The following is a 47,450-nucleotide window of genomic DNA, read 5'->3' as shown; positions in this document are numbered from 1 at the left end:
ATCAAACTCTCCAACAATGCTTTGTATGAAGAGAAACAAATCCCAGCAATATATACCTAGCTCTATCAAAAGAGGCCAGGCACAAGCTCACTAGCATTTTGAATCGGCACACTGTTGAGTTCTCAAACAACACACGCTCAGCCATTCTATGCCGCGCTTGCGACACAGTCTGACAGACGTCAGTTGGTTTACTGCGTTTGGGGTGCTGGAGCGCCAATCCCTACTTGGGAGACCTTAGACGGTCCCGCTTGGGAGGCTTACCGCTCTAGCAGTGCCGCTACATGCTATCCGGTCCGATTCGCGGTGTCAACCCGCTTGGCCCGTTCGCATCCAGCCACTGAACTGTATCAGGGGCCGGAGTTTCGCGTCGGAGGGGGGTCAGGGCTTGCTGGTTCCTGTCCGGTCCGCCGCTCTGTGCGACGAGGAGAAAGTTACAGAGCCCGCGGTGCACAAGTCAAATCGCCTGGTCAGAGGCTTGCGCTCACAACAGCGGAAGCAAAGTCCGCAGCTCATAGGGGGTGACCGACCGGCGGTAGGCGTCCCACTCGTTGCGCTTGTTCCGAAGAAAAAAATCAAAGACGTGTTCGCCGAGGGTTTCGGCCAGGAGTTCGGACCCCTCCATCTCGGCGAGGGCCTCCCCCAGGTTCTGCGGGAGGTTGCCGTAGCCGGCGGCCCTGCGCTCGGCCTCGGTCAGCGACCACACGTCGTCCTCGGCCTCCGGCGGCAGCTCGTAGCCCTCCTCGACGCCCTTCAGCCCGGCGGCGAGGATCACCGCGTACGCCAGGTACGGGTTGCACGCCGAGTCGAGGCTGCGGATCTCCACCCGCCGCGACGACGCCTTGCCCGGTGAGTACATGGGCACCCTGACCAGGGCGGACCTGTTCGCATGGCCCCAGCAGACGGCCGTGGGCGCCTCCCCGCCGACGATCAGGCGCTTGTAGGAGTTGACCCACTGGTTCGTGACCGCGGAGATCTCCCGCGCGTGCCTGAGCAGCCCGGCGACGAACGCCTTGCCGGTCTTCGAGAGCTCGTAGGGGTCCTCGCTGTCGTAGAAGGCGTTCTGGTCGCCCTCGAACAGGCTCACGTGCGTGTGCATGCCGGAGCCGGGCTGGTCGGTGAACGGCTTCGGCATGAACGAGGCGCTGACCTGCTGTGTCAGCGCGACCTCCTTGACCACGTACCGGAACGTCATCACGTTGTCGGCCATGGTCAGCGCGTCCGCATACCGCAGGTCGATCTCCTGCTGGCCGGGGGCTCCTTCGTGGTGCGAGAACTCGACTGATATGCCCATCGCCTCGAGCGTCTCGATCGCGTGCCGCCGGAAGTGGGTGGCGGTCGCGTGGCTCGCCTGGTCGAAGTAGCCGCCGTTGTCCGCGGGCACCGGCTCGCTCCCGTCCAGCGGGACCTCGCTGAGCAGGAAGAACTCGATCTCGGGGTGCACGTAGCACGTGAAGCCGGACTCGCTCGCCTTGGCGAGGGTCCTGCGCAGCACGTGCCGGGGGTCCGCCCAGGAGGGGGACCCGTCGGGCATGGAGATGTCGCAGAACATGCGCGCCGCGTAGTGGTGCCCTTGCGGGTCCTCCCACGGCAGCACCTGGAACGTCGCCGGATCGGGGCGCGCGACCATGTCGGACTCGTAGACCCGGGCGAAGCCCTCGATCGCCGAGCCGTCGAAGCCGATGCCGTCGGAGAACGCGCCCTCCAGCTCGGCGGGGGCCACCGCGACCGACTTCAGGAAGCCGAGGACGTCGGTGAACCACAGCCGCACGAAGCGGATGTCCCGCTCCTCGAGGGTGCGCAGGACGAACTCTTGCTGACGATCCATGTCGGCAGCCTAGGTAGATCGTGTTAACTGCGTGTTTCGGCGCCGAGGACAGCACGGATCGGGCGAATCGCGAGCGACAGCAGCGCCGCGACGACGCACAGGCCACCGGCGAAGAACCACGCCATGTCGTAGCTGCCCTGTGTGTCGCGGATCGCGCCTGCGCCGAGCGCGGCGACGGCGGCGCCGACCTGGTGGGAGGCGAAGACCCAGCCGAAGACCACCGGCCCCGACAGGCCGAAACGGTTCCGGCACAGCGCCACGGTCGGTGGCACCGTGGCGATCCAGTCCAGTCCGTAGAAGATGATGAACACCCACATCGACGGTTCCGTCCCGGGTGCGAACAGCGACGGCAGGATCATCAGCGACAGGCCGCGCAGTGTGTAGTAGGCGCCGAGGAGCAGTCGCGGATCCACCCGGTCGGTGAGCCAGCCGGACAGGATGGTGCCCGCGATGTCGAAGATGCCGATCAGTGCGAGCAGGGACGCCGCGGTGGTGTGCGGCATGCCGTGGTCGTGTGCCGCGGCCACGAAGTGGGTGCCGACCAGGCCGTTCGTGGAGGCGCCGCAGATCGCGAAGCCGCCTGCGAGCAGCCAGAACGTCCTGGTGCGGGCGGCGTCGGTGAGTGCGCGGATGGCGCGGCCGAAGCTGCTCCCGGTGACCGGGCCGGCGGTGGTCACCTCTTCGGGTGTCGCTCCGTAGGCGGTCGTGCCGACGTCGCTTGGGTGATCGCGGAGCAGGGCCAGGACCAGCGGCACGACGGCCAGTGCGGCGGCCGCGACGACGAGGGCGGGGACGCGCCAGCCGTGTGCGGTGGCCAGGACGGCGACGAGCGGGAGGAACACCAGCTGGCCGGTGGCGCCCGCGGCGGTGAGGATGCCGCTGACCAGGCCGCGGTGCCGGACGAACCAGCGGCCGGTGACGGTGGCGACGAAGGCCATGGACATGGAGCCGGTGCCGACGCCGACCAGCACGCCCCAGCAGAGGAGGAGCTGCCAGCTCGCGGTCATGAAGACGGTGAGCCCGCTGCCCGCGGCGACCAGGACCAGTGCGCCCGCCACCACGCGGCGCATGCCGAGGCGGTCCATGAGGGCGGCGGCGAACGGCGAGATCAGGCCGAAGAGCACGAGGTTGATGGCGACCGCCGCCGAGATGGTGGCGCGTGACCAGCCGAACTCCTCGTGCAGCGGGTCGATGAGCACGCTGGGGACCGCGCGGAAGCCAGCCGCGCCGATGAGGGTCACGAAGGCGGCCGCGGCGACCAGCCACGCCCAGTGGATCCGGGGCCGCACCCGCCGCGCTCGCGGCTCGACTTGAGTCACGCCGGACAGCGTGCGGCACTTTCTCCCGGCCGACGAGTGGCCCGATCGCCAATATCTGAAAGAATCTGGCCATGGTCGTGCATCAGGTGGTCGTGCTGGCGCTGAACACGGTGATCGGCTACGACATGGCCATCCCGCCGCAGATCTTCGCCGAGGCGACCGGCAAGGACGGCGAGCGTCTCTACCGGGTGCGCATCTGCGGGCTCGACCGGTCACCGGTACGGGTGGCCTCGGGCTACACGATGGTGCCCGACCACGACGCTTCGATACTGGCCGAGGCGGACACGGTGATCGTCCCAGGCACCAAGGTCGAGGGGCCGCGCAGGCATGGCGTTCTTCCGCCCGAGATCGGGGAAGCGCTGGCCACGGTGCCCGCGCACGCACGGCTCATGTCGATCTGCACCGGCGCGTTCGTGCTCGGCGCGGCCGGGATCCTCGATCACCGGCCCGCGACCACGCACTGGGCGTACGCGGACGAGTTCCGCGAGCTGTACCCGAAGGTGGCACTCAACGAGAACGTGCTGTTCGTGGACGACGGCGACGTGCTGACCTCCGCCGGGCTCGGTGCCGGCGTGGACCTGTGCCTGCACGTGGTGCGGCGCGACCACGGCAGCGAGGTGGCGAACCGGGCCGCGCGGTTCTGCGTGGTGCCGCCGTGGCGGGAGGGCGGGCAGTCGCAGTACATCGACCGGCACGTCCCGGAGCACGGCACCGACGGCACGGCGCCGACCAGGGCGTGGGCGCTGGGCAGGCTGCACGAACCGCTCGACCTGGCCGCGCTCGCCGGGCACGCGCGGATGAGCGTGCGCACCTTCTCCCGCCGGTTCCGGGCGGAGACGGGCATGTCGCCCGGCACCTGGCTGACCAGGCAGCGGGTCGAGCGCGCCCGCCACCTGCTGGAGACGACCGACCTGTCCGTCGACGGGATCGCCGAGCGGTCCGGCCTCGGCACCGGCGCCTCGCTGCGGCAGCACATGCGCACCGCGCTCGGTGTCTCTCCGCTTGCCTACCGGAAAACGTTCCGGGCGGGCTGAACATCTCTCAGCACCGCGGTCCTAGGATTCCCGCATGATGCGCCGGATCCTGCTCGTCACGCTAGCGCTCACCGCAGCGGTCGCCACGGCCTGTTCCTCCGACGACCCGCCCGCCGGCGACGGGAACCTGCCGGACGGCACGGAGTTGTTGCGGGACGCGGCGGCGTCCATGGCCGACGTCGGCAGCGCGCACTTCGCGCTCAAGGTGAACGGCGAGCTCCCCGAGCTTTCCGTGAAGAGCGCCGAGGGCGACCTGACCAGGGAGGGCGGGTCGGGTGGCGCGGCCAAGGGCACGGTCGCCATGGACCTGATGGGCAACCTGTTCGAGGGAGAGTTCGTCCTGGTCGACGACTCCCTGTACATCAAGGGCCCGACAGGCGACTACCAGGAGCTGCCCGCGTCGATGGTGCGGAGCCTGTACGACCCCGCCGCGATCCTCGATCCGGAGAGGGGCGTCGCGAACGTCATGGAGAACGTGACGGACGCGCGCACCGAGGGTTCCGAGGACGTGGCGGGGGTGTCCACCTACCGGGTGGTCGGACGGGTCACCAAGGACGTCGTGTCGTCGCTGGTGCCGGGGATCGACTCCGACGTCGACATCACCTTCTGGCTGCGGACCGACGACGGGCACCAGCCGGTGAAGGCGACCGTGAAGGTGGAGCAGGGTTCGGTCGACGTGGTGCTGTCGGACATCAACAAGCAGGTCGACATCACGGCGCCGCAGTGACGACAGAGGTCCGGGCACGCGGCCGCGCGGTCGCGATCGGGGCGGGCGGGCTCGCGGTACTGCTGGGTGCGCTGGACACGTACGTCGTGGTCAGCGTGCTGCGGCAGATCATCGAGGACATGCGGATCCCGCTGAACCGGCTGGAGCGGGTCACCCCGATCGTGACCGGTTACCTGCTGGGGTACGTGGCGGCGATGCCGTTGCTCGCGCAGGCGTCGGACCGGTTCGGGCGCAAGCTGCTGCTGCAGGTGTGCCTGCTGGGGTTCATCGCCGGGTCGGTGGTGACGGCGGCCGCCGGGGACACCACGGTGCTCGTCACCGGACGGGTGATCCAGGGCGTGGCCAGTGGCGCTCTGTTGCCGGTGACGATGGCGCTGGCGGCGGACCTGTGGGCGGCGCACCGGCGGTCGGCGGTGCTCGGCGCGGTCGGCGCCGCGCAGGAGCTGGGCAGTGTGCTCGGGCCGGTGTACGGGATCGCGCTCGCGGCGGTGGCCGGGTGGCGCGGGGTGTTCTGGGTGAACGTGCCGCTGGCGCTGGCCGCGATGGTGGCGGTGCAGTTCACGGTGCCGAGGCGGGACCGGACGGGTGACCGTCCGAAGGTGGATGTCGTGGGGGCGGGGCTGCTGGCGGTCGTGCTCGGGTTGCTGGTGACCGGGCTGTACAACCCGGACCCGCGCGACCAGGTGCTGCCGTCGTGGGGGCCGCCGCTGCTGGTGGCCGCCGCGGTGGCCTTCGTGGCGTTCCTGGTGTGGGAGACGCGGGCGCGGACACGGCTGATCGACACCTCCGGGGTGGCGCTGCGGCCGTTCCTCGCCGCACTCGGGGCGAGCCTCGCCGCGGGTGCCGCGTTGATGGTGACGCTGGTCAACGTGGACCTGTTCGGGCAGACACTGCTCGGGCTGGACGACAACGGGAGCGTGCTGCTGCTGGTGCGGTTCCTGGTGGCGCTGCCGGTCGGCGCGCTGGTCGGCGGGTGGATGGCGGGCCGGTTCGGTGACCGGTTGCCCGCGTCCGCCGGGTTGCTGATCGCCGCGGCCGGGTTCTGGCTGGTTTCCCTGTGGCCGGTGGACGTGCTGTCGTCGCCGCATGACCTGGGTCTCGTGGACCTGCCACGGCTCGACACCGATCTGGTGATCACCGGATTCGGGCTCGGCCTGGTGATCGCGCCGCTGTCCGCTGCCGCGTTGCGGGTGGTGCCGTCGGCGCAGCACGGGGTGGCGGCCGCGGGCGTGGTCGTGGCGCGGATGACGGGGATGCTGGTCGGGGTGGCCGCGCTGGCCGCGCTCGGACTGCACCGGTTCCACTCGCTGACCGCGTCGCTGGACACGCCGCTGCCGTTCGGGAAACCGGAGGCGCAGTTCGACCGGGAGATGGCCGCCTACCGGGCGGCGGTGAACGACGCGCTGCTGACGCAGTACAGCGAGACGTTCGCGATCACCGCGGTGGTGTGTGTGGCCGGGGCGGCGCTCGCGCTGCTGGTCGGCGGGCGGCGCACCGAGGCTGGTCCGCCTCCCCGCATTTGAACGTGTTGGTCCCGACCCATCAACCACCTGTGACCGCAGGTGGTTGATGGCTGAGTGCCGTCACGTTCCCCTGAGGTAACTGCTGACCAGGCATGGCCTCAGCACAAAGATCCACGGGACAGGTTCTGATCAGGTCGCTTTCTTCAGCGCCCACGCGGGCAGCTGCCGCAGGACCGGCCCCAGCACGCGCCACGGCCACGGCGGGATGACCGCCCGTCTCGGTTCGCGTTCGATGGCGGCGACCATCGCGCGGACCGCGGGGACGGTGTCCGCGATCAGCCTGCCGGGTTCCGGGTTCATGTCCGAACGGATGTAGCCGGGCAGGATCGTCGTCACCCTGATCGGGGTGCCGGTCACGTCCACCCGGATGCCCTCGGCGAGCGACGAGACCGCCGCCTTGCTCGCCGCGTACGCGGTCACCGAGCCGGGCAGGCCGCGCAGCGCGGCCATCGACGACACGACCACCAGGTGCCCGGAGTTCTGGCGCCGGAAGATCTCCATCGCGGCCTCGCACTGCGCGAGCGCGCCGAGCAGGTTGGTCTCGACCGTCTCGCGGTTCTGGCGGTGGCCACCGGTGCCGATCGGGCGGCCCTTGCCGATGCCCGCGTTCACGATCACCCGGTCGAGCCTGCCCAGTTCGTCCGCGAACTCACCGAACACCCGGAACACGGCGTCCGCGTCGGTCACGTCCAGTTCCTTGACCAGCACGCGGCCGGGCAGCCCGGCCCGCAGGTCCTCCAGTGCGGGCAGACGCCGTGCGCACAGCGCCAGCGACCGGCCCTCCGACGCGAACTGCCGCGCCAGTTCGGCGCCGATGCCCGCGCTCGCGCCGGTGATCAGGATGTGCTGTCTCAAGGGCTGCACCGCGTGCCTTCCGCCGGGAGTTCCAGATCGGTCAGGTACTTCACGCCAGCGCCGTCGACGCATTCGTTGTCCTGCAGGAACACCGTGTGCTGGGTCGCCTCGTAGGTCAGCAGGACACCGCCGAGGCCCTCGGCGAGGGCCCCACCGGCCTCGTACGGGGTGGCCGGGTCGCCCGTCGTGGAGATGACCAGCACCGCGGGCAGGCCGGGCACGTCCGGCACGTGCGGCTCGCCGGTGTTGGGCACCGGCCAGTACGCGCACGCGTCCAGCACCGCGGTCGGCGGGTTGCCGTCGTCGAGGAACGGCGCCGCCTCCTTGTACTCGCGGTTGACCGCGAGGGCCTCGTCCGGGTCGGTCACGCGTGGGTCGTCGACGCAGCGGACGGCCGTGAACACGTCCTGAGTGGTCGAGTACGTCCCGTCGGGGTCGCGCTCCAGGTACAGGTCCGCGAGCGACATGAGCGTCGCGCCCTCGTTCTGCTTCAGCTCGTTCAGGCCGGAGTTCAGGTGCTCCCACAGCTGCTCGGAGTACAGCGCCTGCACGACACCGGTGGTGGCGTCCTCGTAGGAGAGCCTTCGGCCGTCGCCCACCTCCGCCGGGTTCTCGCCGAGCGGGCGGACCAGGTCGTGGAACTGCTTCAGCGCCTGCCCCTTGTCCCTGCCGAGCGCGCAGTCGTCCTCGCCGGTGCACCACGCCACGAAGTCGTCGAACGCCTTCTGGAAGCCCGCGCCCTGCGCGACGACCTCCTCGACCGGGGTCTTCGACGGGTCGAGCGCGCCGTCGAGGACCATCGCCCGCACGTTGCCGGGGAACGTCTCCGCGTAGGTGCTTCCGATGCGGGTGCCGTACGAGTAGCCGAGGTAGGTGAGCTTCTCGTCGCCGAGCGCGGCGCGCAGGACGTCGATGTCCTTCACGACGTCGCGGGTGCCGAGGTTGGCGAGCATCGCGGTGCCGAACTCGGTGTTGGCCGCGCACTTCTGCGCGTACTCCTTGGCCTCCGCGTCCAGGTTGGCCACACCTTCGGGTGACACGTCGAGCTCGTCGTCGTCGGCGCGTTCCTCGTCGATCTCCTCGTCGGACAGGCACTCGACGGTCGGCTCGCTGGAGCCGACCCCGCGCGGGTCGAAGCCGACGAAGTCGAACCGGGCGGCGAGGGTGTCGTTGACGTCGGCCAGCGCCGCCGCGGTCGAAAGGCCCGCCGCGCCGGGGCCGCCCGGGTTGATGACCAGCGAACCGATCCGCTGGTCCCGGTCCGTCGCCGGCCTGCGGAGAACGCCCAGCTCGATGGTGTCGCCGTCGGGTTTCGTGTAGTCCAGCGGCACCGTGAGGTGGGTGCACTGGAGGCCGTCGGCGCGGAGTGCCTGCTCGTCGTAGTCCGTCCTGCCGTAGTCCGCGCAGCCCTCCCACGTCAGCGGCTGGCCGTAGAACTGTTCGAGCCCCGGCGGGACCGGCCCGGCCGGCTCGTTCTGCTCCTCGAACGGGAGCCGCGGACCGGCCTCGCCGTCGACGGAGGTCGTGCACGCCCCCGCGACCGATGCGAGCAGGATGGAAGCTGTCACGATGGCGTGCCGACGGGATGTCACGCCAGTGATCCTGCCATTCACGGTGTTACCGGTCGGAACTCACGGGCCGGGGTACACCGTTACCGTGCAGGGCAGTGCGTACGAACGAGCGAGGAGGTGAGCGTCGGTGGCGGCGTTCATGCGGCGCGTGAAGGCCGGCTTCAGCCGGTTCCTGGACCGGCCGGCCACCGTCGACATCTCCCGGTACGAGGGGCTGCTGACCTCGATCGAATGGCGGGAGAAGAAGGTCGGCGAGCTCTCCGACGAGGAGCTGACCGAGGCGGCGGCGAAGCTGCGCCGGGCAGGCGACGAGCCGGGGTTCGACGAGAAGGAACTGGTCGAGCTGTGTGCGATCGCCAGGGAGGCGGCCAGGCGCGCACTGGACGAGCGGCCCTACGACGTGCAGTTGCTCGGAGCGATGGAGCTGCTCGCGGGGCACGTCGTGCAGATGGCCACCGGTGAGGGCAAGACACTCGCCGGTGCGATCGCGGCCGCCGGGTACGCCTTGGCCGGCAAGGCCGTGCACGTCATGTCCGTCAACGACTACCTCGCCCAGCGCGACGCCGAGTGGATGACCCCGGTGTACCGGATGCTGGGGGTCTCCGTCGGCTGGGTCAGCCAGACCTCGTCGCAGGACGAGCGGCGGGCGGCGTACGCGGCCGACGTGACCTACGGGTCGGTCAGCGAGATCGGGTTCGACGTGCTGCGGGACCGGCTCGCCACCTCCGTGGACGACATGGTCGGCCGCGAACCCGACGTCGTGGTCGTCGACGAGGCCGACTCCGTGCTGATCGACGAGGCCAAGGTGCCGCTGGTGCTGGCCGGCTCGTCCGACGAGGGTCAGTCCGACCCCGAGGTGGCCCAGATCGTCCGCGCGCTCAAGCCGGGCCAGCACTACGAGAAGGACGAGGACGGCCGCAACGCCTGGCTCACCGGCCGGGGCGCGAAGGCCGTCGAGAAGGCGCTCGGTGGTGTCGACCTGTACTCCGGTGAGCACAGCGACCGGCTCGCCGCCGTGAACGCCGCGCTGCACGCGCACGCGCTGCTGGAGCGGGACGTGGACTACATCGTCCGCGACGGCAAGGTGCACCTGATCAACTCCTCGCGCGGCCGGATCGCGCTGCGGCAGCGGTGGCCCGACGGGCTGCAGGCCGCGGTCGAGGCCAAGGAGCGGCTGCGGCCGACCGAGAGCGGCGAGGTGCTGGACTCGATCAGCGTCCAGGGCCTGATCGGCCGCTACAGGACGGTGTGCGGCATGACCGGCACCGCGGTCGCGGTGTCCGAGCAGCTGCGCGAGTTCTACGAGCTGCGGGTCGCGGTCATCCCGCCGAACACGCCGTGTGTCCGGGAGGACGAGGACGACCGGCTGTACGACACGATCGAGAACAAGGAAGCGGCGATCGTCCGCGAGATCGCGGCCGTGCACAGGACGGGGCGGCCCATCCTCATCGGCACCCGCGACGTCGCCGAGTCGGAGCGGCTCGCGAAGCTGCTCGACGAGGCCGACGTGCCGTGCGTGGTGCTGAACGCGAAGAACGACGCGCAGGAGGCCGCGATCGTGGCCGAGGCCGGCGCGTACGACGCGGTCACCGTGTCCACGCAGATGGCGGGCCGTGGCACCGACATCCGGCTCGGTGGCAAGAAGATGAGCCACGACGCCGAGGAGCACGACAAGGTCGCCGCCCTTGGCGGGCTGCTGGTGATCGGCACCGGCCGCTACCCGTCGAGCCGCCTCGACGACCAGCTGCGCGGCCGGTCCGGGCGGCAGGGCGACCCCGGCGGGTCGGTCATGTTCGCGAGCCTGAGCGACGACCAGGTGATCCAGTACGCGCCGGACGCGACGGCGGGCGCCGAACCGGACGACGACGAGGACGAGGGCCGCCTCACCGACCCGACGACCAAGCGCTTCGTCGACCACGCGCAGAAGGTGGCCGAGGGCGTCCAGTTGGAGATCCACCGCAACACCTGGCGGTACACCCGGCTGATCGAGCACCAGCGCAGGGCGCTGCTCGAACACCGTGACGAGCTGCTGCGCACCGACCTCGCCGCGACGGAGCTGGCGGCGCTGTGCCCGGAACGGTGGGAGAAGCTGTCCGAGGAGCTGGACGAGAAGGTGCTCGAGGAGGCGGCACGGCAGATCACGCTGTACCACCTCGACCAGCGGTGGACCGAGCACCTGGCGTTCCTCGCGGACGTGCGGGAGACCATCCACCTGCGGGCGCTCGCCAAGGAGACGCCGATCGACGAGTTCCACCGGACCGCGATCCCCGAGTTCCGGAAGATGCCGGACGAGATCTCGGAGCGGGCGGTGGCGACCTTCGCCGAGATCGAGATCGGGCCGGACGGGGTGGACCTGGCCGAGAGCGGGCTGCGCAGGCCGTCGTCGACCTGGACGTACATGGTCCACGACAACCCGTTCGACACCGACGCCGAGCAGGCGCTGCAGCGGGTCCGCGCGATGGTCAAGAAGGTGCGAGGCGGGTCACGCCGCTGACTTTTCGCCTGATGGGCGAAAACGTGTCAGGATAGGGACATGCCACAGCTTCGGATCGCGCTCGCGCAGGTCAACGCCACCGTCGGGGACCTGGCGGGGAACGCGTCCCTGATCGCGGCGTGGACCGCGCGGGCCGCGGCGGACGGCGCGCACGTCGTGGTGTTCCCCGAGATGGTGCTGACCGGCTACCCCGTCGAGGACCTGGCGCTGCGGCAGTCGTTCGCGTCGGCGTCGCGGCAGGCGCTGACCGAACTGGCCGCGCGCCTGGACGCCGACGGGCACGGCTCCGTCGCCGCCGTGGTCAGCTACCTCGACCGCGACGACGTCGGTCCGCGCGACGCCGTCGCCGTGCTGTACGACGGGCGGGTCGCCGCCACCCAGTTCAAGCACCACCTGCCCAACTACGGGGTGTTCGACGAGCGGCGGCTGTTCAAGCCGGGCCACACGCTCGACATCGTGCGGCTGCACGGGCTCGAGATCGGCATGGTCATCTGCGAGGACATCTGGCAGGAGGGCGGGCCGATCGCAGCGCTGGGCGCCGCCGGGGTCGACCTGGTGGTGGCGCCGAACGCGTCCCCGTACGAGCGGCACAAGGACGACCAGCGGGAGCCCCTCGTCGCGCGGCGGGCCGCGGAGGCCGGCGCGCCGCTCGTGTACGTGAACCAGGTCGGCGGCCAGGACGACCTCGTGTTCGACGGCGACTCGATGGTGGTCTCCGAATCGGGTGAGCTACTGACGCGGCTGCCGCAGTTCGTCGAGCACCTGACCGTGATGGACCTCGACCTGCCGGGTGGCGCGCCCACCCTGGCCGGTGATCTCGCGGGCTTCGCGGTGCGGCGGGTGCCGCTGTCGGACGCGCCACTGGCGCCGTACCCGGCCCGGCCGCTGCCCGACGCGTTCGAGCCGCTGTCCGAGCTGGAGGAGATGTGGCGCGCGCTGACGCTCGGCCTGTGCGACTACGTGCGCAAGAACGGGTTCACCTCGGTGGTGCTCGGCCTCTCGGGCGGTATCGACTCCGCGGTCACCGCGGCGCTGGCCGTCGACGCGCTCGGGGCCTCGAACGTGTACGGCGTGTCGATGCCGTCGGTGTACTCGTCGGACCACTCGAAGTCCGACGCCGCCGACCTGGCCGAGCGGGTCGGGTGCCACTACCAGGAGCAGCCGATCGCGAACATGGTCGAGGTGTTCGTGAGCCAGCTGGCGCTGACCGGGCTCGCCGAGGAGAACGTGCAGGCCCGCTGCCGCGGTGTGACGCTGATGGCGCTGTCCAACCAGCACGGGCACCTCGTGCTCGCGACCGGCAACAAGACCGAGCTGGCGGTCGGCTACTCGACCATCTACGGCGACGCGGTCGGCGGGTTCGCGCCGATCAAGGACGTGCCGAAGACGCTCGTGTGGGAGCTGGCGCGCTGGCGCAACGAGGCCGCCGCCGCACGGGGTGAGACACCGCCCATCCCGGAGAACTCCATCACCAAGCCGCCGTCGGCCGAGCTGCGGCCTGGGCAGATGGACGCCGACTCGCTGCCGGACTACGACCTGCTCGACCGCGTGCTCGACGACTACATCGAGGGCGACCGCGGGTATTCGGACCTGGTCGCCGCCGGGTTCGCACCGGAGCTGATCGACAGGGTGCTGCGCATGGTGGACAGGGCCGAGTACAAGCGGCGCCAGTACCCGCCCGGCACGAAGATCACCTTCAAGGCGTTCGGCCGCGACCGGCGGCTGCCCATGACCAACGCGTGGCGCGAGGGCAAGTAGCCGGCAGCAGACCGGGTGCCCCGTGCGCCCGTGTGAAGCTCGTCGCACGCCGCTGTGCGACCGCCCGGTTGGTGTCAGGCTGGTTTGGTAAGCCATCCATGAACACCCGGGGACCCACACCACGTGGGCTTCGAGGGAAGGACGGTCGACAATGACGTCAGCATCGAACCCTGAGGTGGCCGCGCCGTACGGCACCGGCCCCAGCGCGCCTGCCAAGCCTGCGAAGCGCGTACGCGTCCACCACCTGCGGGAGATGAAGGAGCGCGGCGAGCCGTGGCCCATGCTCACCGCGTACGACATGTACACCGCCGAGCTGTTCGACGAGGCCGGGATCCCGGTCCTCCTGGTCGGTGACTCGGCTTCCAACAACGTCTACGGCTACGAGTCCTCGCTGCCGGTGACCGTCGACGAGATGGTTCCACTCGTACGTGCGGTCACCCGGTCGGTGAAACGGGCACTGGTCGTGGCGGATCTACCGTTCGGCTCGTACCAGCTGTCACCGGAACAGGCACTGGCGACATCGGTGCGGATGATGAAGGAAGGCCGCGCGCACGCGGTCAAGCTCGAGGGCGGGCGGGCGTTCGCGCCGCACGTCAAGGCCATCACCACGGCGGGTGTGCCGGTCATGGGGCACATCGGGTTCACGCCGCAGAGCGAGCACAACCTGGGCGGCTACCGCGTGCAGGGCCGCGGCGACGCGGCGGGTGACCTCCTCGAGGACGCCATCGCGTTGCAGGAGGCGGGTGCGTTCGCCGTCGTCATGGAGATGGTGCCCGCCGAGGCCGCGAAGCGGATCACCCACGAGCTCGCGATCCCGACCGTCGGCATCGGCGCGGGCCCGGACTGCGACGCGCAGGTGCTGGTGTGGCAGGACATGATGGGGCTGCGCAGCGGCAGGGCACCGCGGTTCGTGAAGCGGTACGCCGACCTGGCCGGAATCATGAAGGGCGCGGTGGAGCAGTTCGCGTCCGAGGTGCGGGGACGTGAGTTCCCGGCGCCGGAGCACGTGTTCCACTAGTCCGCCTCCCCGGGCTTCACGGTCAGCCACAAGATCCGACACCGGGATGCCCGCGACTTCCCGAAAGTCGCGGGCATTCCTTGTCGATCCGCGTCGCGCTCGTCCGACGCACGGGCATGAGCACCATCGCGATCAACATGTTCCTCACCCTCGACGGCGTCGCGCAGTCCCCGGGCGCACCGGACGAGGACCGCGCCTCCGGCTTCGAGCACGGCGGCTGGCAGGTCCCGCACTTCTCCAGGCAGCTCGGCGAGGAGATCGTCGGGCCGTGGCACGCGAACCCCGGCGCGCTGCTGCTCGGCCGCAAGACCTACGACATCTTCGCCGGGTACTGGCCGCACATCGGCCCTGACCACGACGACTACCCGATGGCGAAGATCTTCAACGAGACACCGAAGTACGTGGCGTCGCGCTCGCTGACGACGGCGGAATGGACCAACACGACGGTGCTCAGCGGTGACCTGGTCGCGGCCGTGACCGACCTGAAGGCCAGGGACCTCGGCGAGATCCAGGTGATCGGCAGCCTCGACCTCGCGCAGACGCTGATCCGGCACCGGCTCGTCGACGAGTTCCGGCTGACCGTGTTCCCGGTCGTGCTGGGCACCGGGAAGCGGCTGTTCGACGGCGCCGCGCCCACCGGGCTGGAGCTGGTGTCGGCCCAGCCCGTCGACAAGGGCGTCGTCGCCTGCGTGTACCGGCCGACGGGGGCGCCGGAGTACGGGACGTTCGGGGTGTGATCAGCCCCTGCCGTGGGGCTCGGTCCAGTCGGTGACCGGGCCCTTCGGCACGATCCGCGTCGGGTTGATGGCGTCGTGGGTGTAGTAGTAGTGGCGCTTGATGTGGTCGAAGTCGACCGTCTCGCCGAAACCGGGGGTCTGGAACAGGTCCCGCGCGTACGCCCACAGCACCGGCATCTCGGTCAGCTTGTTCCGGTTGCACTTGAAGTGGCCGTGGTAGACCGCGTCGAACCGGACCAGCGTGGTGAACAGGCGGATGTCGGCCTCGGTGAGCTGGTCGCCGACCAGGTAGCGCTGGTGTTCCAGCCGCGCCGACAGCCGGTCCAGCTCGGCGAACAGCGCGTCGTATGCCTCCTCGTACGCCTCCTGGCTGCCCGCGAACCCGCAGCGGTAGACGCCGTTGTTCACGTTGCGGAAGATCGGCTCGATGACCTCGTCGATCTCCGCGCGCAGGTGCTCCGGGTACAGGTCCGGGGCACCGGGTGCGTGGAACTCGCGCCACTGCGTCGACAGGTCCAGCGTGATCCGCGGATAGTCGTTGGTGACCACCCGGCCCGACTCGACCTCGACGATCGCCGGGACGGTGAACCGCCCGTCGAACTCCGGGTCGGCCCTGTGGTACGCCTCGGACAGGTACTCGATGCCCAGCACCGGGTCGCGGTCGCCCTCGTCGAGGGTGAACCGCCAGCCGCGCTCGTCCCGGACCGGGTCGACCACCGCGAGGGAGATCGCGTCGTCGAGACCGAGCAGGCCACGCACGATCAGCGCCCGGTGCGCCCACGGGCAGGCCAGGCACACCACCAGGCGGTACCGGCCCGGCTCCGCCTTCCAGCCCGACGAGCCGTCGGCCGTGATGCGGTCGGTGAACCGGTTCTTCTGCCGCACGAACTCGCCGCGGGCCGAGGTTTCCTTGCCGAACTGCACGGTTGCCATGCCACCGAATCTAGGCTGCACGCATGCACTTGTCCTACCCGCCGCTCGACTCGCACGCCGAGGGCATGCTCGACGTCGGCGACGGGCACTCCGTGTACTGGGAGGTGAGCGGCAACCCCGACGGCAAACCGGTCGTGTTCGTGCACGGCGGTCCCGGCGGCGGCACGTCCCCGCAGCAGCGCAGGCTGTTCGACCCGGCCGCGTACCGGATCGTGCTGTTCGACCAGCGGGGTTGCGGCCGCAGCGTCCCGCACGTCGCCACCCGCGACCCCGACGAGCACAACACCACCTGGCACCTCGTCGCCGACATGGAGGCGCTCCGCGAACACCTCGGCATCGAGCGGTGGCAGCTGTTCGGCGGATCGTGGGGCGCCACGCTCGCGCTGGCCTACGCGCAAACTCACCCCGAACGGGTGACGGAGATCGTGCTGCGTGGCGTGTTCCTGCTGCGGCGGTCCGAGCTGGACTGGCTCTACCGCGGCGGCGCGGGCGCGCTGTTCCCGCGGGAGTGGGCGGCGTTCGCGGCGCAGGTGCCCGACGGCGACGTCCTCGACGGCTACCGGCGGCTCCTCGACGACCCCGCCCGCGCCGCCGACGCGGCCGCGGCGTGGAGCAACTGGGAGGGGTCGATCGTGTCACTCACCCCGAACCCCGGCCTGGCCGCGACGTACGCCGACCCCGGGTTCGCGATCGCGTTCGCCAAGCTGGCGCTGCACTACTTCACCCACGCGGGCTGGCTCGACGAGGGCCAGCTGATCCGCGACGCCGGGCGGCTCGCCGGCATCCCGGGACGGATCGTGCAGGGCCGCTACGACGTGGTGTGCCCGCCGGTCACCGCGTGGGACCTGCACCGAGCGTGGCCGGGCTCGGCGCTCACCATCGTCCCGTGCGCCGGGCACGCGGTCACCGACACGGGCATCCTCGACGCGCTGATCGCCGCTACGGACGAATTCCGTGGCTGAGGGCCGCGTGCGCCTCGACCAGTGACGGACCGCACCACGTCAGGTGACGGCCGTCGACCAGCGCGTACCGCAGGCCGGGGAACGACTCCGGGCCGTCGTCCGCGGTGAACTCGTACGGCTCGTCCGGCAGCACCACCAGGTCCGCGCCCGCGTCGTTCAGCTCCGCCAGTGACGGCCGCGGGTAGCGGTCCGCGTGGCCCGCGTACACGTTCTCGACGCCCAGCCGCAGCAGCACGTCCCCGGCGAACGTGTCGCGGCCGACCACGACCCACGGGCGGCGCCACACCGGGACCACCGCCCGCGCCCACACCGGCTCCGGCGTGCGCCACACGTCCTCCGCGGCCACCAGCCAGTCCGGTTCCGCCAGGTCGAGCCCCTGCGTGAGCAGCCTGCGGACCGAACCGAGCCCCGCCGGGACCGTCGCCGCGGCGGCCGTCACCCACACCGGGACACCGTCCACGCGGATGCGGGCCACGTCCTCCGGCCGGTTCTCCTCCGCGTTCGCCACCACCAGGTCGGGGCGCAGGTCCAGCACCGCGTCGACGCGCGGGTACTTCGAACCACCGACCCGCGGGACCTCCAGCGCCACCGGGTGGGTGCAGTAGTCCGTGGCACCCGCGACCAGACCGGGACGGCTCGCCTCGATCGCGTCGGTGAGCGACGGGACCAGGCTCACCACCCGCGTCGGCGCACCGGTCAGCGGGACCGGCTCCCCCAGGTCATCCACCAGCACGCCGGACCTCCTCCGCCGGCACGTCCGCGTGGCACGCCCCCGGTGGCAACGCGCGCATCCCTAGATGTCCGTCACGCGGATCCCGGCGTGGGCCTTGTAGCGCCGGTTGATCGCGATCAGGTTCGCGGTGAACGCCTCCACCTGGTGCGCGTTGCGCAGCCTGCCGCCGTACACGCCCCGCATGCCGGGAATCGCGTCGGCCAGCGCGCGGACCACGTCGGTCGCCTCGCGGTCGTCGCCGAGCACCAGCACGTCGGTGTCCATCTCGGCGATCGACAGGTCCGCCAGCTGCACGGCCGACACGTGGTGGAACGCGGCCGTCACCCGTGACTCCGGCAGCAGCCCCTCGGCCTGCTGTGCCGCGCTGCCCTCCTCGACGGGCAGCGCGAACGGGCCCTGCTTGTCGAAACCGAGCGGGTTCACGCAGTCGATCACGATCTTGCCGATGAGCTGGTCCCGCAGCGTCGCCAGCAGCTCGCCGTGGCCCTCCCACGGCACCGCGACCAGCACGATGTCCGCGGCCGCCGCCGTGGTCGCGTTGTCGGCGCCGGTCACGCCGTCACCCAGCTCGGCAGCGGCCGCCTCGGCGCGGTCCGCGCTCCGCGAGCCGATGATCACCTTGAGGCCCGCCTTCGCCCAGCGCAGCGCGAGACCCTTGCCCTGCGGTCCGGTGCCGCCGAGCACCCCGATCGTCCGGCCTGTCACGTCGGTCAACGCATATCTCCTTCGTGGCTACGCGCGCTCGAAGACGACCTTGCGAGCTTCCGCGTCTGCCTGAGTCAACCGCACCCGGATGGTCTCGCCTTCCGGCAAGTCGGCATTCGCACACTTCGCGACGACCGGCGGGTCGGTCAGGAACACCTCGGCGGAGTTGCCTTCCGACCGCAGGACGATCGCGTCGAACTCCTGGCCGACACGGTCGTGCAGCACCCACGCCTCGACCTGGTCGAGGCACGCCTTGTCGACCTTGTTGGCGAGCGTGTCGGAACCGGCCATCACCTCCGGCAGGCCCGGCAGCGCCTCCCGCACCCAGTCCGGCACCTCCTCGCCGGCGTCGACCGCGAGGCAGATCTCGGTGCCGAACCGGTCGACCAGCCGCCGCAGCGGCGCGGTGACGTGCGCGTACGGGGCGGCGATCCCGGCGTGGGTGGCCAGCTCGGGGTGGTTTCCGTCGAACACCGTGTAGCCGGCGCCGCGCAGCAGGCGGGTGGCGTCCATGAACAGGGCCAGCGCCTCCGGGCGGTCCGGGTCCAGGCCCGCGAGCAGCTCGGCGGCGTCCACGTGCCCCGGCCACGCGATACCAAGCGAACGCGCGGACCGGCGCAGCCACTTCACGGCGCCGCTCTCCGGGTCGGGCAGCGTGCGCAGGACACCGACCCCCGCGTCGAGCATGAGCTTCGCCGCGGCCATGCCGGTGAGCAGGGAGATCTCGGCGTTCCACGCGTCGACCTCGCTGCGGGGCCGCAGCGCCAGCCGCCAACCGTCGCCGTCCGCCGCCACCTCCTGGTCGGGCAGCGCCAGCTCGACCGCGCCACGTTCCACGGCACGCTCACGCCGGAGGCGGCCGATCTCCGGCAGCACCGCCAGCGACGGGGGCGCGGTGCCGTTCCTCAGTGCGGCGTCGACACCGTCGTAGTCGTACCGGGCCCGCGAGCGGACCAGCGCGCGGCGGACGTGGGCCTGTTCGAGCGCGCCGTCGGCGTCACAGTCCAACGTCCACAGCGCCGCGGGCGTGACCTGTCCCGGCAGGAGGCTCGCCACGCCCTCGCTCAGCACCGGCGGGTGCAGCGGGATCTTGCCGTCCGGCAGGTAGATCGTCTGTCCCCGGCCGCGGACCTCGCGGTCCAGCGCGCCGTCCGGCGCGACGAACGAGCCGAGGTCGGCGATGGCGTAGTGCACGCGGAAACCCGTGCCGCGCCGCTCCACCGCCATGGCCTGGTCGAGGTCCTTCGCGCCCGGCGGGTCGATGGTGACCAGCGGCAGGTCGGTGGCGTCCCGGTGCCCGCCGTGGGACCTGGTCGCCGCCCGCTCCGCCTCCGCGAGCACCGCCGAGGGGAAGCCCGGCGACAGCGCGAACTCCTCCCGGACCTTCCCGAACCCGATCCGGTCGCTGTTCGCACGAATCACCACGCCCGGCACCCTACCGGGACCTAACTCTCGTCCCAGTCCCGTTCGGACTTGTCCCACGCCTCAGTGCGCTGTTTCGCGATGTCCAGCGCACGTTCCGCGGTCGCGCGGTCCGGGTACGGACCCAGCCGGTCGATCGCCGGGCAGACCTCGCCGTGCTCGACGGTGTTGTGCTTCGTGCAGAAGTACCAGCCGGGGTCCGGATTGTTGTCCGCCATGAACAGAGCCTAGTGTCCCGCGCCGGAAATGCGGTGCGTAAGTCGGTGGATCCAGGTTTCTGCTGGCAAGGCGCCGATCCTCCCTCGTACCGGGTTGTACTTGGGTGGATCGGCAACGCCGCCAGCAGGAAGCTGGGCCGCCGAATTATGTGCCGGATTTCCGGCGCGGGGCACTAGTGCGGTGCCGGGGACCAGGGACCCATCTGCTGCGCGGGGAAACCGCGTGGCGGCGTGTCCTCGTTGGCGTTGCGGTGGTCGGCCGGGATCGGGTCCAGCACGGACACCAGCACCTCGGTGTCCTCCGGGTTGTCGATGCGCCGACCGCTGCGCTCGCGGTACACCAGCTCACCGTCCACATCGATCTCCACGAGGTACCCGACCTCGGCGAGCTGCTCCTCGTCCAGGTTCACCAGCTTCTCCCGGCGGGACGGGACGACCCGGTACTCCGGCCAGTCCAGGTGCCCGAACGCCTGGTGGAACTCGGCCAGGATCTGCGTCATCGCGTGCTGCCACGGCAGCGGCATCGCCTCCACCAGCGACTTCGGGAGCACCACGTAGTTGGCGGGCGTACCCGGGTGCGGGGTGCGCAGATAGTCCTGCAGCGGCGTGCTCGACGCGGGCCTGCCCATGTGGGGCTGGATCGGTTCTGGCGTGTACATGGTCATCGCGCCCCCTTGGTCATACGCCAGGCCGCACGGCCTGGCCCATCAGCTCCGGCTCGCCCCAGCGGACCGGACGGATGTGCACCGGCACACCAGTCTGCTGCGCCTCCACGATCTTGCCGTCCCCGAGGTACATCGCAACGTGGTGAATGGTGTCCGGGTTGCTGGTGTCGTAACCCCAGAACAGCAGGTCACCGGGCTGCGCCTCCTCCACGGGCAGCATCGCGCCCGCCCGGTACTGCTGCCGAGAAACCCTCGGGAGAGTGACGCCCGCCGAGCGGTACGCCTGCAGCATCAGGCTGGAGCAGTCGAACGAGTTCTGGTGCGTGGTCGCCGCGCCCCACTGGTAGGGCTTGCCCTGCTGGCCGAGCGCCCACTGGATCGCCGCGCCGGCCGCCTTGGTCGGGGCGGGCACCAGCAGGCCAGTGCCCTCGCCGCAGCCCGTCGGGTCCGGCACCAGGCCGACGTTACCGATCAGGTGAGCCGCCATCGGCTCCCACTTGTGGTAGCGGTCCGGGAACGCCGACCGCTCCACGTCCTGTGCCGACTCGCCGGGCCGCTGCTGCTCCCAGTTCGGCACCTCCTCCAGGACGTCGTAGAACTTCCTGATCGAGTAGTTCGGGTCCTTGACCTGCTCCGGCGAGCCCCAGCCCATGGACGGGCGCATCTGGAACATGCCGAGCGAGTCGCGGTCGCCGTAGTCGAGGTTGCGCAGTCCCGACTCGGTCATGCCCGCCTGGATCGCGACCTGCCACGCGAGCGGCGGCAGCTGCCGTTCCTTGCCGATCTGGATGATCATGGCGACGTTCTCACGCTGATCCTCGTTCAGCTTCGCCGCGTCCGCCGCACCGCTGCCAGCGGGCCCCGCCGAGATCGGGCCGAGACTCGCGTTGCAGGTCAGGGACACCCCCATCGCCCTTGCCTGCTCCGCGGCCTGGTCCTGCGACACCACCTGGGTGACGGCACTGACGCCCGCGACGGCGACCGTCACCACGACCACCAGTCCCCCGACGACCAACGCGCTCTTCATCGCGGCACCACCGCACCCGCGCCGGGGCACCGCGGCGCTCGCCGCTCTGCTCGATGATTCACTCCGCGAGCTCCGCTCATGTCAGCTCACCTGCTCGTAGAAGGCCACCCGCCAGCCGTCGGGGGTGTCGATCACCGTGATGAGTAGGTTGCCGTCATCGGTCGGCAGTTCGACCTTGACGGAACTCGTGAAGGACTCGACGACCTCCGGTTCGCCGGTGACCTCCGTGGCGCCGATGTTGCCCGGCGCCACCGTCGCCATCTCCGTGAGCTGCTCCTCCGTGGTGAACGGCGCCAGCTCCGCCAGCCACTCCTCGGCGGTGATGCCTTCCGGGTGGTCCACCCACGCCCTGCCCCACGAGTCGGCGACCTCCAGCGCGGCCGGGTCCGGTGGCGCGGACGTCGGCGCCGACGGGACCTCGGTGATCCGGGTCGGCAACGCGCTCGCCGACCCCGTCACCCCCGGCGTGTTCGTGGTGCCGGGCACGTTCGACGTCGACGTCGTGTTGCCCGACGACTCGGCGGCCGCGCCGCCGCCCGGCTTGTTCCCGCCGGTCAGCTGCGGAACGAGGATGCCGAGCGTGATGACCAGCACGGCCACCACGAACACCACGACGGTGAGGTGGCGGGGCGAGCGCATGGGCCAGCCCCACAGGCGTCGGTAGACCGCGGCGCGCCCGCGGTTGGTGCGGATCGGCATGTCATCTCACCGCCGCGTCGGTCTCGCGCGGCCCGTCCCGCAACGGCATCCGCCTCGGTGCGGGCTCCCGCACCTCCAGCCCACGCGAGGGCCGGTAGACGACGTGCACCGGACGGCCCGCCACCATCTCGACGTCCGCGGGCCGCGGGACCGGCTGGTTGCTCCTGGGTGCCCCGATCGACGCCGCGTCGAACCGGCTCTCGTTGCGCACGCCGCTGACCTGCGACGGGACGACCATCGCGTCCTCGCCCCAGTCCCGGTCGTACACCGGGGTCGTGTCGACGACCCTGCTGCGCCGCGGCGGCAGCGCACCGGCCGGATCGTTGCGCCCACCAGGACCGGCCGGCATGAGCACGGCCTCACCGTCGCCCCGCGCGGGCGGCAGCCCCAGCGCGCTCTGCCCGATCGGCTGCCGCCGCGTGTCCAGCCGCTCGGCCGTCGCCATGACCGGCCCGGCCGCCTCCGGCCGCGACCTGCGACCACCGCGGTTCGTGGCGGCCACCGTGTCGCCGGCCAGTTCCTCGTCACGCAGGTTGTCCCAGAACTCGTCCTGCGGGCCGCGCTCGTCCGCGCCCTTGCCACGCCGGAACCGGGAGAACAGCCCGCCCCGGCTGGCGGAGGGCACCGAGGCCCCGGCCGCGCCGACGGACAGCTCCACCATCTGCCACATCCGCTTCACCGGCCGCCCGACCAGCAGGAACACCAACGTCACGATGCCCGCGAGCAGCATCTGCGTCAGCATCGACAGCTCGACGTCCGGGCCGAAGATCAGCTGCAGGAACTTGAAGTGGATACCGGCCAGCATGGCCAGGACCAGCACGTTCAGCACGACCGCACCCACGGCACGACCCACCTTGCGGAGGATGTCGTGGTGGACCAGCGCCACCAGGCCGATCACCGGCGCGGCCAGGGTGAAGATCCTCAGCAGCAGCTGTGCCAGCAGAACCGCCAGCTTGGCGAGGAACTGGAACAGCGAGTACACCAGCGACTGGAAGAACGCCAGGAAACCCGAACCGGTGCGACTGCCCTCCGTGCCGCTGAAATAGCCCTGCGCCGACCCCAGCTCGTTGTAGATCCGCTGGTACTCGGCCCGCTTGGCCGCCTCCGCCTGGTCGTTGGCGTCGTTCCCGGACGCGAGGTCCTCCCACGTCCACGCCTGCGCGTTGAGGAGAGGACGCCCGAACTCCTCCGCCTGCGGCGCGTTCGGCTGCCCGAACTCACCACGCAGCCAGTTCTCGTAGACGATCCTGGTGTGCAGCTCCGTTGGCAGCACGTCGCGCTGGATCCGGTCCTCGTCCGGGCTGCGGAACCCGTTTTGGATGCCGGTGGTGGTCTCCACGATCAACCGGTCCACGGCGTCGTAGTTGCTCACCAGCACCAGCGTGGACGCCGCCAGCCACATCCCGCCGAGAGCGAAGAGGCCGCGCTTGGAGACCGCCGCCAGGTCGCCACGCCAGATCTGCCGGAACATCAACACCGCGAGGACCAGCATGAAGATGCTGAACAGCTGCATGTAGATGTTGTCGAAGATGGCGTTCGCGGCCGCGCCGATCTGCTGGTTCAACCCGCCGAGCACACCGCCGTTGTAGAGCGTGTAGTGCAGCGAGTTGGTGGCACCGACGATGTTCTTGCCGAGGTTGAACAGCTCGTTGCCTGCCCACGTGTCGATCGTGACGCTGGGGTCCGAGATCGACAGAGGCTGCTGGCAGTTCGGGTCGTAGACGTGCCACACCATGCCGGCGTAGCCGTGGTCCAGGTACGGGCTGTTCGGGAACTTCTCGTTGGTGTACGGGCCGCCGGCCTCACCGTTGCCCTGCGACGGGTCGATCGCGCCGACCATGCCCGCACCCGGTCGCTCCGGGAACGGCGCACAGCTCGTGTCCTGCTGTTGCGCCATCGCGGGCGAGCCGAAGATCGCCTGCATGCCGAGAATTCCCGCCACGACCACGAGCGAGGCCACCCGGCCTCTGCGCCTGGCCGGGTTCGCTGTGCCGCGTCTTTTTCGCCGCCGCGCCGTGTAGAACAGCACGATGGCGATCACCACCAGCATCGTGATCATGTTGCGCCGCTTTCGCCGGCCCCGGCCGAGCTCCGGGGAGGGTGAATGCTCACGGGACTATGACCGTCCAGCGGACGACTCGCTTCGCGATCTCCGCCGACAGGATGACTCGCTTGACTAGCTCCGCCGACTAGATGACTCGCTTCGCAAGCTCCGCCGACAAGATGACTCGCTTCGCAAGCTCCGCCGACTAGATGACTTGCTTCGCAAGCTCCGCCGACAAGATGACTCGCTTCGCAAGCTTCGCTCATGCGGCATCGACCCGCCCGCGTTTGCCTGCCTTCTTTCCGTTGCCGGAACCGTCCGGGGGACCGGCCGGGTCCACGTCCGTGTTGGGATCGTCGTCGGTGAGGCCAAGCTCGAACTCCGCTTCCAGTTCGAACTCGTCGTCGGAGTAACGGCTCTCGTCGTCGACCGAGCCGTCGCGTGGCGGTTCGTCCTCCTCCTCCGACGGGATCTGCGGGGCGTGCGACTCGGCGGGCAGCACCGTGCCGGGGGCCGCGTCGCGCAACGCGTCCGGGGTGGTGTCCATGACCGAACGCAGGTGGTCGAGGTGCGAGCCGGACAGGTCGATGCGGATGCGTTCCACCCCACCAGCGCCGTCGGCGAAGATGAACTGTCTCGGCGCGGTGTCGCGGACCGCGTCGCGGTGGCCGCCGGGGCGGCGGCCGAGCGAGGCCACCACCTGTTCGTAGCCCGCGCCGACCGGGACCTTCAGCAGGCGCAGCGCGTCCTCCTGCGCCTGGTCGTCGTCGAGCCTGCCGACGAACACCGAGTCCAGCAGCGCGACGAAGCCCTGGATGCGGAGGAAGTCGGACGGGATCTGGGACGACAGCAGCACCCGGACGTTCCACTTGCGGGAGTCACGGGCGAACCGGTTCATCAGCACCCGGCCCGTCGGCACCTCCGAAAGGAAGAACGCCTCGTCGATCCACACGCCCTTGCGGGTGTCCTTGGGCCGCTCGTAGATCGACCGCTGCGTCAGCCACGCCGCCAGGTTCAGCATCTCGACACCGAGGGACTCCGCGTCGGTCCAGTGCTCCCGGCCCACACCGTCCTTCGGCAGCGTCAGGCCCGCCATCGTCATGACGGTGAGCCGGTCGTCGCGGGTCTCGTTGTACGGGTCGGCGTCCTTCTCCGGGATGAGCAGCTGCATCCGCTCACGCATCTCGTCGAGGAAGTCCGCGACCACCACCGCGTGCTCGTGGTGCTCCGACGCGTCGCGCCGCAACGCCTCGAACACCAGGCTCGGGTCGGCGTCCGCGCGGCCGCCGACCATGCGGACGGCACGCAGCAGCACGATCCTGGTCTGCGGCATCCTGGCGATGTCGTAGGGCAGCAGCCCGGTCAGCACGTCCAGTGCGAGGCGGCGGCGGGTGGCGGCGGCGAGGGCCTTCTCCCTGCGCCATGCCCGCTCCGGGTCCTCCTCCTCGACGAAGTGCTCGTACTGCGGCTCCGCCACCACCCGGTACGGGTTGAGAATGCCGGGCTGCGCGTTCAGCAGGTTGATCGGCCGCGCGTAGGGCCGCAGCTCCGGCAGGTCGCACAGCTTCGTCAGCGGACCGGACGGGTCGAGGATCGTCCAGTGGGCACCCGCGCGCAGCGTCTTGTAGACGATGCCGCCACCCAGGAACGACTTGCCGCCACCGAGACCGGCGACCATCGCGGTCAGGCCGGACCCGTCGCGGATCTCCTGCGCCATCCACGGGTCCCACGCCACCGGACGCCGGGTCGCCGTGCACGTCTCGCCCAGGAGGATCCCCCGGCGGTCGCCCACCTCGGCGGTCGCGGTCGGCACCGACGCCGCCGCCCACATCACCGAGCCGCGGCGCATGTACGCCGCCGAGGCGAGGGACTCGCCGGGGATGAACTCGCGGGCCAGCGCGTACTGCGCCTCCGGGTGCTCGATGGCCACCTTCGGCTTGTACAGCTCCAGCACCTGCTGCGCGAGCCGGAGCGCGTCCCGCTCGGTCGGGCCGGACACCGCGAGCCGCCACCACGACCGCACCCGGGTGGCGAGCGCGGTGAAGCCCGACGTCATCTCGTCGTCGATCTCCAGCACCCGCGACGCCTGCCGGGCAAGGGACTGCGGCGGCTCAAGCTCGTGCTCGTCGGTGTAGTGCCGGACCTGCGAGCGGACCTTGTTCATCTGCCGCTGCAGCTCACCCGAGACCTCCTCGGGCCGCCGCACGTAGATGCGGGCGGACCACTCCACAGCGGCGGCCAGCCGGTCGCTGTGCTGCACCCACGGGTCGTCGACCTCGGGGATCTGCAGCCCGTGCATCTGGCCGACCGTCAGCACCGCGACGTGCCGCGTCATGCCCGCGTTCGAACCGGTGCGGCCACGCACGGTGAGGGTCGGCGAGTACGGCTCCTGGTGGAAGTCGGCCGCGTCGGTGAACGACGCCAGGTCCTCCGGCTCCCACGCGGCACCCGGCACCGCGGGCAGGTTGCGGGGCGCGGGCAGGCCAAGCGAGCACGACCGGTGCATCAGCCAGGACATCTCCTCGGCCGTCACCGGCCGGCCCTCGAGCCCGGCGGAGGCGATCACCTGGTCGAGGTGCTCCACCTCGGAGTCGATCGCGAGCAGCTCCGCGTCCACCGCGGCCGGGAAGACCTTGCGCAGCAGCGGCGCGGCACGCTCCACCGCGCGGTCGACCATGTTGCGGGTCTGCACCTGAACGCCCAGGTACACCTCCTTCTCCGCCATCGACCGGCCCAGCAGCTGCTGTTGCTCACCGATCAGGTAGTCGTCGAAGGACAGCGCCCCCGGCGCGTCGGGCAGGCGGTTGACCGCGTTGTGCACGTGCGCCTCGGCCCACATGCGGATCGGGTAGGGCCGGTTCGTGACCCGCAGGTGCATCCACCGGCCGTGCAGCTCGGCGTACTGGCCCGCGATGGCCGCGATGAGGTCCTGGCGCTGGGAGTCCGAGCGGAACGACCAGCGCTGGGGCGCGAGCCGGTACCACGCGAACACGTCGGAACCGTTGCGCAGCAGGTGACCGTCGATGCTCCGCGCGGCGATCGACGGGGTGTACGTGGGAATGGACTGCTCCCCTGGGAGACGTCGGTTGCGCTTGTTGTCGGCGGCGGGTCGGTACTGCGCCGGCTGTCTCACCCGTCTCACCTGGTCGGGCAGCCCGTGCTCCGGGGCCGCGTGACGGCCACGGTGGAGTTCCGGTGGTTGCCGGTGCGGGGCCGGGGGCATGCCCGTGGTGCCGGCGTGCTGTGGCACCGGCGGGAACGGGGCGTGCGTCTCAGGCGCGTGCTTGCGTCGACGTGCGAACACCGCCACCCCTCCCGCGTTTCGTCTCCTGCCTCCCGGGCCGGTTCCGCCGCTGGTTCCGCTGCCGGGCCTTGGCCCTGGCCCGGTCTGCCCGTTCCCGGTTCCGCTGGGCCTTCTTCTCCGAGGTCTGTCTCGGCCGCTTCGCCTGTTTCCTCGGCCGGTCGGTGTTCACCCGCACCCTCGTGGCACTGACGGCACCACCCTGCCCGGAGGTTGCCTCGCGCGGCGCGGTGAGTTCCCGCAGCCACATCGCCGACACCGCGGACAGCGGCCGTTCGTGACTGATCTTCGAGGTGATCATCCTGGTCAGGAGGACGGTGACGACGATGCCCCACGCGATCGACCAGAACAGATCGATTCCGAGACGGCGTTCGACGGTGAGCACGACGAGGAAGACGAACACTCCGACGCCCCACGCCACGTAGCGGGCCCGCCACGGCATCGTGGCCCGAGGAGGCCCGAGCCAGACGGCGTCGACGCGGTAGACCTCGTCGTCGGTACGTATACGCACTGGTGCCCTCTGCTCAGCCCGTGAAGAGGCCGGCGATCCACGTGCCGATGTTCTTGCCGGCGTCCGTGGTCACCGCCAACCCGATGATGGCCAGCGCGACGATCACTCCGCCGAGGCGGCGCATGACGCCCGCGTTGTCACCCTTCCCGCCGCCGAGCCACAGGAGCAGGATGGCCACCACGAGCAGCAGCAACGGGATGATGTTGTTGAGGATCCAGTCGCGGACGTTGTTCGTGCCCAAACCACCGGTGTCCTGGGCGAGCTGGAGGGTGGTCATGGCGATCATGTTCTTGACTCCTGTGTGCGCGGAGCGGCCCGCTGTTGTGCGTACGTAGACGAGTAGAGCACGCCCGCATCACGATGTGTAGTGACGGGGCCGCGCTCCGTAGATCCACATCTGGTGCACTCGCATTCTCCTCGGCGCTTTTGGACGTGCCATCTGACCACACACATGATGCGGCTCAAAGGCGCGGTAAGTCGCGTCGACCACTCGTCCGGACCAATCTGCGCGGATCTTCACCCGCCTGCGGCGGAGACCCATAACTGTAGGTACGAAACGGGTGTGGTCAACCTGCCGGCACTGTCCTGCGTTAACTCGTTCGGCCCAGCGGAACTGGCAATGGTGTGTTCGCCACATCGCCATGCACATTGCTCCGTTCGGCGCAGCCTGTGTCACTCATACACAATCGGACATCCTTCGCGGGGGCAGTCGATCGTGATCGAAAAGCCGCGCACAGTGTGCTGTGGCGGCCCTTTCGGGGCGGACGAGCCGGCATGTAAGCCGGATCCTGTCCCCGGCCTCGCGGCCGGTGGGCGGTCATCCATCTGGGCCTGCCGTCGCCGGCAGGCTCTAGCGGCCTACCCGCAGACTCGGGCGGGCAGCCCTCGAACGCCTGCGCAGGAGCCCCTGGGGACTCCCTCTTGACCTTGCTCCGGGTGGGGTTTACCTAGCCACCCCGGTCACCCGGGGTGCTGGTGGTCTCTTACACCACCGTTTCACCCTTACCTGGCCGAAGCCAGGCGGTCTGATTTCTGTGGCACTGTCCCGCGGGTCGCCCCGGGTTGCCGTTAGCAACCACCCTGCCCTTCGGAGTCCGGACTTTCCTCGACGGGCATGCGCCCGCCGCGACCGCCCTGCCGACTCGTCCGCGTCCACCAGGATAACGCCGAAGTGGATCATGGTGGCCAGAGGCCCGACACCAGGACGAGGCGTGTTCTGTGGATCTTTGCGGGTGCGTCCTGGCCTGATCGGCAGTTACCTCAGGGGAACCAACACTTTCAAGTCCGGGGAGGCGGGCCAGCCAGGTGCGAGGTGTCGTTCACGAGGCGTACCGAGGCGTTACCGTCCGGATACCACTCCACGACCGAGAGCGACGCCAGGTCCAGGTGGAGGCGGAACAGCAACGAAGGGCCGCTGTCGAGCCCGAGCCGCAGCAGCGACTTGATCGGGGTGACGTGGCTGACCACCACGATGGTCTCCCCCGCGTACCGCCGCAGGAGGTCGTCGCGGGTTTCCCGCACACGGGTGAGCACCGCGTCGAAGCTCTCCCCGGCCGGCGGCGCCACGCTCGGGTCGCGGATCCAGCGGCCGTGCAGCTCGGGGTCGCGGGTCGCGGCCTCGGCGAAGGTCAGCCGTTCCCACTCGCCGAAGTCGGTCTCGATCAGGCCGTCGTGGACCTCGACGTGGTCGGCGATCACGGCCGCCGTCTGCCGGGCCCTGGCCAGCGGGGACGACACCACCGCGGCGAAGTCGACGGGCGCGAGGCGGGCCGCCGCGGCCTTCGCCTGCTGCTGCCCGGTCGAGGTCAGCGACACGTCGCCGCGCCCGGAGTAGCGGCGCTCCGCAGACAGCTCCGTCTGCCCGTGCCGCAGCAGCAGGAACCTCGTCGGGGTGCCCGTCGCCCCCATCCACCGCGCCGGCGCGGTCGTGTCCACCGGCGCGGGTTGTTCCGACCGCGACGGTCTGCCGTCCATGGCCTCGTTGGCCAGCCGGTCCGCGTGCGCGTTCCGCGCCCTCGGGATCCACGTGTAGGTCACCGTGCCGAACGCGGCCGCCACCTCGTGTGCCGTCGCGGCGAGGGCCTTGAGCGCCTCGTTCTTGATCTGCCAGCGGCCCGACAGCTGCTCGACGACCAGTTTCGAGTCCATCCGGACCGCGACGTCGGTGGCGCCCAGTTCCCGCGCGGCGCTCAGCCCGGCGATCAGGCCCTGGTACTCGGCGACGTTGTTGGTCGCGACACCGATGCTCTCGCCACGTTCGGCCAGCACGTTCCCGTCGGCGTCGAACACCACCGCGCCGTACCCGGCGGGACCCGGGTTGCCGCGCGAGCCGCCGTCGGCCTCGACGACGACCCTCACAGGCCGCTTTCCGCCGTGCGCACCATGATCGCGCCGCACTCGTCGCACGTGACGACCTCGTCGGCCGCGGTGCCGGAGATGCGGGAGATGGCGCTGCGGTCCAGCTCGATCCGGCACGCGCCGCACCGCCGTGCCCGCAGCAGCGACGCGCCGATCCCCCGCTGCGCGCGCACCCGCTCGTACAGGGCGAGCAGCTGCTCGGGGAACACCGGCACCAGCTTCGCCCGCTCCTCGGTCCGCCGCGCCCACACGGTTTCCAGGTCGGCGAGGGCGTGGTCGCGCCGGTTCGCCGCGTCGGACAGGGCCTCCTGCGCCTTCGCCAGCTCGACCGCCGCGTGCTGCCCGTCCAGCTCGACCGCCTCGCGGCGCTCCATCAGCTCCAGCAGCTCGTCCTCGAGCGTGGCCTGCCTGCGCTCCAACGTGTTCAGCTCGTGTTCGAGGTCGGTCATCTGCTTCGCGTTGACCGTGCCACCGGCCAGCAGCGCGCGGTCGCGGTCCTCACGGGCCCGCACCGCGTCGATCTCCTTCTCCTGCCGCTTCACTTCGCGGTCGAGGTCGCCGAGGGTGGTCTCGTTCGCGACCTTCGCGTCCTTGCGCGTCTGCACGGACTTCTCGGCCTCGGCGATCTCCGCGAGCTCGGGCAGCGTCCTGCGCCGGTGGTCGACCCTGGCGAGCTCGGCGTCGACGTCGGCGAGCTCGAGCAGCTTGCGCTGCACTGCGGGATCGGCTTTCACCCTGGAAACCTCCGGGTTCTACCTGGCCGCCGCGACGGTCCAGGGGTCGGTGCGAAGAGTGGACACGGTGATGTCGACGTTACCGCCGAAGGCATCGCGCAGGATCGCCGCCGCCTGTTCGCACCACGGCCACTCGCTGGCCCAGTGCGCGACGTCGACGAGCGCGGGCGCGCCCGCCACCGCCGCGTGTTCGCTGGCGGGGTGATGGCGCAGGTCAGCGGTCACGTAGGCGTCCACGCCCAGCCGCGCGACCGCACCGAGGTAGGAGTCGCCCGCGCCGCCGGACACCGCGACTGTCCTGATGGGACGATGCGGGTCGCCCGCGCCGCGCACCCCGGCCGCGGTCGCGGGAAGCGCGGCGGCGACCCGCTCGACGAACGCGCCGAACGGTTCGGGCTCCGGCAGTTCGCAGAGCCGCCCGATGCCGGTGACCCCGTCCTCGGCGGGAGCGATCGGGCCGACGACCGTGAGGCCGAGTGCGCCGGCGAGCGCGTCGGACACGCCGGGGCTGGCCGAGTCCGCGTTGGTGTGCGCGCAGAACAGGCCGGCACCGGCACGGATCAACCGGTGCACGAGCCCGCCCTTCGGGGTGCTCGCGGGCACCCCGTGCACACCACGCAGGAGCAGCGGGTGGTGCGCGACCACCAGCCCGGCCTCCATGGCGAGTGCCTCGTCCACCGTGGACTCGACGGGGTCGACGCACACCAGCACGCGGTCGACGCGCTCCTCGGGGTCCCCGCACACGAGCCCGACCGCGTCCCACGACTCGGCCAGCGCGGGCGGGTAGGCCGCGTCGAGCACCTCGACGACGTCTCCGACGGTCGTCACTGTGTCAGTACCTCCAGGTCGGTGTCGCTGGTGAGTTCCGCGAGCGCGGTGAGCAGGTCCTGGCAGCGGGCCGGTGCGCGCACCGCCACCCGCAGGTGGTCGGCGGTCAGCCCGGGAAAGGTGTCGCCGCGCCGGACCGCGATCCCCCGATCTCGCAGTCCGGCGCGGACCCGTTCGCCGTCGCGCACCCGTAGCAGCAGGTATGGCGCGGCAGCCGGTTGGAACACGTGCACCCCGGGCAAACGGTTCAGCTGGGCGACGAGCCACGTGCGGTGCGCGGCCAGTTCGACCGCCGCCTGTTCGGCCTCGGCGACCGCGTGCGGCTCGGAGCAGGCGGCGACCGCTTCCAGCACGAGCGTCCCGACCGGCCAGTGCGGGCGGTGCTTTCCCAGGCGCCGCAACAACTCCGGCGCGCCGAGCGCGTACCCGGCACGCAGGCCGGGCAGCGCCCACGTCTTGGTGAGGCTGCGCAGCACGAGCAGCCCGGGCAGGCCGCTGCTCGCGAGCGACTCGCGTTCGCCAGGCACCGCGTCCATGAACGCCTCGTCGACGACCAGCACCCGGCCGGGCCGCGCGAGGCGCGCGATCTCCGCCGCCGACCGCAGTTCGCTGGTCGGGTTGGTGGGGTTGCCGACGACGACCAGGTCCGCGTCGTCCGGGACGCTGCCATCGCCCAGGCCGCCGAAGACGCGGTGGACGGGCACGCCCGCGTCCCGCAGCGCCACCTCTGGCTCGGTGAACGACGGGTGCGGCAGCGCGGCGAGTTTCGGCCGCAGCGCCGGGAGCAGCGCGAAACCCTCGGCGGCACCGCCCAGGATCAGCACCTCGTCGGGGTCGCGGCGGTGGCGGGCCGCGACGGCCTCCCGCGCCCGCCGGTCGTCGGCGGCGGACGGGTAGGTGCCGAGCCGGTCGACGGCGGCGACCAGGCGTTCGCGCAGCCACGCGGGCGGGGCCGTGCCCCGGACGTTCACCGCGAAGTCCTGCAGGCCCGGCTCCGCGTCCACGTCGCCGTGATGCCGCAGGTCAGTCACGTGCTGGATCCTAGGCGGTACCGCGCGGGCCCCACGCCGAGGAGCTTGGTGAAGTGGCGCGTCAGGTGTGCCTGGTCGTAGAAGCCGGACATCGTCGCCGCCGCCGCGGGCGGGTGACCGGCGAGCAGGTGGCGGCGGGCCAGCTCGAGGCGGCGGCCCGTGACGTACCGGTGCGGCGGGATGCCGAACTCGCGGCTGAACGCCCGCACCAGCGACACCGGGTGCGCCGCCAGCAGCCGCGCCGCCTCGTCCAGGGTCGGGGTGCCCGGCAGGTGCGCGTCGAGCAGCTCACGCAGCCGGTGCGCCGTGGCGGCCCGCACCGGGGGCGGCGCGTCGGCGCCGTTCAGGTGCTGCCGCAGGCGGTCGCGGACGAGCGCGAACCGGCTCTGCGCCTCCAGGTCCTCGGTGCGCAGCGACAGGTGGAGCTGGTGGACGCGCTGCCGCAGCAGCGGGTCTGCGAGCGACGGGTGGTCCACGGCGGCGCCGACGCCGGTCAGCGTGTCGCTCGCCAGGTACAGGACCCGTTTGCGGAAGCCCTCCGGCCGCACGGACCGGCCGTCGTGCGGGACGCCCGGCGGCAACAGCGTGACCTGCTCGCGGAGCGCGCCGTGCTCGTGGCGGTCCAGGTCGTAGCGCACGACGCCGTCGTCGACGATCAGCAGCGTCCAGGCGTCGTGGGTGTGCGAGGGGTACGCGTGGGTGGTGAACCGCGCGTGGAACACCTCGTGGATGCCGGGCACGTCCGGGCGCCACGCCGTGATCTCGGGGCGCATGGTTAGGAACGTACAAGACCGCGGCCACGGCGGCGGCGGATCGTGACGCGGTGAGCTTCCCAACCAAGATCGCCGTGGTCGTCCGGGACGACCTGCCGGTGTGGCAGCGGCTGAACGTGTGCGCCTTCCTGGTCAGCGGGGTCGCGGCCGCCGTGCCCGAGCTGATCGGCGAACCCTACGAGGACGCGGACGGCACGAAGTACCTCGCGATGTTCGGCCGGCCGGTGCTCGTGTTCGAGGCACCGGCGCAGGTGCTGACCGCCGCGCACGGGCGGGCCCTGTCGCGGGGCCTGCCGATGTCGGTGTTCACGGCGGACCTGTTCGCGACCGGCAACGACGCGGACAACCGGGCGGCCGTCCGCGCCGTCCCACGAGACCGGCTCGACCTCGTGGGACTCGCGGTGCACGGCCCTCGCAACGCCGTCGACAAGGTGGTGAGGGGCGCGCGGATGCACCCCTAGACTCGTCCACGTGCACGTGTGTTTCGTCTGCTCCGGCAACATCTGCCGCTCGCCGGTCGCGGCGCTGGTCCTGACCGGGCACCTGCGCCGGGCCGGCCTCGCCGACCGGGTGCGGGTCACGAGCGCGGGCATCGGCCCGTGGCACGTCGGTGAGCCCGCGGACCCGAGAGCGCGGCGGGTGCTGTCCGAGCACGGCTACCCCACGACCCACGTGGCCGCGCAGGTGAACGAGGACCACCTGTCGGCCGACCTGCTGCTCGCCATGGACGCCGGGCACGAGGCCGCACTGCGGGACCTGCTCGAGCACCAGGGCGACAGCGACGAGCGGCTCGTGATGTTCCGCTCGTTCGACCCGGACGCCACCGGGCAGGACGTGCCGGACCCGTACTACGGCGAGTTCACGAGTTTCGTCGAGGTGCTCGGCCTGGTGGAGGCCGCGATGCCGGGACTGGTCGAGTGGATCCGCGCGCACCTCGACTGAGCGGGCTGCTCGGGCAGGACGTCACCGGGTCGGTGCCGCTCGGTGGGGCGTACCGGCTGCGGCTCGCGGACGGCACCGAGGTGGTCGCGAAGCGCCACGACCACGAGAGCGGCGTGCTCGCCGAGGCCGCGGGGTTGCGGTGGCTGGCCGGCAGTTCCGGGTTCCGTTGTCCGCAGGTCATCGCGTACGACGCGGAATGGCTGGTCATCGAGGCCGTGCCGGCCGGGTCGCCGGCGGTGGCCGCCGCCGAGGCGTTCGGGCGCGGGCTCGCCGCGCTGCACCGGGCCGGGGCCGACGGGTTCGGGGCGCCGCCACCCGGTGGCCCCGTCGACGCGTGGATCGGGCTCGCGCCCATGCGGAACGAGACCGGGCCGGACTGGCCGGAGTGGTACACCGCACACCGCGTCCAGCCGTACCTGCGGACCGCCGTCGACCAGGGCGTGCTCCACGACCACGGTCCCGTCGACGCGGTGTGCGAGCGGATCGCCGAACTGGCCGGGCCCGCCGAGCCGCCCGCCAGGCTGCACGGCGACCTGTGGAGCGGCAACGTGCTGTGGGGCGCCGACGGCCGGGTCTGGCTGATCGACCCGGCCGCGCACGGCGGGCACCGCGAGACCGACCTCGCCATGCTGCACCTGTTCGGGTGCCCCCACCTGGACCGGATCGTCACCGCGTACGACGAGGCCGACCCGCTCGCCGACGGCTGGCGGGCCCGGCTCCCGCTGCACCAGCTGTTCCCGCTGCTCGTGCACACCGTGCTGTTCGGCGGCGGCTACGGGGCCAAGGCGGTGGCGGCGGCCAGGGCGGCGCTGGCCGGTCTCTAGCATGGGTGGTGTGCGGTTGCGGTTGTTGCTTCGCCCGGGATGGTTGGCGCTGACGGCGTTGGTGCTGATCTTCGCCGGTGTGTGCTTCACGCTGCTCGCGCCGTGGCAGTTCACCCGCCACGAGGAACGGGCCACCACCAACGCCGCCATCACCCACGCCGCGAACGCCAACCCGGCCGACCTCACCGAACTGCTCCCCGGCGCCGCCCGCCCGGACGCGACCACCGAGTGGCGCACCGTGCGGGTCACCGGCGAGTACCTGGCCGACGCGGAGGTCGTCGCGCGGCTGCGGACCGTGCTCGGCCAGCCCGCGTTCGAGGTGCTCACCCCGTTCCGGCTCGCGGACGGCACGGTGGCGCTGGTCGACCGCGGCTACGTGCGGCCTGCGCAGGGCGACGAGTCGGTGACGGTTCCCGAGTTCGCGGCCCCGCCGCCGGGCACCGTGACCGTGACCGCCCGCGTCCGCGCCGACGAACGCGACCCGCGCGACCGCCGCGCGGAGTCCGAGGGCGGGCGCCCGCAGGTGTACGCGGTCGGCTCCGGCGTGGTCGAACGCGCGACCGGCCTCGACCTGCGTCCCGGCTACCTGCAACTGGAGGACGGCAGCCCCGGCGTGCTCAGCGCGCTGCCGCTGCCCAGCCTGGAGGCCGGTCCGTACCTGTCGTACGCGCTGCAGTGGATCGCCTTCGGCACGATGGCCATCCTCGCCTGGCTGTACTTCACGTGGCGCGAGATCAAACCGGGCGGCGTGCTGGCCACCCCGAAACCCGACCACCAGCGCAGGCGGGTCTCGGTGGCACAGCAGATCGCGGACGAAGAGGCCCGCGAACGAGCGTTGAGCGAGCACGGCGCCTGATCCCGGCTCCCTCGGCGCCTGCTCAGCGGCGGCGGCCGCGGCCGCGGAGCAGGGCCAGCAGTGCGGTGACCGCCGCGGTCAGGCCGCCCACCACGCGGGACAGTTCCACCGCTCGTGTGACGTGCCCCGAGTCCGGGGTGCGGCCCTCGCCCAGGATGGGGCGTTCCTCCACGCCGTGGCGGTAGACCGTGCGGCCGCCGAGGCGGACCTCCAGCGCGCCCGCGAACGCGGCTTCCACCCGGCCCGCGTTCGGGCTCGGGTGGGCTGGGGCGTCGCGGTGCCATGCCTGCCACGCGCCGCGCCACGAGCCGCCGACCACCGGGGCGCCCGCCACCGTCAGTGCCGCGGCCAGGCGGGCCGGGGCGAGGTTCAGCAGGTCGTCGAGGCGGGCCGACGCCCAGCCGAACCTGCGGTACCTCGGTGAGCGGTACCCGACCATGGCGTCCAGGGTGTTGACCGCGCGGTAGCCGAGCAGTGCGGGCACGCCGCCGACCGCGCCCCACAACAGCGGGGCCACCACCGCGTCCGACGTGTTCTCCGCGACCGACTCGACCGCCGCCCGCGCGAGGCCGTCCGCGTCGAGGGTTTCCGGGTCGCGGCCGCACAGGTGCGGGAGCCGGTCACGGGCCGCCGGGAGATCGCCCGCGTCCAGTTCGCGGCCGATCGCCGCGCCCTGCACCGCCAGCGAGCGGCCGCCGAGCACCAGCCACGTCGCCGCCGCCGTCGTCAGTGCCTGCAGCACCGGGTTGCGCCTGCCTGCCCGTTCGATCGCGACGCCCATGGCCACCACGCCACCACTGCACACCGCGGCGTGCACCACGCCCGCGACCTTGTCGTCGCGGTACAGGACCTTCTCGACCCGCTGCGCCACCTGACCGAACCCGGCCACCGGATGCCGTCGCCGCGGGTCGCCGAACGTGCCGTCCGCCGCCACCCCCAGCAGCAGCCCCACCGCACGCGCCACGTTGACCAAACCGGCTCCCCCCCCCGTTCCGTGCGGTCGACACCGTAGCGCAGCCGCACCGGCTCCCCGCGAGGCAGACCGGAGGGGAACAGGGGTGGGCCGTGCTTGCCATGACAGCACTCAGCCCCAACCACCTGCGGTCCCCGGTGGCGCCGGGCCGAGACCAACGCCTCGAGTTCCGGGAGGCGGCCTAGGCCAGCGCCCAGCCCTTGATCATCTGGTAGGCGATCGACGTCGGGCCGGGGAGCTTCAGGTCGGGTGACTCCGTGGCCAGTGCCTCGCGGACCACCGCGCGGGACACCCACATCGCCTCCTCGATCTCCCCGTCCGCCGGGTGCACCGGCACCGTGCCGTCGGCGACGGCCGCGAAGCCGACCATGATCGAACGGGGGAACGGCCACGGCTGGCTGCCCAGGTACCGGATGTCCGACACCTCGACGCCGACCTCCTCGGCGATCTCCCGCGCCACGCACGCCTCGAGCGACTCGCCTGCCTCGACGAAACCGGCCAGCACCGAGTAGCGCGCGGGCGGCCAGATCGGCTGGCGTGCCAGCAGGACGTGCGACCCGTTGCCGCCCACGCCGTCGTGCACGAGACAGATCACCGCGGGGTCGGTGCGCGGGTACTCCTCACGGCCACAGTTCGGGCAGTGCGTGGCCCAGCCCGCGTTGCGCCGCTCGACGGCCGTGCCGCAGTTCGCGCAGAACTTCGCCTTGGCGTGCCAGCTCACCAGCGCGACCGCCGTGGTGAACAGGCCGGCCGCGGTGTCGGACAGCAGCGCGCCCGTCGTGCGCAGGTCGTGCCACTCCTCGCCGTCCTTCGACGCGCCGGTCCACAGCCCCCACGCCGAGTCCGGCGACGGCACTCCCTCGCGCAGCTCCTCGTCGGTCCCGCACACCCAGTAGCCGACGCCGTCCGCCTCGCCGAGCAGCATCGCGTCCGGCGGCAGCTCGCCAACGGCCGGCCGGTGGGCCAGCTCGGTCGCGCCCGAGTGGACCGGGGTACGGCCCTTGCGGTCGACGACGATCACCCGCCCGGTCTGCCACAGCTTCGCCAGACGTTCCGGGTCGGTGCGCACCGGCTCGTTGCGGTCCACGGTGGACCGCGAGAGCCGGGGCACCTCCGCGAGCTGGAACGGGACGGTCACTCGACGACGCCGCCAAGGGATCGCAGCGCCGCGAACTGTGCCGCGTCGCCGACGACGACACCGGTGAACCTGGTCGGCGAGAAGAACTCCCGTGCCGCCTGCGCGATCTGCTCCGCCGTGACCTGCGCGAGCCGGTCCGGGTGCTCGACCAGCCAGTCGGCGCCGAGGCCGAGCGGTGCCAGCGCGGCCAGCTGCGACGCGAGCCCGGTCTGCGAGGCCGTCGAGATCAGCAGCGAGCCGATCGCGTACTGGCGGACGGTGTCCACCTCCTCGGCGCTCGGCGGCACCACACCGAGCCTGCCCAGCTCGTACCGCATCTCCAGCAGCGCGGGCGCGGTGACCTCGCTCGCCGTGTCCGCGTCCACGAGCAGCGTCGCGCCGCGCACGGTGAACTCCAGCGACGACCGCGCGTGGTAGGTGTAGCCCTTGTCCTCGCGGATGTTCTCGACCAGCCGCGACGAGAAGAACCCGCCGTAGGCCAGGTTCGCGAGCTGCAGCGCCGGGTAGCGCGGGTCGCTGCGCGGGATGGCCTGCGCGGACAGCCGCAGCTGCGACTGCACCGCACCCGGCCGGGGCACGAACAGCACGTCGCCGCCCGCCACGTCCGGCAGGTCCGGCAGCTCGACCGCACTGGCCTGCGCCGACCAGCCGGCCAGCGCGGTGCCGATCTTCGCGATCACGGTGTCGGGCGCGACGTCGCCGACGAACACCAGCACCGAACCCCTGGGCAGCACCGACGCGCGGTGCATGGCCCGCACCTCGTCGACGGTGACGGTCGCGACGTCCGCCGCCTCCGGCGTCTCGCGGGTGAACGGGTGGTCGCCGTACCGGTGCCGCTGCAGCGCCTCGCGGGCGATCACGCTCGGCTGCGACCGGGCGACGGCGATCCGCTCGACCAGCCGAGCCCGCTCGCCCTCGACCTCCTCGTCGCGGTACGCGGCGCCGGTCAGCGCGTCGGCCAGCACGTCCAGCAGCGTGTCCAGGCCGCTCGCCAGCGCGTTGCCGCCGATCGCGAGCCGCTCCGGGTCCACCCCGGCGCCGAGTTCGCCGCCGACCAGCGCGATGTCGGTGTCCATGGCGACGCGGTCGCGGCGCTGCGTGCCGGTGAGGATCGTGGCGGCGAGGACCTCGGCGACCGCCGCGTGCCGCCGGTCGGTGCCCGCGAACGGGATCCGCAGCCGCACCTCGGCCATCGGCACGGTCGGCTGGTGCACCGCGATGACCCGCAGACCGTTGTCCAGCACCGTGTCCACGGACTCGAGGCCGGTGGCCGAACGCTGCTCACCGAGTTCGGGCAGCGGCCGGGGACCCCGCTCGGTGCGGCCGATCTCGGCAGCCGTACGAAAAGTCACTTCTCTCCTCCTGCCGGGGACACGGTGAGGACCGCGCGCGAGTCGGGGCGCAACGCCTTGGCGGCGGCGGCCACGGCGTCCGGCGTGACCGCCGAGAGCCGGTCGGTGAGCTGGTAGACGAGGCCGGGTTCGCCGTAGAGCAGCTCGAACGAGCCCAGCGCCAGCGTGCGGGACACCAGCCGGTCGTGCTCGCGGTGCAGGCCCGCGACCCAGCGGGCGGTGACCTTCGCCAGTTCCTGGTCGGACGGTGCGGTGGTGGCGAGCTTGTCCAGCTCCTCGTCGACCGCGGCGAGCACCCGGTCGCGGGTGACGTCCGGCGAGTACACGGCGGTGATCGTGAACGTGTCCGGGTCGCGTGCCTCGAACGGGCCGAACAGGCCACAGGCCGCGTTGACGTCGGTCACCAGCGGTTCACGCAGGACCAGGCGCTGCTGCAGCCGGGACCCGTCGCCCTCGGCGAGCACCGAGGCGAGCACCAGGTTGGCGAGGTAGCCGTCCATCTCGGCGATCGGGTCGGGCATGCGGTAGCCGATCGCGAGCGCGGGCAGCGGCGCGTGCGGGTCGACGTGCTCGGACTCCAGCTGGCCTGCGGGCCTCGGCTCCCCGAACGAGGGCCGGTCCGGCGCCGGGCGCGCCGGCACGTCGCCGAAGTGCTTCTCGATCAGGTCGCGGGCGCGCACGAGGTCGAGGTCACCGGCGACGGTCAGCACCGCGTTGGCCGGCGCGTAGTAGGTGTCGAAGAACTGCGCGCAGTCGTCCAGGTTCGCCGACTCCAGCTCGGTGAAGTCGCCGTAACCGTTGTGGGCGTTGGGGAAGGTCTGGTACAGCACCGGCGGCAGCAGGATCCACGGGAACCCGCCGTACGGCCGGTTCAGCACGTTCAGCCGGATCTCTTCCTTGACCACGTCGATCTGGTTCCGCAGGTTCTCCGCGGTGATCTTGGGCGCCCGCATGCGGTCGGCCTCGAGGAACAGCGCCCGCTCCAGCCCCGCGGACGGCAGCACCTCGAAGTAGTCCGTGTAGTCGGGGTGTGTCGAGCCGTTGAACGTGCCGCCCGACGACTGGACGTGCCGGAAGTGGGCCAGCTTCTCGAGGCTCTCACTGCCCTGGAACATGAGGTGCTCGAAGAGGTGCGCGAAGCCCGTGCGGCCCTCCGGTTCGGAGCGGAACCCCACGTCGTAGTGCACGCTGACACCGACGACCGGTGCCGTCGGGTCGGGGGCGAGCACCACGCGCAGTCCGTTGGGAAGCGTGAACCGGGTCAGCTCATTTCCTGGCATGCCCGCAGCCTACGTGTCCCCACCGACACCCGGCGCCCGGCTCGTGCCGGTTGATCACCCCACCGGATCGGCCCGAGGAACCGGTCAGCGCACCTGTCACTTCATCGACCCGCGCGAGTGCCGCGCGGCTACCGCCCCAGGGCGCCGTCCAAAGCCAACAGGAAAGCGGCGAACCGCGCGGGGAACCCGGCGGGATCGCCCGTCTCGTACCAGTAGATGCCGGGTGTCCCGTCCGCGGCGGCGTCGAGGCCGGCGAACCGGCGGATCCACCCGTCGGCCTCACCGAGCACCACCGCGTACGGCAGCGACCGGGACAGCACCATCTCCCGGTCCTCGGCGGGGATCGCGGCGGCCTCGGTGGTGCGCAGGTAGTTCAGCAACCCGCGGATCTGCTGCACCAGAACGGAACCACGTCTGGTCCTGGCGGGCATCATCCGCGCGCCCAGCGCCAGCCCGAGCCCGCCGACGACGAGCGCGAGCCCCAGCAGCGCGTGCCCGACGGTCAGCGCCAGCACGACGGTCGCGGCCACCCCGGCCACCGCCAGCAACACCCCGACCAGCGACCACAGCGACCGGTCGTGGTCTGGCCGCCGCGCGAACCACTCCCGCTTCACGACATCGGTGTAGAGCGACTCGCGGACCGCGCCGACATCCACCCGCAGTGCGGTGAGCGGCACCTCGGCGACATCCCCCAGAACCTGCTGGTAGACCGCCCGCTCGTAGTCGGTGAGCGCGGCGTCCGGCGGGTTGCGGCGCACCAGGACCCACTCGGCCGGCCCGTTCTCCCGCACCGAGAGGTAGTTCCGCACGGCGAGGTCGACCACGGTCGCCGTCACGTCCGCGACGTCCACGCGCTCGTCCACGACGGTGCCGACCTGCCCTGGCAGTACCCCGTCCGGGGACGCGAACGCGACCCGGCCGCCGTCGCCGGTCATCAGCAGCTCGACCTGGCCCGCGGCACCGGCGAGCGCACGGGCGTCCCGGCCCCTTGCCAGCCACAGCACCACGAAACCGCCGGTCAGCAACAGCACCAGCGCACCGAGCCCCATCGCGCCGGCCGTGGTCAGCGCGAACGCGCTCGCGGTGCCGATGTCGTCGAACCTGGCGTTCGCCCCGACCGTCCCGGCAGGCAGGTGCACGGTCAGGTCGACGCGCTGCCCGGCAGGCAGCTTCTCCTGCACGACCCGCAGCACCTGCGACGAGTCGGCGAGCGCGGACCGGCACGGCGAGTCGGTGCCGAACGCCCCGGCGAGGCACACCACCGCCGCCGGCTGGGCCGGCGCGATGAACGAGGCACGCAGCAGCCGCACGTCGGTGTCCCATCCGCTCGCGACCTGCCACCGCACCTCCTGGTGCCCCGCGACGTCGGTGACCGCACCGTCCACCTGGTAGGTGACGGTGGTGGCGCCCTCCCCGAGCCGCATGACGAACTCGTCGCCGGTCACCTCGGTCGTGCCGTTGCCGGTGACCTCGACGTCCCGGATCGTGAACACGCGGTCCCGGTCGTCACCGGCCCTGATCCGCAGCGGCGCGTGGCGCGTCATCGTCTCGCGTGCCCGCACGAACACCTGCTCGGTGACCGAAAGACTGCCGTCGCGCTCCACCTTCAACGCGACGTTGACGCTCTCCGGCAGCAGCGGATGGCCGACGGGTGGTCCGCCCGCGCCGGTGGACTCGGCCGGTTCGCTGGGCCTGGTCGGCTTGAGGTCCCCGAAATCCCCGCTCGGCGGGGCCGTTCCCGGCCACTCCAGCGTCGGCACGGACGACGGCGGCACGGGGACCGACGGCAGGGTCGGCTGTTCCTCCGCCCCTGCCCCGGAAGCCAGTCCCACCAGCACGCACGCGGCCAACGCCGCCGCGGGAATCCCCCACTTCGCCAACACGCCTGCGGAGGATAGCCGAGGGCCCATATGCTCACCGGCTGTCTGACACAAGCAGGGGGAGACGGGGATGACGCAGCCGCCACCTGGTCCGTGGCGACCTACCGGGCCGCTGCCACCACCACAGGCGCGGCCGCTGCCACCCCGTCCCGCCGGGTACGGCCCGCCACCCGGTCAGCACCTCCAGCGGCCGCCGACGCGGCCGTACCCGATGCCGCCGGGGGCACCGCCGCAGTACCCGCCGCCGTACCCGCCGCCGTGGTCGCAGTACCCGGGGCACCAGCACCTGTTGGCGCCCCGCAAGAAGTCGAACACGGCCGCTCTGGTCGGCACGCTGATCGTGGTCGTGCTGTTCGCCGCGGTCGCGCTGGTCGGCGTGATCGCCATGAACGGCAAGGGGGACAGCGTCGCCGACACCGGGTACGGCGACGAGGAGACCACCACGACGACGACCACGTCGGCGGACCACTCGTCCACCTCGTACGAGACGTCGACGACCACCACGACGACCACCACCGACGAGGAGACCACGGACGACAGCCCGACGCAGACCACGCGGGCGGGGCCCCAGCCGGTGTACGCGCTGGAGGACAACCCGCTGTTCGCCGGCGACGTCGGCACCCCGGCGGTGACGTGCGACCTGGCCGGGTGGGAGACCAGCCCCGCCGGTGCGGCAGCGTTCTTCCAGAGCGCGCTGCCGTGCCTGGACGCGGCGTGGCAGCCGGTCATGGAGTACCAGGGCCTGCCGTTCTTCACGCCGGGCCTCGCGTTCCCGGAGGGCACGGAGTGGTCGAGCCCGTGCGGTGACGTGTCCGCAGGGGGCGGTGCGGTCGCGGCGTTCTACTGCAGCTACGACAACACGCTGTACATGCCGTTCGCCGGGCTGCAGACCGAGATGTACGGCGCGCGGCCCGGGGTGTACCTGGCGGTGCTCGCGCACGAGTACGGCCACCACGTGCAGGCCATGAGCGGGGTCATGGACACCTACTGGGACGCCAGGTACGACGCGGGCGCGGACAGCGAGGCCGGGCTGGAGCTGTCCCGCCGGTTCGAGCTGCAGGCGCAGTGCTTCTCGGGGATGTTCCTCGCCGCGACGTACGGCCGGGGCTCGGTGGACGACGACATCCTCACCGACGCCCGCACCACCCAGGACCGCGGCGACCACAACCCGGGCATGCCCCGCGACCACGGCAGCGACGAACACGCCATCGCGTGGTGGGAACAAGGCGCACAACGAAACCGCACCTACGAGTGCAACACCTGGCTGTCCCCACCAGAAGACGTCTCCTAACCCCCAACCCCACCCAAACCCGCGAGTCCCCCGCTCAGAACCCGCGAGTCCCCCGTTCAGAACCCGCGAGTCCCCCGTTCAAGACCCGCGAGTCCCCCGTTCAGAACCCGCGAGTTCCCCATTCAGGACTCGCGAGCTGTCGGTTCACGACGGACAAGTCGACGGTTCGGCTCTGTCGCCAATCAGGGCGAACCGTCAGTTCGCGAGTCCCGAACCGGGGACTCGCGGGTCCCGAACCGGGGACTCGCGGGTTCTGAACCGGGGACTCGCGGGTTTGAGTGGGGCTTGCGGGGGTTAGGTCGGGTGGCGGGTGGGGCGTAGTAGGAAGGCGTAGCCTGCGCCTGCTGTGCTGCTGAGCACGAGCAGTAGCAGGCCGAGGCCCTCACCGTCCTTGGTGTCGCCCACCGTCGCGTCGGCGGCGTGGACCAGCAGGTCGTCGTTCAGCGGGCCCGGGGGCACTGTCACCTCCACCGGTTCGCCTTCGGCGTGTCCGCAGCCGTCGAACCTGACCCGGTGGTCCTTGCCGCCTGCCTTGAACGCCACCGTTTCCGGTGCGCCGGCACGGTCGCACGGCACCCCCGTCACCACTGTCGCGCGGGCCGTGCTGCCCTCGTCCTCCTCCGACGTACCCAACAGGCCGACGGTGTCGACGAGCACGGCGATCAGCACCCCGAGCACGACGACCCCGGTGCCCGCCGCCGCCAACCGCAGGTAGTCGGGTGGGATGAGCACGCCCCAGATCCGCACGCGGCGATCGTCCCAGACACCGGCGGCGGTCCGACAGGTCAGTCCTTGCCTGCGCGGGTCACTTTCTTGACGTACAGCAGCCGGTCGCCTGGCTCCAGCGCGTCCGCCTCCGGGTGGTCGACGCGGTACAGCTTTCCGTTGCGCACCACGCCGAGCACGATGTCCGGCAGGTGCCTCGGCGACCCGCCGATCTCGCTCTCCTCGACGTCCCGCTCGGCGATCGCGAGCCCGGACTCCGGCGTGATCAGGTCCTCGACCATGTCGACGACCGTCGGCGTGTGCGTCGCCATGCCGAGCAGCCTGCCCGCGGTCTCGCTGGACACCACGACCTGGTTCGCACCGGACTGGCGCAGCAGGTGCACGTTCTCCGCCTCCCGCACCGCGGCCACGATCTGTGCCTTGGGCGCCAGCTCGCGGGCGGTGAGGGTGACCAGCACGGCCGAGTCGTCCCGGTTCGCCGCCACCACGACCGCCCGCGCCCTCGGCACCCCGGCGACCCGCAGTACGTCCGACCGCGTGCCGGAGCCGTGCACGGTGACGAGGCCGAGCGCGGAGGCCGTCTCCAGCATCGCGTGGTCGGTGTCCACGACCACGATCTGCTCCGGCTCCACGCCGTCGGTCAGCACGGAACGCACGGCGGACCGGCCCTTGGTGCCGTACCCGACGACCACCACGTGATCGCGCACCTTCGACCTCCATCGTTGCAGCTTGAACGCCTGGCGGGAGCGCTCGGTGAGCACCGCGAGGGTGGTGCCGACCAGGACGATAAGGAACAGGACCCGCAGCGGGGTGATGACCAGGACGTTGACGAGTCTGGCCGACGAGCTGACCGGCGTGATGTCGCCGTAGCCGGTGGTCGAGAGCGACACCGTCGCGTAGTACACGGCGTCGAGGAACGACAGGCCGTCCCCGTTGCTGTCGCGGTAGCCGTCCCGGCCGAAGTACACGAGGAGCACGGCCACGAACAGGGCCACGAGCGCCCAGACGATCCGCCGCACGATCGACGTGATCGGGCTGACGGTGGACTCCGGCATGCGGATCACGCCGACCAGGGAGTGGTCCGGCCGGTCGGTGAGCCGCTCGGCGAAGCGCAGCTTGCGCAGCCGCCGCACCGCCGGCTCGTCTTGGCTGGTCACGTGGGGAGATTAGCCGTGGTGGCCGCCGCACGCGTGGCGGACCCGCGGTTTCCGTCCGGCCGCGGGTGAGGTGCGGGAACGCCCGGCCACCCCGCACCGGGGGCACGACGACGACCTTGTCGTTCGCGCCGCCCTCAGCTGGTCGGGATCCCCCGCAGCAGTGTCCGCAGGGCGGGCGCGTCCATCAGGTCCACCGGCCGCAGCGTCACGTCGGTCCGGACGTAGTGGAACGCCGCGCGCACCTGCGACACCGGCACGTCGTTCAGGCTCGCCCACGCCAGCCGGTAGGCCGCCAGCTGCACCGACAACGCGGGCAGCTCATCGTCCGACGGCACCGCGCCGGTCTTCCAGTCGACCACGGTCCACCCACCGTCCCGGTCGGTGAACACCGCGTCCAGCCTGCCGCGCAACGTCATCCCGTCGACGTCGCAGGTGAACGACACCTCGACCGCGGAAGGCGACCGTTCCGCCCAGTCCGACGCGAGGAACGCCTCCTGCAACGCCGCCAGGTCGGCGTCGGCCGCCGCGTCCGCGTCGGCCGAGCCGGGCAGCTCGTCGAGGTCCAGCAGCGCGCGTGAGCCGAACCGCTTCTCCAGCCACGCGTGGAACGCGGTGCCCCGCCTGGCCACCGGGTTCGGCGGGAACGGCAGCGGGCGGCGGAGCCTGCGTGCCAGCGACGCCGGGTCCCGCGCCAGCTCCACCAGCTGGCTCACGGAGATCGACTCGGGCAGCGTCACGTCCTCGCGCCGGTTCGCCGCCGCCGCGCGTTCGGCCAGGAGCACGTCGGTGTCGGCGACCCAGCCCTCCGGGTCCGGCTCCAGCGCCAGCTGCTCACCCGACCGCAGCGCTGCCAGCTCGGCACGGACCAGTGCCGCCGCGTCCTCGACGTGCCCGCGCGCGGACGACAGCGGGTCCGCGGGCCACAGCGCGGCGCGTTCCGCGGTGGCGAGCGGGTTCTCCTCGTGCTCGGGCGGTTCGGGCGCCATGAACTCGACCGAAGCGACCCCCTCGTCCATCGGTCCCACCGCGGCCGCGACCTCGGTGAAGAAGTCCGACGGCCCCTTCGGTTTGGCGCCGGTGCGGCCCCACCAGTGCGCGGACACCAGCAGCGTCCGCTCCGACCGGGTCAGGGCGACGTAGCAGAGCCGTCGTTCCTCGACGAGGTCGCGCTCGGCGAACGCCTCCGCGTGGTTGGTCAGCTCGACCTCGACCTCCTTGCGGTTGCC

The 47,450-nt window shown here is 71.6% G+C and carries 42 protein-coding genes and 1 other RNA gene (1 of these 43 cut by a window edge); 13 read left to right on the top strand and 30 right to left on the bottom strand.

What is annotated here, in order from left to right:
* Window positions 1–481: 481 nt before the first annotated feature.
* Both ACFPCV_RS10540 and ACFPCV_RS10535 read right to left on the bottom strand, forming a co-directional pair.
* Window positions 482–1,825: a glutamine synthetase family protein gene (locus tag ACFPCV_RS10540; RefSeq protein ID WP_378055894.1), complete on the bottom strand. Its 1,344-nt coding sequence runs from the start codon at window positions 1,823–1,825 to the stop codon at window positions 482–484.
* A gap of 23 nt (window positions 1,826–1,848) precedes the next feature.
* Complete coding sequence (locus tag ACFPCV_RS10535) at window positions 1,849–3,144, bottom strand: MFS transporter (RefSeq protein ID WP_378055893.1); 1,296 nt, start codon at window positions 3,142–3,144, stop codon at window positions 1,849–1,851.
* A gap of 71 nt (window positions 3,145–3,215) precedes the next feature.
* On the opposite strand from ACFPCV_RS10535, the gene ACFPCV_RS10530 reads away from it, so the two are divergent.
* From ACFPCV_RS10530 to ACFPCV_RS10520, 3 genes are read left to right on the top strand one after another with little or no spacing between them, the layout of a single operon-like run.
* Window positions 3,216–4,178: a GlxA family transcriptional regulator gene (locus tag ACFPCV_RS10530; RefSeq protein WP_378055892.1), complete on the top strand. Its 963-nt coding sequence runs from the start codon at window positions 3,216–3,218 to the stop codon at window positions 4,176–4,178.
* Window positions 4,179–4,212: 34 nt separating this feature from the next.
* Window positions 4,213–4,905: an LppX_LprAFG lipoprotein gene (locus tag ACFPCV_RS10525; protein ID WP_378055891.1), complete on the top strand. Its 693-nt coding sequence runs from the start codon at window positions 4,213–4,215 to the stop codon at window positions 4,903–4,905.
* Window positions 4,902–6,428, top strand: coding sequence for an MFS transporter (locus ACFPCV_RS10520; RefSeq protein ID WP_378055890.1), 1,527 nt, complete (start codon window positions 4,902–4,904; stop codon window positions 6,426–6,428). The genes ACFPCV_RS10525 and ACFPCV_RS10520 overlap by 4 nt, the downstream gene beginning before the upstream one ends.
* Window positions 6,429–6,557: 129 nt before the next feature.
* On the opposite strand, the gene ACFPCV_RS10515 is transcribed toward ACFPCV_RS10520, so the two are convergent.
* Both ACFPCV_RS10515 and ACFPCV_RS10510 read right to left on the bottom strand, forming a co-directional pair.
* Entirely contained in the window at window positions 6,558–7,283 is a 726-nt protein-coding gene (locus tag ACFPCV_RS10515) for an SDR family oxidoreductase (RefSeq protein WP_378055889.1), read from the bottom strand.
* Window positions 7,280–8,851 carry an alpha/beta hydrolase gene (locus tag ACFPCV_RS10510; RefSeq protein ID WP_378055888.1) on the bottom strand — a complete coding sequence of 524 codons (1,572 nt, stop codon included), beginning with the start codon at window positions 8,849–8,851 and terminating at the stop codon, window positions 7,280–7,282. Before ACFPCV_RS10510 ends, ACFPCV_RS10515 begins: the two co-directional genes overlap by 4 nt.
* Window positions 8,852–8,993: 142 nt before the next feature.
* Between ACFPCV_RS10510 and secA2 the strand changes: the two genes are divergently transcribed.
* The 4 genes from secA2 (at window position 8,994) to ACFPCV_RS10490 (ending at window position 14,861) form a co-directional block, all read left to right on the top strand.
* Window positions 8,994–11,348: an accessory Sec system translocase SecA2 gene (gene secA2, locus ACFPCV_RS10505; RefSeq protein WP_378055909.1), complete on the top strand. Its 2,355-nt coding sequence runs from the start codon at window positions 8,994–8,996 to the stop codon at window positions 11,346–11,348.
* A gap of 39 nt (window positions 11,349–11,387) precedes the next feature.
* Complete coding sequence (locus tag ACFPCV_RS10500) at window positions 11,388–13,106, top strand: NAD+ synthase (RefSeq protein WP_378055887.1); 1,719 nt, start codon at window positions 11,388–11,390, stop codon at window positions 13,104–13,106.
* Between the two features lie 151 nt (window positions 13,107–13,257).
* A complete protein-coding gene (panB, locus tag ACFPCV_RS10495) occupies window positions 13,258–14,124 on the top strand; it encodes a 3-methyl-2-oxobutanoate hydroxymethyltransferase (protein ID WP_378055886.1) in 867 nt (288 codons plus the stop codon).
* A 116-nt stretch (window positions 14,125–14,240) separates the two neighbouring features.
* The gene (locus tag ACFPCV_RS10490) at window positions 14,241–14,861 is read left to right on the top strand and encodes a dihydrofolate reductase family protein (RefSeq protein WP_378055885.1); all 621 of its coding nucleotides are present in this window, start codon (window positions 14,241–14,243) and stop codon (window positions 14,859–14,861) included.
* Here the strand turns inward: ACFPCV_RS10490 and ACFPCV_RS10485 are convergent, their stop codons facing one another.
* Window positions 14,862–15,794 (bottom strand): glutathione S-transferase family protein, encoded by a 933-nt coding sequence (locus tag ACFPCV_RS10485; RefSeq protein WP_378055884.1) that lies wholly within the window; start codon window positions 15,792–15,794, stop codon window positions 14,862–14,864.
* 23 nt (window positions 15,795–15,817) lie between these two features.
* Between ACFPCV_RS10485 and pip the strand changes: the two genes are divergently transcribed.
* On the top strand, window positions 15,818–16,756 hold the full coding sequence (pip, locus tag ACFPCV_RS10480; RefSeq protein WP_378055883.1) for a prolyl aminopeptidase: 939 nt from the start codon (window positions 15,818–15,820) through the stop codon (window positions 16,754–16,756).
* Here the strand turns inward: pip and ACFPCV_RS10475 are convergent.
* The 17 genes from ACFPCV_RS10475 to ACFPCV_RS10395 all read right to left on the bottom strand — a co-directional run bounded on the left by ACFPCV_RS10475 (window position 16,734) and on the right by ACFPCV_RS10395 (window position 33,805).
* Window positions 16,734–17,486 (bottom strand): helical backbone metal receptor, encoded by a 753-nt coding sequence (locus ACFPCV_RS10475; protein WP_378055908.1) that lies wholly within the window; start codon window positions 17,484–17,486, stop codon window positions 16,734–16,736. The two genes, pip and ACFPCV_RS10475, sit on opposite strands and share 23 nt — an antisense overlap.
* Before the next feature lie 63 nt (window positions 17,487–17,549).
* On the bottom strand, window positions 17,550–18,203 hold the full coding sequence (gene npdG, locus ACFPCV_RS10470; protein ID WP_378055882.1) for an NADPH-dependent F420 reductase: 654 nt from the start codon (window positions 18,201–18,203) through the stop codon (window positions 17,550–17,552).
* An 18-nt stretch (window positions 18,204–18,221) separates the two neighbouring features.
* Window positions 18,222–19,616: an RNB domain-containing ribonuclease gene (locus ACFPCV_RS10465; protein WP_378055907.1), complete on the bottom strand. Its 1,395-nt coding sequence runs from the start codon at window positions 19,614–19,616 to the stop codon at window positions 18,222–18,224.
* A gap of 23 nt (window positions 19,617–19,639) precedes the next feature.
* The gene (locus ACFPCV_RS10460; RefSeq protein ID WP_378055881.1) at window positions 19,640–19,834 is read right to left on the bottom strand and encodes a hypothetical protein; all 195 of its coding nucleotides are present in this window, start codon (window positions 19,832–19,834) and stop codon (window positions 19,640–19,642) included.
* 173 nt (window positions 19,835–20,007) lie between these two features.
* Complete coding sequence (locus tag ACFPCV_RS10455) at window positions 20,008–20,499, bottom strand: hypothetical protein (protein ID WP_378055880.1); 492 nt, start codon at window positions 20,497–20,499, stop codon at window positions 20,008–20,010.
* A gap of 13 nt (window positions 20,500–20,512) precedes the next feature.
* The gene (locus tag ACFPCV_RS10450) at window positions 20,513–21,526 is read right to left on the bottom strand and encodes a C40 family peptidase (RefSeq protein WP_378055879.1); all 1,014 of its coding nucleotides are present in this window, start codon (window positions 21,524–21,526) and stop codon (window positions 20,513–20,515) included.
* An 81-nt stretch (window positions 21,527–21,607) separates the two neighbouring features.
* Window positions 21,608–22,225 carry a hypothetical protein gene (locus tag ACFPCV_RS10445; protein ID WP_378055878.1) on the bottom strand — a complete coding sequence of 206 codons (618 nt, stop codon included), beginning with the start codon at window positions 22,223–22,225 and terminating at the stop codon, window positions 21,608–21,610.
* A 1-nt stretch (window position 22,226) separates the two neighbouring features.
* Window positions 22,227–24,284 carry a magnesium transporter gene (locus tag ACFPCV_RS10440; protein ID WP_378055877.1) on the bottom strand — a complete coding sequence of 686 codons (2,058 nt, stop codon included), beginning with the start codon at window positions 24,282–24,284 and terminating at the stop codon, window positions 22,227–22,229.
* A gap of 247 nt (window positions 24,285–24,531) precedes the next feature.
* Complete coding sequence (locus ACFPCV_RS10435) at window positions 24,532–27,492, bottom strand: ATP-binding protein (protein WP_378055906.1); 2,961 nt, start codon at window positions 27,490–27,492, stop codon at window positions 24,532–24,534.
* Between the two features lie 49 nt (window positions 27,493–27,541).
* Entirely contained in the window at window positions 27,542–28,081 is a 540-nt protein-coding gene (locus ACFPCV_RS10430) for a hypothetical protein (RefSeq protein ID WP_378055876.1), read from the bottom strand.
* Window positions 28,082–28,094: 13 nt separating this feature from the next.
* The gene (locus tag ACFPCV_RS10425; RefSeq protein ID WP_378055875.1) at window positions 28,095–28,367 is read right to left on the bottom strand and encodes a hypothetical protein; all 273 of its coding nucleotides are present in this window, start codon (window positions 28,365–28,367) and stop codon (window positions 28,095–28,097) included.
* A gap of 475 nt (window positions 28,368–28,842) precedes the next feature.
* An RNA gene (gene rnpB, locus ACFPCV_RS10420) (RNase P RNA component class A) lies at window positions 28,843–29,226 on the bottom strand.
* Between the two features lie 133 nt (window positions 29,227–29,359).
* Window positions 29,360–30,439, bottom strand: coding sequence for a bifunctional RNase H/acid phosphatase (locus ACFPCV_RS10415; protein WP_378055874.1), 1,080 nt, complete (start codon window positions 30,437–30,439; stop codon window positions 29,360–29,362).
* Entirely contained in the window at window positions 30,436–31,173 is a 738-nt protein-coding gene (locus ACFPCV_RS10410) for a zinc ribbon domain-containing protein (protein WP_378055873.1), read from the bottom strand. The genes ACFPCV_RS10415 and ACFPCV_RS10410 overlap by 4 nt, the downstream gene beginning before the upstream one ends.
* A gap of 18 nt (window positions 31,174–31,191) precedes the next feature.
* Window positions 31,192–32,001, bottom strand: coding sequence for a Nif3-like dinuclear metal center hexameric protein (locus ACFPCV_RS10405; protein WP_378055872.1), 810 nt, complete (start codon window positions 31,999–32,001; stop codon window positions 31,192–31,194).
* The gene (cobC, locus tag ACFPCV_RS10400) at window positions 31,998–33,032 is read right to left on the bottom strand and encodes an Rv2231c family pyridoxal phosphate-dependent protein CobC (protein ID WP_378055871.1); all 1,035 of its coding nucleotides are present in this window, start codon (window positions 33,030–33,032) and stop codon (window positions 31,998–32,000) included. The genes ACFPCV_RS10405 and cobC overlap by 4 nt, the downstream gene beginning before the upstream one ends.
* Complete coding sequence (locus ACFPCV_RS10395; protein ID WP_378055870.1) at window positions 33,029–33,805, bottom strand: helix-turn-helix transcriptional regulator; 777 nt, start codon at window positions 33,803–33,805, stop codon at window positions 33,029–33,031. The genes cobC and ACFPCV_RS10395 overlap by 4 nt, the downstream gene beginning before the upstream one ends.
* A gap of 50 nt (window positions 33,806–33,855) precedes the next feature.
* Between ACFPCV_RS10395 and ACFPCV_RS10390 the strand changes: the two genes are divergently transcribed.
* From ACFPCV_RS10390 to ACFPCV_RS10375, 4 genes are read left to right on the top strand one after another with little or no spacing between them, the layout of a single operon-like run.
* A complete protein-coding gene (locus tag ACFPCV_RS10390; protein ID WP_378055869.1) occupies window positions 33,856–34,266 on the top strand; it encodes a DUF2000 family protein in 411 nt (136 codons plus the stop codon).
* Window positions 34,267–34,276: 10 nt separating this feature from the next.
* Window positions 34,277–34,747 carry a low molecular weight protein-tyrosine-phosphatase gene (locus ACFPCV_RS10385; RefSeq protein ID WP_378055868.1) on the top strand — a complete coding sequence of 157 codons (471 nt, stop codon included), beginning with the start codon at window positions 34,277–34,279 and terminating at the stop codon, window positions 34,745–34,747.
* Window positions 34,723–35,571 carry a fructosamine kinase family protein gene (locus ACFPCV_RS10380; RefSeq protein ID WP_378055867.1) on the top strand — a complete coding sequence of 283 codons (849 nt, stop codon included), beginning with the start codon at window positions 34,723–34,725 and terminating at the stop codon, window positions 35,569–35,571. Before ACFPCV_RS10385 ends, ACFPCV_RS10380 begins: the two co-directional genes overlap by 25 nt.
* 10 nt (window positions 35,572–35,581) lie before the next feature.
* The gene (locus ACFPCV_RS10375) at window positions 35,582–36,427 is read left to right on the top strand and encodes an SURF1 family cytochrome oxidase biogenesis protein (protein ID WP_378055866.1); all 846 of its coding nucleotides are present in this window, start codon (window positions 35,582–35,584) and stop codon (window positions 36,425–36,427) included.
* Window positions 36,428–36,449: 22 nt separating this feature from the next.
* On the opposite strand, the gene ACFPCV_RS10370 is transcribed toward ACFPCV_RS10375, so the two are convergent.
* The 5 genes from ACFPCV_RS10370 to ACFPCV_RS10350 form a co-directional block, all read right to left on the bottom strand.
* Window positions 36,450–37,400, bottom strand: coding sequence for a cobalamin biosynthesis protein (locus tag ACFPCV_RS10370; RefSeq protein WP_378055865.1), 951 nt, complete (start codon window positions 37,398–37,400; stop codon window positions 36,450–36,452).
* Between the two features lie 181 nt (window positions 37,401–37,581).
* The gene (gene nudC / locus ACFPCV_RS10365; RefSeq protein ID WP_378055864.1) at window positions 37,582–38,538 is read right to left on the bottom strand and encodes an NAD(+) diphosphatase; all 957 of its coding nucleotides are present in this window, start codon (window positions 38,536–38,538) and stop codon (window positions 37,582–37,584) included.
* Window positions 38,535–39,890, bottom strand: coding sequence for a M16 family metallopeptidase (locus tag ACFPCV_RS10360; RefSeq protein WP_378055863.1), 1,356 nt, complete (start codon window positions 39,888–39,890; stop codon window positions 38,535–38,537). The genes nudC and ACFPCV_RS10360 overlap by 4 nt, the downstream gene beginning before the upstream one ends.
* Entirely contained in the window at window positions 39,887–41,170 is a 1,284-nt protein-coding gene (locus tag ACFPCV_RS10355; protein WP_378055862.1) for a M16 family metallopeptidase, read from the bottom strand. Before ACFPCV_RS10355 ends, ACFPCV_RS10360 begins: the two co-directional genes overlap by 4 nt.
* A 128-nt stretch (window positions 41,171–41,298) precedes the next feature.
* A complete protein-coding gene (locus tag ACFPCV_RS10350; RefSeq protein ID WP_378055861.1) occupies window positions 41,299–43,053 on the bottom strand; it encodes a DUF2207 domain-containing protein in 1,755 nt (584 codons plus the stop codon).
* 67 nt (window positions 43,054–43,120) lie between these two features.
* Between ACFPCV_RS10350 and ACFPCV_RS10345 the strand changes: the two genes are divergently transcribed.
* Complete coding sequence (locus ACFPCV_RS10345) at window positions 43,121–44,341, top strand: neutral zinc metallopeptidase (RefSeq protein ID WP_378055860.1); 1,221 nt, start codon at window positions 43,121–43,123, stop codon at window positions 44,339–44,341.
* A 294-nt stretch (window positions 44,342–44,635) separates the two neighbouring features.
* Here ACFPCV_RS10345 and ACFPCV_RS10340 read toward each other — a convergent pair whose 3' ends face one another.
* From ACFPCV_RS10340 to ACFPCV_RS10330, 3 genes are all read right to left on the bottom strand, one after another.
* A complete protein-coding gene (locus ACFPCV_RS10340; protein ID WP_378055859.1) occupies window positions 44,636–45,088 on the bottom strand; it encodes a hypothetical protein in 453 nt (150 codons plus the stop codon).
* A gap of 38 nt (window positions 45,089–45,126) precedes the next feature.
* Entirely contained in the window at window positions 45,127–46,191 is a 1,065-nt protein-coding gene (locus ACFPCV_RS10335; protein WP_378055905.1) for a potassium channel family protein, read from the bottom strand.
* A gap of 167 nt (window positions 46,192–46,358) precedes the next feature.
* Window positions 46,359–47,450, bottom strand: partial view of an ATP-dependent helicase gene (locus ACFPCV_RS10330; protein WP_378055904.1) — the 3' portion only. Its footprint extends 2,151 nt past the window's final position; 1,092 of the gene's 3,243 nt are visible here — the last part of the coding sequence; its start codon lies off the right edge, out of view; it ends in the stop codon at window positions 46,359–46,361.

The sequence above is a fragment of the Actinophytocola glycyrrhizae genome, assembly GCF_042653545.1.
GTDB lineage: Bacteria > Actinomycetota > Actinomycetes > Mycobacteriales > Pseudonocardiaceae > Actinophytocola > Actinophytocola glycyrrhizae.
Note: the sequence above shows the minus strand (reverse complement) of the source record. Positions and strands in the feature narration are given on the sequence as shown.

What these genes read in the sequence shown, in the direction of transcription:
- ACFPCV_RS10530 (WP_378055892.1), top strand. Translation starts at nt 3,216, where the DNA reads ATGGTCGTGCATCAGGTGGTCGTGCTGGCGCTGAACACGGTGATCGGC.
- ACFPCV_RS10450 (WP_378055879.1), bottom strand. Translation starts at nt 21,526, where the DNA reads ATGAAGAGCGCGTTGGTCGTCGGGGGACTGGTGGTCGTGGTGACGGTC.
- panB (WP_378055886.1), top strand. Translation starts at nt 13,258, where the DNA reads ATGACGTCAGCATCGAACCCTGAGGTGGCCGCGCCGTACGGCACCGGC.
- ACFPCV_RS10425 (WP_378055875.1), bottom strand. Translation starts at nt 28,367, where the DNA reads ATGATCGCCATGACCACCCTCCAGCTCGCCCAGGACACCGGTGGTTTG.
- ACFPCV_RS10525 (WP_378055891.1), top strand. Translation starts at nt 4,213, where the DNA reads ATGATGCGCCGGATCCTGCTCGTCACGCTAGCGCTCACCGCAGCGGTC.
- ACFPCV_RS10490 (WP_378055885.1), top strand. Translation starts at nt 14,241, where the DNA reads ATGAGCACCATCGCGATCAACATGTTCCTCACCCTCGACGGCGTCGCG.
- ACFPCV_RS10500 (WP_378055887.1), top strand. Translation starts at nt 11,388, where the DNA reads ATGCCACAGCTTCGGATCGCGCTCGCGCAGGTCAACGCCACCGTCGGG.
- ACFPCV_RS10445 (WP_378055878.1), bottom strand. Translation starts at nt 22,225, where the DNA reads ATGCCGATCCGCACCAACCGCGGGCGCGCCGCGGTCTACCGACGCCTG.
- ACFPCV_RS10460 (WP_378055881.1), bottom strand. Translation starts at nt 19,834, where the DNA reads ATGGCGGACAACAATCCGGACCCCGGCTGGTACTTCTGCACGAAGCAC.
- ACFPCV_RS10540 (WP_378055894.1), bottom strand. Translation starts at nt 1,825, where the DNA reads ATGGATCGTCAGCAAGAGTTCGTCCTGCGCACCCTCGAGGAGCGGGAC.
- ACFPCV_RS10440 (WP_378055877.1), bottom strand. Translation starts at nt 24,284, where the DNA reads ATGATCACGATGCTGGTGGTGATCGCCATCGTGCTGTTCTACACGGCG.
- pip (WP_378055883.1), top strand. Translation starts at nt 15,818, where the DNA reads ATGCACTTGTCCTACCCGCCGCTCGACTCGCACGCCGAGGGCATGCTC.
- ACFPCV_RS10435 (WP_378055906.1), bottom strand. Translation starts at nt 27,492, where the DNA reads ATGCCCCCGGCCCCGCACCGGCAACCACCGGAACTCCACCGTGGCCGT.
- secA2 (WP_378055909.1), top strand. Translation starts at nt 8,994, where the DNA reads ATGCGGCGCGTGAAGGCCGGCTTCAGCCGGTTCCTGGACCGGCCGGCC.
- ACFPCV_RS10395 (WP_378055870.1), bottom strand. Translation starts at nt 33,805, where the DNA reads ATGCGCCCCGAGATCACGGCGTGGCGCCCGGACGTGCCCGGCATCCAC.
- ACFPCV_RS10355 (WP_378055862.1), bottom strand. Translation starts at nt 41,170, where the DNA reads ATGCCAGGAAATGAGCTGACCCGGTTCACGCTTCCCAACGGACTGCGC.
- ACFPCV_RS10345 (WP_378055860.1), top strand. Translation starts at nt 43,121, where the DNA reads ATGACGCAGCCGCCACCTGGTCCGTGGCGACCTACCGGGCCGCTGCCA.
- ACFPCV_RS10485 (WP_378055884.1), bottom strand. Translation starts at nt 15,794, where the DNA reads ATGGCAACCGTGCAGTTCGGCAAGGAAACCTCGGCCCGCGGCGAGTTC.
- ACFPCV_RS10455 (WP_378055880.1), bottom strand. Translation starts at nt 20,499, where the DNA reads ATGACCATGTACACGCCAGAACCGATCCAGCCCCACATGGGCAGGCCC.